This is a genomic window from Maricaulis sp. (assembly GCF_034670125.1).
In the GTDB taxonomy this organism is placed as follows: Bacteria; Pseudomonadota; Alphaproteobacteria; order Caulobacterales; family Maricaulaceae; genus Maricaulis.
Genome location: NZ_JAXMOC010000005.1, coordinates 56781 through 111042, shown reverse-complemented (window position 1 = coordinate 111042; position 54262 = coordinate 56781). Strand labels below are relative to the sequence as shown.

62 protein-coding genes and 1 tRNA gene (2 of these 63 only partly in view) are annotated in these 54262 nt (G+C 64.6%); 35 read left to right on the top strand and 28 right to left on the bottom strand.

What is annotated here, in order from left to right; genetic code table 11:
• Both VOI18_RS10935 and VOI18_RS10930 read right to left on the bottom strand, forming a co-directional pair.
• Window positions 1-171 carry the 5' portion of a dihydroneopterin aldolase gene (locus tag VOI18_RS10935; RefSeq protein WP_323762447.1) on the bottom strand. Its footprint begins 231 nt before the window's first position, so the window shows 171 of its 402 coding nt (coding positions 1-171); the start codon lies at window positions 169-171; its stop codon lies off the left edge, out of view.
• Window positions 168-935, bottom strand: a complete 768-nt coding sequence (locus VOI18_RS10930; RefSeq protein ID WP_323762446.1) for an SDR family oxidoreductase — start codon at window positions 933-935, stop codon at window positions 168-170. The genes VOI18_RS10935 and VOI18_RS10930 overlap by 4 nt, the downstream gene beginning before the upstream one ends.
• Here VOI18_RS10930 and uvrC point away from each other — a divergent pair.
• From uvrC to VOI18_RS10900, 6 genes are all read left to right on the top strand, one after another.
• Entirely contained in the window at window positions 934-2835 is a 1902-nt protein-coding gene (gene uvrC, locus VOI18_RS10925) for an excinuclease ABC subunit UvrC (protein WP_323762445.1), read from the top strand. The two genes, VOI18_RS10930 and uvrC, sit on opposite strands and share 2 nt — an antisense overlap.
• Window positions 2836-2845: 10 nt before the next feature.
• On the top strand, window positions 2846-3430 hold the full coding sequence (locus tag VOI18_RS10920; RefSeq protein ID WP_323762444.1) for a hypothetical protein: 585 nt from the start codon (window positions 2846-2848) through the stop codon (window positions 3428-3430).
• A gap of 89 nt (window positions 3431-3519) precedes the next feature.
• Window positions 3520-4320, top strand: coding sequence for an HAD-IIB family hydrolase (locus VOI18_RS10915; protein WP_323762443.1), 801 nt, complete (start codon window positions 3520-3522; stop codon window positions 4318-4320).
• Window positions 4317-4886, top strand: coding sequence for a CDP-diacylglycerol--glycerol-3-phosphate 3-phosphatidyltransferase (pgsA, locus tag VOI18_RS10910; RefSeq protein WP_323762442.1), 570 nt, complete (start codon window positions 4317-4319; stop codon window positions 4884-4886). Before VOI18_RS10915 ends, pgsA begins: the two co-directional genes overlap by 4 nt.
• A gap of 51 nt (window positions 4887-4937) precedes the next feature.
• Entirely contained in the window at window positions 4938-5639 is a 702-nt protein-coding gene (locus tag VOI18_RS10905) for a response regulator transcription factor (protein WP_323762441.1), read from the top strand.
• Window positions 5640-5644: 5 nt separating this feature from the next.
• Window positions 5645-6961, top strand: a complete 1317-nt coding sequence (locus VOI18_RS10900) for an ATP-binding protein (RefSeq protein ID WP_323762440.1) — start codon at window positions 5645-5647, stop codon at window positions 6959-6961.
• Window positions 6962-7137: 176 nt separating this feature from the next.
• On the opposite strand, the gene proC is transcribed toward VOI18_RS10900, so the two are convergent.
• The 3 genes from proC to VOI18_RS10885 all read right to left on the bottom strand — a co-directional run bounded on the left by proC (window position 7138) and on the right by VOI18_RS10885 (window position 8905).
• Window positions 7138-7980, bottom strand: coding sequence for a pyrroline-5-carboxylate reductase (proC, locus tag VOI18_RS10895; protein WP_323762439.1), 843 nt, complete (start codon window positions 7978-7980; stop codon window positions 7138-7140).
• A gap of 8 nt (window positions 7981-7988) precedes the next feature.
• Entirely contained in the window at window positions 7989-8492 is a 504-nt protein-coding gene (locus tag VOI18_RS10890; protein WP_323762438.1) for a YbjN domain-containing protein, read from the bottom strand.
• A gap of 104 nt (window positions 8493-8596) precedes the next feature.
• Window positions 8597-8905, bottom strand: coding sequence for an accessory factor UbiK family protein (locus VOI18_RS10885; RefSeq protein WP_323762437.1), 309 nt, complete (start codon window positions 8903-8905; stop codon window positions 8597-8599).
• 112 nt (window positions 8906-9017) lie between these two features.
• Between VOI18_RS10885 and lgt the strand changes: the two genes are divergently transcribed.
• From lgt to VOI18_RS10830, 11 genes are all read left to right on the top strand, one after another.
• Window positions 9018-9908: a prolipoprotein diacylglyceryl transferase gene (lgt, locus tag VOI18_RS10880; protein ID WP_323762436.1), complete on the top strand. Its 891-nt coding sequence runs from the start codon at window positions 9018-9020 to the stop codon at window positions 9906-9908.
• Entirely contained in the window at window positions 9905-11005 is a 1101-nt protein-coding gene (locus VOI18_RS10875) for a class I SAM-dependent methyltransferase (RefSeq protein WP_323762435.1), read from the top strand. The genes lgt and VOI18_RS10875 overlap by 4 nt, the downstream gene beginning before the upstream one ends.
• Window positions 11006-11076: 71 nt before the next feature.
• A complete protein-coding gene (locus tag VOI18_RS10870; RefSeq protein WP_323762434.1) occupies window positions 11077-12009 on the top strand; it encodes a ribose-phosphate pyrophosphokinase in 933 nt (310 codons plus the stop codon).
• 65 nt (window positions 12010-12074) lie between these two features.
• On the top strand, window positions 12075-12512 hold the full coding sequence (locus tag VOI18_RS10865; protein ID WP_323762433.1) for a hypothetical protein: 438 nt from the start codon (window positions 12075-12077) through the stop codon (window positions 12510-12512).
• Between the two features lie 174 nt (window positions 12513-12686).
• A complete protein-coding gene (locus VOI18_RS10860; protein WP_323762432.1) occupies window positions 12687-13337 on the top strand; it encodes a 50S ribosomal protein L25/general stress protein Ctc in 651 nt (216 codons plus the stop codon).
• 96 nt (window positions 13338-13433) lie between these two features.
• Window positions 13434-14039, top strand: a complete 606-nt coding sequence (pth, locus tag VOI18_RS10855) for an aminoacyl-tRNA hydrolase (protein WP_323762431.1) — start codon at window positions 13434-13436, stop codon at window positions 14037-14039.
• A gap of 233 nt (window positions 14040-14272) precedes the next feature.
• Complete coding sequence (gene ychF / locus VOI18_RS10850) at window positions 14273-15370, top strand: redox-regulated ATPase YchF (protein ID WP_323762430.1); 1098 nt, start codon at window positions 14273-14275, stop codon at window positions 15368-15370.
• A 176-nt stretch (window positions 15371-15546) separates the two neighbouring features.
• Window positions 15547-15990, top strand: a complete 444-nt coding sequence (locus VOI18_RS10845; protein WP_323762429.1) for a group III truncated hemoglobin — start codon at window positions 15547-15549, stop codon at window positions 15988-15990.
• A gap of 92 nt (window positions 15991-16082) precedes the next feature.
• Window positions 16083-17318 carry a multidrug effflux MFS transporter gene (locus tag VOI18_RS10840; RefSeq protein WP_323762428.1) on the top strand — a complete coding sequence of 412 codons (1236 nt, stop codon included), beginning with the start codon at window positions 16083-16085 and terminating at the stop codon, window positions 17316-17318.
• 259 nt (window positions 17319-17577) lie between these two features.
• On the top strand, window positions 17578-18459 hold the full coding sequence (locus VOI18_RS10835) for an enoyl-CoA hydratase-related protein (RefSeq protein ID WP_323762427.1): 882 nt from the start codon (window positions 17578-17580) through the stop codon (window positions 18457-18459).
• A gap of 47 nt (window positions 18460-18506) precedes the next feature.
• Window positions 18507-19985 (top strand): hypothetical protein, encoded by a 1479-nt coding sequence (locus VOI18_RS10830; protein ID WP_323762426.1) that lies wholly within the window; start codon window positions 18507-18509, stop codon window positions 19983-19985.
• On the opposite strand, the gene VOI18_RS10825 is transcribed toward VOI18_RS10830, so the two are convergent.
• The 4 genes from VOI18_RS10825 to VOI18_RS10810 all read right to left on the bottom strand — a co-directional run bounded on the left by VOI18_RS10825 (window position 19982) and on the right by VOI18_RS10810 (window position 23821).
• A complete protein-coding gene (locus tag VOI18_RS10825) occupies window positions 19982-20902 on the bottom strand; it encodes a PhzF family phenazine biosynthesis protein (RefSeq protein WP_323762425.1) in 921 nt (306 codons plus the stop codon). The two genes, VOI18_RS10830 and VOI18_RS10825, sit on opposite strands and share 4 nt — an antisense overlap.
• Window positions 20903-20912: 10 nt before the next feature.
• Entirely contained in the window at window positions 20913-21674 is a 762-nt protein-coding gene (locus VOI18_RS10820; RefSeq protein ID WP_323762424.1) for an ABC transporter permease, read from the bottom strand.
• Complete coding sequence (locus tag VOI18_RS10815) at window positions 21671-22627, bottom strand: ABC transporter ATP-binding protein (protein ID WP_323762423.1); 957 nt, start codon at window positions 22625-22627, stop codon at window positions 21671-21673. Before VOI18_RS10815 ends, VOI18_RS10820 begins: the two co-directional genes overlap by 4 nt.
• A 270-nt stretch (window positions 22628-22897) precedes the next feature.
• Window positions 22898-23821 (bottom strand): 23S rRNA (adenine(2030)-N(6))-methyltransferase RlmJ, encoded by a 924-nt coding sequence (locus VOI18_RS10810; protein ID WP_323762422.1) that lies wholly within the window; start codon window positions 23819-23821, stop codon window positions 22898-22900.
• Between the two features lie 85 nt (window positions 23822-23906).
• Here VOI18_RS10810 and VOI18_RS10805 point away from each other — a divergent pair, with 85 nt between their 5' ends.
• The 3 genes from VOI18_RS10805 (at window position 23907) to VOI18_RS10795 (ending at window position 26829) form a co-directional block, all read left to right on the top strand.
• Window positions 23907-24683 (top strand): hypothetical protein, encoded by a 777-nt coding sequence (locus VOI18_RS10805; protein ID WP_323762421.1) that lies wholly within the window; start codon window positions 23907-23909, stop codon window positions 24681-24683.
• Between the two features lie 88 nt (window positions 24684-24771).
• On the top strand, window positions 24772-25245 hold the full coding sequence (locus VOI18_RS10800) for a Rid family hydrolase (protein WP_323762420.1): 474 nt from the start codon (window positions 24772-24774) through the stop codon (window positions 25243-25245).
• A 105-nt stretch (window positions 25246-25350) separates the two neighbouring features.
• Complete coding sequence (locus tag VOI18_RS10795; RefSeq protein WP_323762419.1) at window positions 25351-26829, top strand: S10 family peptidase; 1479 nt, start codon at window positions 25351-25353, stop codon at window positions 26827-26829.
• A gap of 82 nt (window positions 26830-26911) precedes the next feature.
• Here VOI18_RS10795 and VOI18_RS10790 read toward each other — a convergent pair whose 3' ends face one another.
• From VOI18_RS10790 to petA, 10 genes are all read right to left on the bottom strand, one after another.
• Window positions 26912-27568 carry a hypothetical protein gene (locus VOI18_RS10790; RefSeq protein ID WP_323762418.1) on the bottom strand — a complete coding sequence of 219 codons (657 nt, stop codon included), beginning with the start codon at window positions 27566-27568 and terminating at the stop codon, window positions 26912-26914.
• 34 nt (window positions 27569-27602) lie between these two features.
• A complete protein-coding gene (locus tag VOI18_RS10785) occupies window positions 27603-28130 on the bottom strand; it encodes an adenine phosphoribosyltransferase (protein ID WP_323762417.1) in 528 nt (175 codons plus the stop codon).
• 21 nt (window positions 28131-28151) lie between these two features.
• A complete protein-coding gene (locus tag VOI18_RS10780; RefSeq protein ID WP_323762416.1) occupies window positions 28152-28790 on the bottom strand; it encodes a glutathione S-transferase in 639 nt (212 codons plus the stop codon).
• A gap of 5 nt (window positions 28791-28795) precedes the next feature.
• Window positions 28796-29194: a lysozyme inhibitor LprI family protein gene (locus tag VOI18_RS10775; RefSeq protein WP_323762415.1), complete on the bottom strand. Its 399-nt coding sequence runs from the start codon at window positions 29192-29194 to the stop codon at window positions 28796-28798.
• Window positions 29195-29257: 63 nt separating this feature from the next.
• Window positions 29258-30004 carry a hypothetical protein gene (locus VOI18_RS10770; RefSeq protein WP_323762414.1) on the bottom strand — a complete coding sequence of 249 codons (747 nt, stop codon included), beginning with the start codon at window positions 30002-30004 and terminating at the stop codon, window positions 29258-29260.
• A 102-nt stretch (window positions 30005-30106) separates the two neighbouring features.
• Window positions 30107-30979 carry an S-methyl-5'-thioadenosine phosphorylase gene (locus VOI18_RS10765; RefSeq protein ID WP_323762413.1) on the bottom strand — a complete coding sequence of 291 codons (873 nt, stop codon included), beginning with the start codon at window positions 30977-30979 and terminating at the stop codon, window positions 30107-30109.
• Window position 30980: 1 nt separating this feature from the next.
• On the bottom strand, window positions 30981-31445 hold the full coding sequence (locus tag VOI18_RS10760; RefSeq protein WP_323762412.1) for a hypothetical protein: 465 nt from the start codon (window positions 31443-31445) through the stop codon (window positions 30981-30983).
• 7 nt (window positions 31446-31452) lie between these two features.
• The gene (locus tag VOI18_RS10755; RefSeq protein WP_323762411.1) at window positions 31453-32262 is read right to left on the bottom strand and encodes a cytochrome c1; all 810 of its coding nucleotides are present in this window, start codon (window positions 32260-32262) and stop codon (window positions 31453-31455) included.
• 14 nt (window positions 32263-32276) lie between these two features.
• Window positions 32277-33563: a cytochrome b gene (locus VOI18_RS10750; protein WP_323762410.1), complete on the bottom strand. Its 1287-nt coding sequence runs from the start codon at window positions 33561-33563 to the stop codon at window positions 32277-32279.
• Window positions 33560-34183, bottom strand: a complete 624-nt coding sequence (petA, locus tag VOI18_RS10745) for a ubiquinol-cytochrome c reductase iron-sulfur subunit (protein ID WP_323762409.1) — start codon at window positions 34181-34183, stop codon at window positions 33560-33562. The genes VOI18_RS10750 and petA overlap by 4 nt, the downstream gene beginning before the upstream one ends.
• A gap of 188 nt (window positions 34184-34371) precedes the next feature.
• Here petA and VOI18_RS10740 point away from each other — a divergent pair, with 188 nt between their 5' ends.
• The 4 genes from VOI18_RS10740 to VOI18_RS10725 all read left to right on the top strand — a co-directional run bounded on the left by VOI18_RS10740 (window position 34372) and on the right by VOI18_RS10725 (window position 37546).
• Window positions 34372-34818 (top strand): tRNA (cytidine(34)-2'-O)-methyltransferase, encoded by a 447-nt coding sequence (locus VOI18_RS10740; protein ID WP_323762408.1) that lies wholly within the window; start codon window positions 34372-34374, stop codon window positions 34816-34818.
• 209 nt (window positions 34819-35027) lie between these two features.
• Complete coding sequence (gene hemF, locus VOI18_RS10735; protein WP_323762407.1) at window positions 35028-35921, top strand: oxygen-dependent coproporphyrinogen oxidase; 894 nt, start codon at window positions 35028-35030, stop codon at window positions 35919-35921.
• Window positions 35922-35992: 71 nt separating this feature from the next.
• A complete protein-coding gene (locus VOI18_RS10730; RefSeq protein WP_323762406.1) occupies window positions 35993-36802 on the top strand; it encodes an AraC family transcriptional regulator in 810 nt (269 codons plus the stop codon).
• Between the two features lie 33 nt (window positions 36803-36835).
• On the top strand, window positions 36836-37546 hold the full coding sequence (locus VOI18_RS10725; protein WP_323762405.1) for a CPBP family intramembrane glutamic endopeptidase: 711 nt from the start codon (window positions 36836-36838) through the stop codon (window positions 37544-37546).
• A 68-nt stretch (window positions 37547-37614) separates the two neighbouring features.
• Here the strand turns inward: VOI18_RS10725 and VOI18_RS10720 are convergent, their stop codons facing one another.
• The 4 genes from VOI18_RS10720 to VOI18_RS10705 are packed head-to-tail and all read right to left on the bottom strand — an operon-like array spanning window position 37615 to window position 40371.
• Window positions 37615-38856, bottom strand: coding sequence for a CCA tRNA nucleotidyltransferase (locus tag VOI18_RS10720; RefSeq protein ID WP_323762404.1), 1242 nt, complete (start codon window positions 38854-38856; stop codon window positions 37615-37617).
• On the bottom strand, window positions 38853-39173 hold the full coding sequence (locus VOI18_RS10715; RefSeq protein ID WP_323762403.1) for a DUF6111 family protein: 321 nt from the start codon (window positions 39171-39173) through the stop codon (window positions 38853-38855). The genes VOI18_RS10720 and VOI18_RS10715 overlap by 4 nt, the downstream gene beginning before the upstream one ends.
• A gap of 3 nt (window positions 39174-39176) precedes the next feature.
• Window positions 39177-39809 carry a CoA pyrophosphatase gene (locus VOI18_RS10710; RefSeq protein WP_323762402.1) on the bottom strand — a complete coding sequence of 211 codons (633 nt, stop codon included), beginning with the start codon at window positions 39807-39809 and terminating at the stop codon, window positions 39177-39179.
• The gene (locus VOI18_RS10705) at window positions 39802-40371 is read right to left on the bottom strand and encodes a DUF1285 domain-containing protein (RefSeq protein WP_323762401.1); all 570 of its coding nucleotides are present in this window, start codon (window positions 40369-40371) and stop codon (window positions 39802-39804) included. Before VOI18_RS10705 ends, VOI18_RS10710 begins: the two co-directional genes overlap by 8 nt.
• Window positions 40372-40453: 82 nt before the next feature.
• Here VOI18_RS10705 and VOI18_RS10700 point away from each other — a divergent pair, with 82 nt between their 5' ends.
• From VOI18_RS10700 to VOI18_RS10670, 7 genes are all read left to right on the top strand, one after another.
• Window positions 40454-41452, top strand: coding sequence for a MoxR family ATPase (locus tag VOI18_RS10700; protein WP_323762400.1), 999 nt, complete (start codon window positions 40454-40456; stop codon window positions 41450-41452).
• Between the two features lie 2 nt (window positions 41453-41454).
• On the top strand, window positions 41455-42354 hold the full coding sequence (locus VOI18_RS10695; RefSeq protein WP_323762399.1) for a DUF58 domain-containing protein: 900 nt from the start codon (window positions 41455-41457) through the stop codon (window positions 42352-42354).
• Window positions 42355-42358: 4 nt separating this feature from the next.
• Window positions 42359-45103, top strand: coding sequence for a DUF4159 domain-containing protein (locus tag VOI18_RS10690; RefSeq protein ID WP_323762398.1), 2745 nt, complete (start codon window positions 42359-42361; stop codon window positions 45101-45103).
• Entirely contained in the window at window positions 45100-47190 is a 2091-nt protein-coding gene (locus VOI18_RS10685) for a glutamine amidotransferase (RefSeq protein WP_323762397.1), read from the top strand. The genes VOI18_RS10690 and VOI18_RS10685 overlap by 4 nt, the downstream gene beginning before the upstream one ends.
• A gap of 80 nt (window positions 47191-47270) precedes the next feature.
• Window positions 47271-47474, top strand: coding sequence for a hypothetical protein (locus VOI18_RS10680; RefSeq protein ID WP_323762396.1), 204 nt, complete (start codon window positions 47271-47273; stop codon window positions 47472-47474).
• A 131-nt stretch (window positions 47475-47605) separates the two neighbouring features.
• The gene (locus VOI18_RS10675; RefSeq protein WP_323762395.1) at window positions 47606-48109 is read left to right on the top strand and encodes a hypothetical protein; all 504 of its coding nucleotides are present in this window, start codon (window positions 47606-47608) and stop codon (window positions 48107-48109) included.
• A gap of 157 nt (window positions 48110-48266) precedes the next feature.
• Window positions 48267-48821: a hypothetical protein gene (locus tag VOI18_RS10670; protein ID WP_323762394.1), complete on the top strand. Its 555-nt coding sequence runs from the start codon at window positions 48267-48269 to the stop codon at window positions 48819-48821.
• A gap of 20 nt (window positions 48822-48841) precedes the next feature.
• Here the strand turns inward: VOI18_RS10670 and queE are convergent, their stop codons facing one another.
• Both queE and queC read right to left on the bottom strand, forming a co-directional pair.
• On the bottom strand, window positions 48842-49471 hold the full coding sequence (gene queE / locus VOI18_RS10665; RefSeq protein WP_323762393.1) for a 7-carboxy-7-deazaguanine synthase: 630 nt from the start codon (window positions 49469-49471) through the stop codon (window positions 48842-48844).
• Window positions 49468-50199, bottom strand: coding sequence for a 7-cyano-7-deazaguanine synthase QueC (gene queC / locus VOI18_RS10660; RefSeq protein WP_323762392.1), 732 nt, complete (start codon window positions 50197-50199; stop codon window positions 49468-49470). The genes queE and queC overlap by 4 nt, the downstream gene beginning before the upstream one ends.
• Window positions 50200-50234: 35 nt before the next feature.
• Between queC and cutA the strand changes: the two genes are divergently transcribed.
• The 4 genes from cutA (at window position 50235) to VOI18_RS10640 (ending at window position 53074) form a co-directional block, all read left to right on the top strand.
• Window positions 50235-50564, top strand: a complete 330-nt coding sequence (gene cutA / locus VOI18_RS10655) for a divalent-cation tolerance protein CutA (RefSeq protein ID WP_323762391.1) — start codon at window positions 50235-50237, stop codon at window positions 50562-50564.
• A gap of 164 nt (window positions 50565-50728) precedes the next feature.
• Complete coding sequence (locus tag VOI18_RS10650; RefSeq protein ID WP_323762390.1) at window positions 50729-51106, top strand: hypothetical protein; 378 nt, start codon at window positions 50729-50731, stop codon at window positions 51104-51106.
• A complete protein-coding gene (locus VOI18_RS10645; RefSeq protein ID WP_323762389.1) occupies window positions 51084-52136 on the top strand; it encodes an AraC family transcriptional regulator in 1053 nt (350 codons plus the stop codon). The genes VOI18_RS10650 and VOI18_RS10645 overlap by 23 nt, the downstream gene beginning before the upstream one ends.
• Window positions 52137-52252: 116 nt before the next feature.
• Entirely contained in the window at window positions 52253-53074 is an 822-nt protein-coding gene (locus tag VOI18_RS10640) for a sterol desaturase family protein (protein ID WP_323762388.1), read from the top strand.
• Between the two features lie 50 nt (window positions 53075-53124).
• Here the strand turns inward: VOI18_RS10640 and VOI18_RS10635 are convergent, their stop codons facing one another.
• The 3 genes from VOI18_RS10635 to VOI18_RS10625 form a co-directional block, all read right to left on the bottom strand.
• Entirely contained in the window at window positions 53125-53379 is a 255-nt protein-coding gene (locus tag VOI18_RS10635) for a hypothetical protein (protein WP_323762387.1), read from the bottom strand.
• Window positions 53380-53550: 171 nt separating this feature from the next.
• Window positions 53551-53627 (bottom strand) — tRNA-Met (locus VOI18_RS10630).
• A 95-nt stretch (window positions 53628-53722) separates the two neighbouring features.
• Window positions 53723-54262 carry the 3' portion of a methyl-accepting chemotaxis protein gene (locus tag VOI18_RS10625; RefSeq protein WP_323762386.1) on the bottom strand. 1518 nt of this gene lie beyond the right edge of the window, so the window shows 540 of its 2058 coding nt (coding positions 1519-2058); the start codon falls outside the window, past its right edge — the gene reads right to left on this strand; the stop codon is at window positions 53723-53725.

The following is a 54262-nucleotide window of genomic DNA, read 5'->3' as shown; positions in this document are numbered from 1 at the left end:
CTCCTTGGATACCAGGGTGATGACGTCGATCAGGACGCGTTGTTTGACGCCGCGCTCATAGTCATGGATGCCGATCTCGACATCCAGTTTCACGCCTTCCAGCCGGTAGATGAAGACATCCTCGCCCGACGCGCCGGCCAGGGCGTTCTCGATCACATTGTCCAGTCTCATGAGGCGTCGTCCTGCGGCGGATTGGCGGCGTACATCACGTCGCGATTGCGGGCGTCGAGATGCTGGCCACCATCAATGGTGATGGTCTCACCCGTCATCGACGGCGTCGCAAGGATGAAGCGCACCGCCCGGATGATGTCATCCGGCGTTGAGCCGCCGCGCATCGGATTCGTTGTGTGGGCGCGCGCGAACTCGGCGTCAGACTGACCGCCTGATGGCAGGGTGATACCCGGCGCGATGGCATTGACGCGGACGGCGGGGGCGAAGGCCATCGCCAGGGTCGTCGTGGCACCCAGAAGCGCGTGTTTGGACAGGGTGTAGGCGAAGAAGTCCGGATTGAGGTTGAAGAGTTTCTGGTCGAGCAGGTTGATCACACAGCCGGAGGCGCGCTCCGTGTGATGCGCCGCCATCGCCTTGGCCAGCAGGACCGGCGCCGCCGTGTTGATACGCCAATGGTCTTCCAGCGATTGCGGGGAGACGTCCTCGGGCCGGTCCATCTCGAAAATCGAGGCGGAGTTGATCAGCACGTCGATGCGCCCCACATCAGCCAGGAAGTCTTCGACCGCAGCGGTGTCGGCAAGATCAAACTGAACGGCCCGGGCCGAGCCTCCTGCCGCAACGATGTCAGCAGCAACGGCCTGTGCCTCGGTCGCCGAAGCATTGTAATGAACGATCACATGCCAGCCATCCGCACCGAGGGCGCTGGCGATTTTGGCACCCAGGCGCTTGCCGCCACCGGTTACGAGCGCAATCCTGTCCGACATGACTTCGCAAACTCCTCAATCCGGTGAGATAGATGACGCTTCCGCCGCGCCTGCGCAATCTCTGGCGGGCGCGAAACTCATTGCCGACCATGTCCGCAACCTGCCGCCCAAGCCGGGCGTTTACCGGATGTACGGCGAAGATGGCACGGTCCTGTATGTCGGCAAGGCCCGCAACCTGAAAAACCGGGTCTCCAACTATGCCAATGGCCGCGGCCATTCCAACCGCATCGCCCTGATGATCGGACTGACGCGCAAGATGGAGTTCGTGGTCACCCAGACCGAGACCGAAGCCCTGCTGCTGGAAGCCAATCTGATCAAGTCGCTGAAGCCGCGCTTCAACATCCTTCTGCGCGACGACAAGAGCTTCCCCTATATTTTGATCCGCAAGGACCATCCCGCCGCCCAGCTGACCAAGCATCGCGGCGCGCGCAAGGCCAAGGGTGATTATTTCGGTCCCTTCGCCTCGGTCGGAGCGGTCAACCAGACCCTCAACACGCTGCAAAAGGCCTTCCTGGTCCGCACCTGCAGCGACAGCGTTTATGAGGGCCGCTCACGGGCCTGCATGCTGCACCAGATCAAGCGCTGCGCGGGTCCTTGCGTCGATCTGATCGAGCCCGCCGCCTATGACGAGCTGGTCAGGCAGGCCACCGATTTCCTGCGCGGACGGTCGAATGCACTGCGCGAGGATTTGCAGACCCGCATGGCACAAGCCTCCGAAGCGATGGACTTCGAGACCGCCGCCAAGCTGCGCGATCGCATCCGCGCCATCGCCGCTGTGACAACTGACCAAGGCATCAATCCCGACGGCGTGGAGGAGGCCGACGTCGTCGCCGTGCACTCCGATGGTGGCAAGTCCTGCGTCCAGGTTTTCTTCTTCCGGGCGGGCCAGAACTGGGGCAACCAGTCCTTCTTCCCGCGCCATGACATGGAGGCCGAACCGGCCGAGGTGCTGGCTGCCTTCATCGCCCAATTCTATGACGACAAGCCGGCGCCGGCGCTGATCCTGCTGTCGCACGAGATCGAGGACGCCGAGCTGCTGGGCGAAGCGCTGAGCCTGCGCACCGAACGCAAGGTCTCCCTGCACACGCCGCAACGCGGCGAAAAGCGCAAGCTGGTCGAGCGCACCCTGACCAATGCCCGCGAAGCCCTCGCCCGGCGGATGGCCGAAAGCGCCTCGCAGACCCAGCTTCTGAAAGGCGTGCAGCGCGTCTTCGACCTGCCTGACCTGCCCCAGCGGATCGAGGTCTATGACAACTCCCATATCCAGGGCACCAACGCGCTGGGCGCGATGATCGTTGCCGGACCGGAAGGCTTCGAAAAGAACCATTATCGCCGCTTCAACATGAAGGGCGATGACGCCGCCACCAATGATGATTTCGCGATGATGAAGGCGATGCTCAAGCGCCGCTTCTCGCGCCTGCTGAAAGAGCGCGATGACGGCGCGCCGGTGCCCGATCTGGTGCTGATCGATGGCGGCAAGGGTCAATTGTCCAGCGTGATGGAAATCGCCGAGGAACTGGGCATTACCGACGAGACCGGCATCACCATCGCTGCCATCGCCAAGGGTCCGGAGCGCGATGCCGGTCGCGAAGCTTTCTACCTGCCCGGAAAACCACCCTTCAAACTGCCGATGAAGGACCCGGTTCTCTATTATCTCCAGCGCCTGCGCGACGAGGCCCATCGCTTCGCAATCGGCGGCCACCGGGCCAAGCGCAAGAAGCAGATGACCGACAATCCGCTCGACGGGATTGATGGCATCGGGCCGTCCCGCAAGAAGGCATTGCTGGCCCATTTCGGCTCGGCCAAGGCTGTACGCAATGCGGCGCTGGCCGATCTGGAGGGCGTTGACGGCATCTCCAAGGCCATGGCGCGAAAGATCCATGACTGGTTCCAGAAATGACGGAGTGCGCATGATGAACACCAGGATGACACCCCCGATGAAGACCGGTTTCGCCCTCTTCCGCCTCGTCCTCTGCCTGACCGGACCGGTCGCGATCTGGCTGTCCTGGCGCTGGACCGGTACGGCGGACGGGTTGGCGCCTTTCGACGGTTTCATGACCGCCGCCCGGGCTCTCGCCGGCTTTGGTGCGACGGCCTTCGTGATCGCCTGCGTGATCGCCCTGCTGCGGATCAGCGGCGACACGCTGATCGCCCGCCTCGCCCGCGCCGCCCACGCCAGCGGGTGGCTGGTCCTGTATCTGCTGATCATCGGCCCCAGCGCCTATTTGATCGCGCCCGTACTCGCGATCGTGGCGACGCTAGTGTACGACCTCCTGCGCCCCACGACCGGTGACGCGCTGTCAGCCAGCGCGCGCCCGATAGCGCTGATCGGTCAGGCCCTCGCGCTGACCGCCAGCGGCCTGCCCTTGATTGCGGCCCCCCTGGGCTGGATCAGCAGCGACATCGCACTCTACGCCTGGATCGCGCTCCTGTGGCTCGCTGCCGCCTTCACGCTTCATCGTTTCTTGCCGAAGCCCATGCAGGGTCACGGCTGAACCGGGATTGGGAGTGGCGGGACCCGCCGCGCCCTGTATGATCCGCCTGACCAACCCAGCCGCCTTGAACCCGCAGAGCCGAGACGCCCTTGCCTCCTCACCTTCCGGACGATCCGACCGCATCGCCGCTGGCCGGCATCCGCGCCCTGCTGTTCGATCTCGACGGCACTGTGACCCGCGATGGACGCCTTCCGGCAGCCAGCCTCGCAGCCCTGGAGGCCCTTCGCCAAAGCGGCGTACTGACCATTGCCGTCACCGGACGACCGGCCGGCTGGTGCGACCTGATTGCCCGTTGGTGGCCGGTCGATGCGGTCGTTGGCGAGAATGGCGCGCTGACCCTGATGCTGCAGCCTGACGGGTCCATGCAGCGCGACGACGTCGCCGCGGTCGGTCCCGACGACCGGGCCCGCCTGGAGCACCTGATGCAATCCGCCTGCAATGCTGTTCCGGGCACGGCACCGGCCCAGGACAATGACTGGCGCTGTTGCGACGTTGCGCTCGATTTCGCCGAAGCCGTTCCGCCCCTGCCCCTGGCGGATGCGGAACGGGCGGCGGCGATTTTCCGCGAGGGCGGCGCTACCGCCAAGATCAGCTCGATCCATGTCAACGCCTGGTTCGGCGACCACAACAAGCGCAGCTCCAGCGTCCGCCTGCTCGAGCAGGCCTTCGGCCTGTCGCCCTCGGACCAGCGCGACCAGGTCGTGTTCGTCGGCGATTCACCCAATGATGAACCGATGTTCGCGCACTTCCCCTTGAGCGTCGGCGTGGCCGGCCTGACCCGGTTTGCCGATCAGGTCACCCATTGGCCCAGCTGGCTGACGAGAGCCGACGAGGCCGATGGATTTTTGGAACTGGTGTCGGCCATCCGGGCCGCCAAGGACGACGCATGATGCGCGACCTGCTCTCCCTGCCCAACATCCTGACAGCCTTCCGGGTCGGCTTGGTACCCGTGCTCTTCCTGACGCTCGGTCACGGTGGCTCAACAGCCCTGGGCTTCGCCCTGGCCGTGGCTGTTGTCGCCGAGCTGACCGACATCGCAGACGGCTGGGTCGCCCGGACATTCAACATGCAGTCGGATTTCGGCGCGGCCTTCGACCCGCTTGCTGACAGTCTTTATCGCAGCGGTGCCTTCCTGGCCCTGGCTGCGGCGGGACTGATCCCGATCTGGGCCGTGCTGGTCTTTGTCTGGCGGGACGTGGTTGTGGCCTATGTCCGCATCGGACTGACCAAATCCGGCCGCAGCGTTGGCGCCCGCCTGTCGGGCAAGCTGAAAGCGTTTGTCCAGGGCGTGGCGATCATTGCGCTCATCCTGGCGACCCTGTTGGCCGGTCCGGGGGAAAGCACGGTCCTGACACGGTCTGCCTACGCCCTGTTCTGGCTGGCCGCACTGGTCACGGTCTGGTCGGGAATGGACTATGTCCTGGCCCTGCGTCCGACCTCCGACAAAGCACCTTGAGCGCTTCCGTCCGCCGCGTCATGATCACGGCTCGCAATCCGGCAGGACTTCATGGCCCAGACGCACGTTGAAGACGCGCACATTCTCGTCGTTGATGATGACGACCGGATCCGCAACCTGCTCAAACGCTTCCTCCAGGAGCGCGGCTTTCGCGTCTCGACTGCACCGAATGCCGACAAGGCCCTGTCGACCCTCAACTCGCTCGCCTTCGACATGCTGGTGCTCGATGTGATGATGCCGGGCATGAACGGGTTCGAGCTGACCGAGGCCGTCCGCAAGCGGGGCGAAACGCCGATCCTGCTGCTGACCGCCCGCGGCGATGCCGAGGACCGCATCAAGGGCCTGTCTCTGGGCGCCGACGACTATCTGCCCAAACCCTTCGAGCCGGAAGAACTGGTGCTGCGCATCAATGCCATCCTGCGACGCGCCAAGCCGGCCCAGGCCGCCATCCAGCGCGTCATCTTCGGTCCGTGGAGCTTTGACATCGCCCGCGAGAGCCTGGCCAGGGACGGCGAGCCGGTCCGCCTGACCGGCGGCGAAGCGGCCCTGCTGGCCGCCCTCGCGGCATCGGCCGGCCAGACCGTGTCGCGCCTGACCCTGTCGGAGCGCACCGGAGGCGGTGAAAGGGCGGTCGATGTGCAGGTCACGCGCCTGCGGCGCAAGCTGGAAGCCGACCCCAAGGAACCCATGCACCTGCAAACGGTCCGCGGTGAAGGCTATCGCCTGCTCGCCGATCCCGTGTTCGAGGATTGACGCGCGTGTCGGTTCTCAAACGCATCTTGCCCAAGGGCCTGTTCGCGCGGACGCTGTTGATCATCGTCCTGCCGGTCGGATTGATGCAGGTGGCCGTGGCCTGGTCCTTCTTCGAGGAACACTGGGAGACAGTGACCAGTCGCTTGTCGGAAGGGGTCGCCGGCGAGATCGCCATGGCGACCCAGCTCTATGAGCAGGAGGGCGGCGAAACCGCGGCCTTCCAGCGTCATATCGAGGCGGCGCTGGGCACCACCCGGCTGTCGATCGATTTCCGGCCCGACGACACCCTGCCGACATCGCGGCGATCCTCCTTCTTCCGCACGCTCGACATCACCTTGCGGGAGGCCCTGTCACAGCAACTCGAAAACCCGGTCTGGTTCGATACCACCCGCTATCCCAGCTATGTCGATGTACGGGTCCAGGTTGAAGGCGGCGTGTTGCGCTTCATCACACCGCGCGACCGGGTGTTCGCCACGACCGGCCATATCTTCCTGTTGTGGATCATTGGCGCGACGACGCTTTTGACCGCCGTCTCGGTCGTCTTCATCCGCAACCAGGTCAAGCCGATCCGCCGCCTCGCCGACGCCGCCGAGCAGTTCGGCCGGGGTCAGGATGTTGCCCATTTCCGTCCTGCCGGGGCCACCGAGGTGCGCCAGGCCGCCCATGCCTTCCTGGAAATGCGGGCCCGCCTGAAGCGCCATCTCGAACAGCGCACCGCCCTTCTCGCCGGCGTCAGCCATGACCTGCGCACACCGCTGACCCGGCTCAAATTGCAGCTCGCCCTGATGCCGCAGACCGACGAGACCGCCGACGCCCGCCGTGACCTCGACGAGATGGAAGCCATGCTGGACGAGTATCTCGATTTTGCCCGCGGTGACGGCAGCGAGGAAACCCAGCGCATCGACCTGATCGGGCTGACCCGGGAAGTGGTCGAGGATGCCCGCCGCCATGGCGGCGATATCCGGTTCGAGACCGAAGGCGAACTCGATGCCGAGCTGCGCCCCGGCGCCATCCGGCGAGCCCTCGCCAACCTGATCGGCAATGCCACCAGCTTTGGCGACGTCGTCGAAGTCGCAGTTGAGCCCAATGGCACACGGATCGAGATTCGGGTCGAGGACGATGGTCCCGGCATCCCGGAAGACCAGTATGACGAGGCCCTCAAGCCCTTCAACCGCCTCGATGAAAGCCGCAACCAGAACCGCAAGGGCGTCGGCCTCGGCCTCGCCCTCGCCCGCGACGTGGCCCGCGGCCATGGCGGGGATATCAAGCTGGGCAAATCTGAACTGGGTGGCTTGATGGCGGTGATCAGCCTGCCGCAGTGAACCGATCTACAAGTCGCCACCCATTGTCCCGTTGGACAGGTCCTCGCCCTAGATGGGCGAGGTGGCTGGGCGCGTAGCGGCCAGACGGAGTGGGTGATGAGCAGTCAGTGACGACACGCTGACACGTTTCACCCCTTCCGGCCCTTCGCGCCACCTTCCCCATCAAGGGGAAGGACCTAGCGCTTGCCCGGATCCTGACCCATCTGGCGCGAGCGGCGTTCGGCGGCGGCAACCGCCTGGCGAACCAGTTCGGGCAGGCCGCCACCGGCGCCCATCAGCACGTCGACGGCCGCCTGGGTGGTGCCATTCGGGGAGGTCACGGCGCGGCGCAATTCCTGGGGAGACTTGCCGGACTTGGCCAGCAGCGCCCCGGCGCCAATGATGGTTTCGCGGGCCAACTTGTCGGCCAACTCTCGCGGCAGGCCTTCGGCGAAGGCCGCCCCCGCGAGGGCTTCGGCGAGCAGGAAGACATAGGCCGGGCCCGATCCGGAGACCGCGGTGACGGCACCGATCATGCGCTCATCCGCCACCCATTCGACCGAACCGGCGCCCTTGAACAGGCGCGTGACCGTCTTTTCCAGAGCATCTCCGGCATCGTTGGCGACACACACGGTCATGCCGGCGCCGACGGCGGCAGCTGTATTGGGCATGGCACGAATCAATGGCCGGTCACCCAATGCCGCCGACATGCGGTTGAGGGTGACACCGGCCATGACAGAGATGACGCCGGTTTCGCCGGGCAAAAGGTCGGCGACCGCGGACGCGGCGGGTTCGAACGCCTGCGGCTTGAGGGCGAAAACAACCAGTTCCAGACCAGCCGCCGCGCTCTTGGTCAGCTCGGGCAGGACGGAAACGCCGCCCTTGGCCGTCAGCTCCTGAACCGCATCACCGGGATGGGGATCGATGACCACGAGCTCGTCGGCCGCAACCGCGCCACGCCTGGTGCGCAGCCAACCGGCCGCCAGGGCCCCGCCCATGTTTCCGCCACCGATGAGTGCAATCCGAAAGCCTTGTGCCATCTTCGGGGTCAGGCCTCGCCAGCTGTTTCGAACATGGCTGCGGCGGCCGCTTCTTCAACACCCTTGCCGCCCCAGACCAGGAAATGGAAGGCCGGGTAGAAGCGCTCACCCGCCTCACGGGCCGCCGAAATCATCGCCGCGGCCTGCGACGGCGAAACGGCCTCGCCATTGGGCAGTGACAGGGCGTGGCGATAGACGATCGAGCCATCCTCGGCCCAGATGTCGAAATGCCCCATCCACAGTTTCTCGTTGAGACGGACCACCAACTGGCAGACATCGCCGAGGCGGTTGGCCGGGGCTTTCAAATCGAGGCTGCCACAGATGTGCAGCGCTTCCAGCTCCGGCCGCCAGGCGAACCAGATCTGGTGGTCGCGCCACTCACCGCTGGCGGTCAGGTGGATTTCACCGTTCTCGTCACGGTCATAAGGGTATTGCTCGCCGATCACCGCCTGCTCGACCGCGTCGAGCGGGTCGGTCACAGTCGGTGAGAATTCGTCTGACAGCAGGTCCATCGAAGTGGCTCCTTCGTCTGCGCGGCGACTCACACCGTGCGGTCACGGTATGTCTGCGCCGCGGCAGGCGCAATAAAAAGCGCGTTACGCGCGTGATGTCGGGATCAGGCCTTGGTGCTTTTGGCCTTGCTGGCCGGGGCTTTGGCCCGGCGCGTCGTTTTCGGCTTGGCCGCGGCGGCTTTTTCCAGCGCGTCGAGGCGCTTTGTCAGCGCGGCAACCTCGTCCTGCGAGGCATCGAGCGCAGCTTTGACGGCGTCGAACTCCTCACGCGTGACCAGATCCATTTCAGCGACCATGCGGTCAGCGCGGGCACGGAACACCGTGCGCGCCTCTTCACCCATCGCCTGTGCCGCGCCAAAGGCGTCGGTCATCAGATCAGCAAAATCATTCAGAAGCGGGTTGCGCGTTTGCATCAAAGAAAGCCATTAGTGGGTTCAACATCGCCTATATGCGGCTCTGGCCCGAAAAGCGCAACGCGCTGTTCCGTCACAGCTGCACCTCGCCGAGCCAGGAACCGAGTATATCATGCAAGTCTGTCCGCCAAGCTTTGACCTGATCGACCCCGTCCTGTTCTCGATCGGACCCGACGGGTTCGACTTCGGCAATCAGGAGCGGGTCTGGTTCGCCCTGCGCTGGTATGCGCTGGCCTATATCGCCGGATTGATGCTGGGCTGGCGCTACATGGTCTCGCTATCGCGGCGCCCCGGACTGTGGGCTCCGGCCGGCACCAAGAAGCCCAAAGCTCCCTTCACCGAGCCGCAGGTTGACGACTTGCTGATCTGGGCGACCTTGGGTGTGATTGGCGGCGGTCGGCTGGGTTTTGTCCTCTTTTACATGCCGGACATGATCTGGGAGCGGCCGCTGGACATTGTTTTGGGCATTACCGATGGCGGCATGTCCTTCCATGGCGGTCTGATCGGCGTGTCCCTCGCCTTGTGGTGGTTTGCCCGCGGGCAAAAACTCGACCTGATGCGGATCGGCGATGCCGCCGCGGTGGTCACCCCGATCGGGCTGCTGTTCGGCCGGCTGGCCAACTTCATCAATGGCGAGCTGTGGGGGCGTCCGACCGAGGTGCCGTGGGCCATGCGTTTCGCGCATGACCCGCAATGCGCCCTGCGTCATCCCAGCCAGCTCTACGAGGCCGCGCTGGAAGGCGTTGTCCTGTTCGCGATCATCAACATCGCCACCTGGAAATTCCGCTCGCTGGAGAGGCCGGGCCTCAATGCCGGACTCTTCCTGCTGTTCTACGGCCTGTTCCGCACCTCGCTGGAAACCGTGCGGGAGCCGGACGTCTACATGCCCGAAGCCCTTCGCGGCTACATCACCATGGGCATGCTTTTGTCGATCCCGATGATCCTGGCCGGCGCCTGGCTGATCCATCGCGCCCTCAAGACGGACACGCCTGCGAAGTCATGATTGCCGACACGCTGCGCGACCGTATCCGTTCGGGCGGGCCGATCTCGATCGCCGCCTTCATGACCGAAGCCCTGTTTGATCCACGTCATGGTTTCTATGCCACCAAGGACCCGATCGGGGCCGGGGCGGATTTCATCACCGCACCGGAGATCAGCCAGATGTTCGGCGAACTGATCGGCCTGGTCGCCGCCCAGACCTGGCTCGACATGGGCCGGCCGGACGACTTCAAGCTGATCGAGATGGGTCCCGGGCGCGGCACGATGATGAGCGACGCGCTGCGCGCTGCCCGTACGGTCCCCGGCTTCATGGAGGCCACCGAGGTGGTGCTGATCGAAGCCAGTGCCGCCCTCAAGGCGGTGCAGGCGCAGACGCTCGGCCCCAGCGGCGCCCGGATCGGCTGGGTTGACCGGCTCGGCGCGGTTGCTCCCGGCCCGTCCTTCATCGTCGGCAATGAGTTCCTCGACTGCCTTCCCGTGCGTCAGGCCATCCGCCACAAGGGTGAGTGGCATGAACGCCTGGTCGGACTGGCTCCGACCGATGAAGGATCGGATACGACGGATTTCGTCTTCGTACTCGGGCCGCCGCTGGGCCAGGATAGCAATCTTGTTCCCGAACGCCTTCGGGACGCGGACGATGGCGCTCTGGTCGAGCTGCGACCGGGCGACCGGCAAGTGGTCGACCAGCTGGCGGAGCGCTTCGCCAACCAGCCAGGTCGTGCGCTGTTCATCGACTATGGCCCCGCCACCAGCGAGATCGGTGACACCCTGCAGGCGATCCGCGCTCATAAGAAACAACCGCCATTGCAAAACCCCGGCACGGCCGACCTGACCGCTCGCGTGGACTTCGAATCCCTAATGCAGGCAGGGCGTTCGGCCGGACTGACCGCGCATGGCCCGCAACCCCAGGGTCAGTGGCTGGTGGATATGGGACTGGAGGCACGCGCCGCCGTTCTGAGCCAGTCCCGACCCGGCAAACGCTCGGAAATCGCAAGACAAATCTGGCGCTTGACGGACATCGAACAAATGGGCGCGCTGTTCAAGCTGGTCTGCCTGGACAGTGCCGATTTGCCACCCCCACCGGGTTTTTCCGCAGGCTGATCATTTCAGCTTCATTCCCCGGCCCCCCGGTGTTAAGCAGCCCGCGTTTCCACGACTCGGGGGTCGAAACGATGAAGTTGATGTCGGGCACCGCCAATCCGGACCTGTCCCGGTCCATCGCTGACTATCTCGACGCGCCGTTGACGGCCAGTCACATCGAACGGTTCGCCGACGGCGAGATCTTCGTGCGGATCGACGAGAATGTACGCGGCGAGGATGTCTTCGTCCTGCAATCAACCTCGCGCCCGGCCAACGATCACCTGATGGAATTGCTGATCTGCATCGACGCGCTGGTGCGGGCCAGCGCGCGGCGGATTACGGCCGTCATTCCCTATTTCGGCTATGCCCGGCAGGACCGCAAGACCGGCGGCCGCACCCCGATCTCGGCCAAGCTGGTCGCCAATCTGATCGCCAAGGCCGGCGCCGACCGGGTCCTGACCGTCGACCTGCATGCCGGCCAGATCCAGGGCTTTTTCGACATTCCGACCGACAACCTCTTCGCCACCAAGGTGATGGAAGCGGATATCCGTCGCCACTACGAGACCGACAACCTGCTGATCGTGTCACCCGATGTTGGCGGTGTGGTGCGGGCCCGGGCGCTGGCCAAACTGCTCGATGCCGAGATCGCCATCGTCGACAAACGTCGCCCGAAAGCCGGTGTGGCTGAGGTGATGAACATCATCGGTGAGGTCGAAGGCCGGCGCTGCATCCTGTTCGATGACATGTGCGACAGTGGCGGCACGCTGGTGAACGCCGCCGATGCCTTGCTGGAAAAAGGCGCCGTCGAGGTGTCCGCCTATGTCACCCACGGCGTTCTGTCGAAGGACGCGCAAGGACGGGTCGCCAAGTCGCAATTGCGCGAACTGGTCGTCACCGACTCGATCGTGCCGCCGCCGGGCTCGACCGAAACCCCGAAAGTCCGCCGCCTGTCAGTGGCGCCCCTGCTCGGCGAAGCCATCCGCCGCATCGCCAATGACGAGTCGGTGTCGAAACTGTTCGACTAGACCTAGACAGATTGACACCAACACGTCTGCCGTGTTGGCCTTCCCGCCTGAACTTGGGGGAAAACATGCGTCTTGTCGGTGTCGTTGTTGTCGGTGTGTGCGCGTCCGCCTGCGCCAGCCAAGAGCTGGTCCACTTCGGCGGAACCCTCAATCCGGCCGAACCGCCTGGCGCCACCATGCGCTGTTACGGCGCCCGAGAGCACATGACCATTGTTGACAGGCCGGCTCCGGATTTTCCCGAAGAACTCGCCTACTTCATGTATATCAGCCAGAGCTCGGCTCCGCGCGAAATTCTGATGCGTTTCGATATCGCTCCGGACGGGACCACGCGAAACATCCGCTATGGCGGTGATGTCGCCGATCTGGATCACGGCGCGACGCGCGACGCAGTCTCGCCGGCAGCCCGGGCAATCGCGACCTGGCGTTACGCCTGGAGTGACACTGCCCCGTCCCGATATGCGACGGGATGCGAGACCCGCTTCGACTTTGCGATGCGTGGCTGACCAAGACAGGGCTGCCAATCGCTGACTCTTCCCGTGCAGCGCTGTTGCGTGGGGCGTTTGTATCGGCTATAGCCCGCCGCTCGAAATAACACTGTGGCGTAAAGCCTGGATAGATCGCCGCCCGCCGGGGCTGACCCGGTTGGAGGCGGCGTTTGCATTTAAGGATCTGGACCGATGAGCTCCAACATCGTTCTCACCGTTGACGTTCGTGAAGGCACCGGCAAGGGCGCGGCTCGCGCTGCCCGTCGGGAAGACCTCGTCCCGGGCATCGTTTATGGCGGCAAGCTGGACCCGGTTTCGGTCACACTGCGCGGCAATGAAATCCGCAAGGCCCTGCTGGGCGGTCACTTCCTGTCCAACATGATCGAGATCGATCACGACGGTAAGCGCCAGACGGTCATCGCCCGGGACATCCAGTTCCACCCGGTCTCCGACAAGGCGATGCATATCGACCTCTATCGCGTCGATGAAAACACCAAGATCAACGTCGACGTGGCGGTGAACTTCATCAATGAAGACGCCTGCCCGGCCCTGAAGCGTGGCGGCGTGCTCAACATCGTGCGTCACGATGTCGAGCTGCTCTGCCCGGCCGGCTCCATTCCGGAATCGGTCGAAGCCGACCTGACCGGCCTGGACATCGGCGATTCGCTGCACATCTCGGCGATCAAGCTGCCGAAGGGCGTGACCCCGACCATCACCGACCGTGACTTCACCGTCGCCACCCTGCAGGGTTCGCGCGCCGTTCTCACGGATGCGGAAGAGGACGAGGCCGTCGAGGCACCGGAAGAGCCGGAAGCCATCCGCCAGAAGGGCGACGAGGAATAGTCCTCACCGCCTTTCAGCACTGGTATTGAGATCAGCGAGGCCACACCATGGCTTCGCTGATTTCGTATCCGGCACATGTTTGGGGGAGCCCCTTCGATGAAGATCCTGGCCGGGCTTGGCAATTACGAGCCGAAATACCTGCGCAACCGGCACAATGTCGGCTTCATGGCGCTGGACATCATCGCCCATGCCTGGGGCGCCGGTCCGTGGCGCAAGCGCTTCCAGGGCCTGGCCAGTGAGGTCACGATCGGTTCGAACAAGCTGCTGCTGCTCAAGCCCCAGACCTTCTACAACAATGCCGGCCATTCCGTCGGTGCCGCGGCGGCCTTCTACCGGGTCAAGCCGGAGGACATCATCGTCTTTCATGACGAGCTCGACCTGGCGCCGGGCAAGTTCCGTATGAAGATGGGTGGCGGCGCAGCCGGCAATAACGGCATCAAGTCGATCACCAGCCAGCTCGGCCCGGACTTCCGCCGCGCCCGAATCGGCATCGGTCATCCCGGCGACCGCAATCGCGTCACCGGCTATGTCCTGTCCGACTTCGCCAAGGCCGAGGAAGACTGGCTGATCGACCTGCTCGACGCCATCGCCGGCAGCCTCGACCTGTTGGCAGCCGACGATTACGACGCTTTCCAGACCAAAGTGACCCACAAGGCGCCCGCGCCGGAGGTGGTGAAGCGGGGTTCGGACGGCGAGGATTGAACCCCTGGCCTTGTCATCCCCGCTGGATGTCCGGCGAAGGCCGGACGCAAGGCGGGGACCAACATGTGGCCAAGAGCTAGGCCCCTGATCTGCGCCCGGCCTGCGCCGGGCGTCCATCAGGGGTGACAACAGCGCGCGCGAGCTCAGCAAGGGACGCCTCCACTGACTCCACAGTCGACCCCGCGCGGCATTCTTCTTATAACGCGCGCTCGAACCAGCAAGGGAAATGCGCCATGGGTTTCAAATGCGGCATCGTTGGCCTGCCGAATGTCGGCAAGTCCACCCTGTTCAACGCCCTGACCCAGACGGCAGCGGCGCAGGCGGCGAATTATCCCTTCTGTACGATCGAGCCGAATGTCGGTGATGTGGCCGTACCCGAGCCGCGCCTGGCCAAGCTGGCCGAGATCGCCGGCTCGAAGGAAATCCTGCCGGCGCGGATGAATTTCGTCGACATTGCCGGCCTGGTCGAAGGCGCCTCGAAAGGCGAAGGCCTGGGCAACCAGTTCCTCGCCACCATCCGCGAGACCGACGCCATCGCCTATGTGCTGCGCTGTTTCGACGATGACGACATCACCCATGTGAACAACAGGATCGATCCGCTCGCCGACCTTGAAACTGTCGAGACCGAGCTGATGCTGGCCGACCTGGAGAGCCTGGAAAAGCGCAAGTCCGGCCTCGAGAAGAAGGCCAAGTCCGGCGACAAGGAGGCCAAGGCCACCCTCGTCCTGATCGATATCGCCCTGGCCCAGCTCAATGACGGCAAGCCGGCCCGCTTTGCCGATGTGCCCAAGGATGACCGCAAGGCCTGGCGCAACCTGCAGCTCCTGACCACCAAGCCGGTCCTGTTCATCGCCAATGTCGATGAGGCCAGCGCCGGCACCGGCAATGCCTATTCCGAGATCGTGATGAAGCGGGCCGAGGAAGAAGGCGCGCAGGCCGTCGTCATCTCGGCCAAGATCGAGAGCGAGCTGGCGCTGCTGGAAAACGAGGAGCGTGACGAATACATGGAAGCGATCGGCCTGGAAGAACCCGGCCTCGACCGCCTCATCCACACCGGCTACTCCCTCCTCGGACTGCAGACCTATTTCACCGCCGGGCCGAAAGAAGCCCGTGCCTGGACCATCCGCGAAGGCTGGACCGCGCCGCAAGCCGCCGGCGTCATCCATGGTGACTTCGAAAAGGGCTTCATCCGCGCCGAAACCATCGCCTTTGACGACTACGTCACCTGCGGCGGCGAAGCCCCGGCCAAGGAAGCCGGCAAGATGCGCGCCGAAGGCAAGGACTACATCGTCAAGGATGGCGATGTGCTGCACTTCCGGTTCAACGTTTAGGTCGAACAGGTCCTCGCCCTTGATGGGCGAGGTGGATCGCCCGACAGGGCGAGACGGAGTGGGTGACCGACGGCGAGAGAACGAACGCTCACGCGTTTCACCCCTTCCGGCCCTGCGGCCCCCCTGCGCCAGCCGGACGCATTGCGTGCCCGGCCGCACCGTCCTAAATCCGCCCCATGTCTTCACCGATCCAGCTCCGCGTCACGCAAGCCCGCCAGGCCGCCCGCACCGAAGCGGCGGAGATGGGGATCACGCAGGATCTTATCTGCGACCTTGTCGAAACCTTCTACGGGCATATCCGCGAGGACGAGATGCTCGGTCCTGTCTTTGCCGGCGCGATTTCCGGTGACTGGGGACCGCACCTGGCGACGATGAAGTCCTTCTGGTCGGCGATCATCTTCCATGATGGCGGCTATGCCGGTCGACCGATGCCGGCGCATGTGAAGCTGAAATCCCAGATCTCGCCAGCCCATTTCGAGCGCTGGCTGGGCCTGTTCGCGGCAACGCTCGACGAGATCGGCGCGACACCAGCGGCCAAATCCGCCTTCCTCGAGCGCGCCAACCGGATCGCGACCAGCTTCCAGGCCCACCTGTTCTACGACCCATACACAAACGCCTGAACAGACATGCAACCGAAAGACTTGCACTTTACGCGCTAAGGTCGCATTTCACGCGGGCGGTATGGTTCCGTACCGCTCCCCGGGAGCACGTCATGACACAGCCTTCCAAGGCGACCGGCACAGCCATGCCGATTTCGATCACGGAGCTCGTCGCACTGCTGGTGGCGATGACGGCCGTGGTCGCGCTGGCCATCGACATGATGCTGCCGGCACTCGACGACATCGCCGGCGATCTGGGCGTGCGGAACGAAAACGACCAGCAATTTGTGATCGGCGTCTATCTGACCGGCTTCGGGGTCGCCCAGCTTCTGTATGGCCCGCTGTCGGACCGGTTCGGACGCAAGATCGTGATCCAGTTCGCACTGGCCTTTTTCATCCTGACCAGTCTGATCTGCACCCTGACCCCGACCTTCGATATGCTGCTCGTGGCGCGCTTTTTCCAGGGCGCCGCCGCAGCGGCCTGCCGGGTCATCGCGACGGCCATCGCCCGCGACCTGACATCGGGCCGACGCATGGCCGAAGTGATATCCATGGTCATGACCGCCTTCATGGCGGTGCCAATACTGGCTCCCATGCTGGGGCAGGCCATCCTGACCATCGCCCCCTGGCGCTGGATTTTCGCCTTCCTCGTCCTGTTTGGGCTGGGCCTGATGGTCTGGCTGCAGCTGCGCCTGCCGGAAACCCTGCACCCGCAGTTTCGCGTCCCCTTGCGGGTCAAACCCCTGCTGGCGGCGTTTCGCGAGACGGTCAGGCATCGCGTCATGCTCGGCTATACACTGGCCGGCGCTCCTTTCTTTGGAGGGCTGTACGGTTTTCTGGGCAGTTCCCAGCAGATCTTTGTCGGTCATTTCGGCCTGTCCGACGACGCTTTTCCGATTGCCTTTGCCGCCATCGCCGGCGGGATCGGCCTGTCCAGCTATGCCAATTCGCGGCTGGTCATGCGGCTTGGCCAGCGGCGGCTGTCACACAGCGCGCTGATCGCTTTCACGGTGATTTCCGCCGGCCATGCCGTGGTCCTGTGGAGCGGTATCGACAACTTCGTCCTTTTCCTGGTGTTGCTGTCAGCCGCAATGGCCTTTCTCGGCCTGATTGCCGCGAATTTCTCGGCCCTGGCCCTGGAGCCGGTCGGGCACATCGCAGGGACCGCCTCGGCGGTCTATGGCTTCGTTACCGGCGTTGTTGGTGCGGCTATCGGCTCCTATGTCGGCCAGCTCTATGACGGCACCGCTACCCCGCTGATCGTCAGCCAGGCCCTGATGGCCGGCACCGCCCTGGCCATCGTGTTCTGGACCGAACGCGGCAAGCTGTTCCAGACCGGCGAGGATTAGGGGACGGGCAGCGCTACGCTCGTCCACGCGCCACCTTTGTCATCCCCGCTGGACGCCCTGCGAAGGAAGGGCGAAAGTCAGGGACCTATGTGTCGGAATCATGTTGGTCCCCGCCTTGCGTCCGGCCTGCGCCGGACGTCCAGCGGGGATGACAACGGTTGGGTGTGCAAGGCCACGCGAGCCAACAGTCTACCCTCTGGCCCCCCTCTCCAATCCATCCCATCATGCCGACAACACGCCGCGCTTGAGGGGACATGCCTTGCCGTACGACACCATCAAATACGCCGTCGAAGACCAGGTCGCGACGATCACGCTGAACCGGCCTCACCGGCTCAATGCCTTCACCTATGAGATGGGCGACGAGATCATTGCGGCGCTCGACCTGGCCGACGCCGATGATGATGTGAAAGCCATCCTCTTTACCGGCGAGAGCCCGGCCTTTTGTGCCGGGGCGGACCTGTCAACCGGGGCCGAGACCTTCAACATGGTCGCCCAGGCGCGTGAGAGCGGTGAGTTTGACGAGACCGATCCGAAATGGCGGGACCGTGGCGGGGTATTGAACCTGCGCATCTGGAACACACTGAAACCGGTCATCGGCGCCATCAATGGTGCCGCGGTCGGGATTGGCGCGACGATGATCCTGCCGATGGATATCCGCCTCGCTTCGATGGAGGCAAAGTTCGCCTATCCCTTCGCCAAGCGCGGCATCGTCTGGGATGGCTGTGCGAGCTGGTTTCTGCCGCGCGTCGTCGGCATCTCGACCGCGATGGATTGGGGGCTGACCGGGCGCACCTTCTCGGCGGCTGAAGCCTTCGAGGCCGGTCTGGTGGCCCGCGTCGTGCCGGCGGAGGACCTGATGGCCGAAGCCCGCGAGCGGGCCCGCATGATCGCCGAGCGTTGTGCTCCGGTCTCTGTCGCGATGATGCGGCGCATGGCCTGGCGCATGCAGGGTGCGGCCCATCCCATGGAAGCGCACCGCGTCGAGAGCCTGGGCATCTTGCATGCCGGCATGGGCGCCGATGCAAAGGAGGGCGTGATGTCCTTCCTGGAAAAACGCGCTCCCGACTTCCCGATGAAAGTCTCAACCGACCTGCCGCCCTGGCATCCGTGGTGGGACGGGGCCGAGGACGAGTACTGTTAGACTCCCGCAAAAGGTGATAATCTCCGCGCAAATATCCGGAGGTTGCAATGAGCGAACACGTCCTGTTGATCCACGGATGGAGCGCGACTGACCGATCGATGGCCAAGATCGGCGCACTTTTGACAGCGCACGGCTATGAAACCCGCGACGTCTTTCTGGGCGGCTATCCGTCGATGGACGATGATGTCCGCATCGAGGACTCCGGTCGCCGCCTTCACACGGTGATTGCCGACCTGCAGGCCGAGGGCAGCCTGCCGGCGAAATTCCATGTCGTCGTACACTCGACCGGAGCTCTCGTGGCGCGCTGGTGGATGGCTGAATACTATCCGCGCGGCGGTGCCCCGGTGGCCAATTTCCTGATGTTGGCCCCGGCCAATTTCGGCTCGCCCCTGGCGACCATCGGCAAGTCGACACTGGGCCGCCTGACCAAGGGCTTCACCAATGGTTTCCAGACCGGGACCCATTTCCTCAATGCCCTGGAACTGGCCTCACAATTCCAGGAAGACCTGGCCCTGCGCGACCGGTTGAGTGTCGACGGGTCAACAGACAGCCCCTATTCCGACAGCGGCACCCGCCCCTTCGTGATCGTCGGCGCCGACCCGATCTTCGGCACAGGCATACTGGGTGAGAAGGCCTGGGACGGGACCGTCCGCATCGCCACCGCCAATATCGATCCGCGCGGGGTCACGGTCGATTTCACCAGGGGCTCGATCCTGGAACCGGAATTCACCGCCTGGACACGGCGCGGCCCGGACAACACGCCGTTCGCGGTCCTTCCCGATCGCAGCCATCTGAGCATTCTCAAACCCGCCGCCAAGGAGAGCGCGTCCAAGGACCCTGACATTGCGGGGCGCCTCGAAGATCTCATCCTGCAAGCCCTGGGCACCTCGTCAGCCACCGCCTACCGCAATGTCGCCAGCGACTGGGCCAACATCTGTCTGGCAACGCGCAAGCTGGCCCAGGATGGCGATGAGGCCGATGCCCTGCGCGAACGTGTGTTCGGGCGCGCCAGCGCCGATGGCAACCGGTTCCGGGAATTCTACCAGATCGTGGTCGAAGCAGTGGATCATACCGGCCTGCCGGTCGATGACTTCTCGATCTGGCTGACAGCCCCGAAGAAGAGCAAGCAAACCCAGTTCCGCGCCGGTCACAACGTCACCCAGATCGAGATCGACGCCCAGCTCTCGCTGATCCAGGACCGGCATATAAACAGCTGCCACAAGAACCGGCTCTCGCTGCATCTCGACCGCCGCGAGCTTCTGGCCAATTTCCTGCGTGACCGGATACCGCCCAGCTACGAGGCATCACTGGCGGCCGGCATCACCGCAGCCTCGCCGGGCAAGCGGATCGGCTATTTCGACCTCGATGGCAAAGAGCACAGTGCGCTTATCCGCCTGCGGGCTTTGGAAACCGGCGATGAGGAGAAGGGCAAGCGCTTCCTGCGTCGCTATTCCACGCATTTCATCCGCGTGATCCTGCCCCGCGTCGCCCGGGACGACGTCTTCACGGCGCGAACGCTTGGCTAGCCCAGATCCGTCGAATAGAGCTCGCCCTCGGCAATCTTGACGGCATCGCCGCCCAGCATGAGGTCGGTCAGCTTGCCGTTCTCGCGCTTGAGACGCAGGCGGATCAGGCTGGGCCGACCCATTTCGACGCCCTGATAGATGTCGATACCATGCTCGCCCTCACCCAGCCCGGCCTGCTCGCTCAGCAAGCCGGCAAAGGCCGCCGCCGCACCGCCCGTGGCCGGGTCCTCGGTGATCCCCAGATGCGGACCAAACATGCGCGCCCGCCAATCGGTCGTGTGCTCGGTCAGCGTCGCCTTGGCGACCACGAGGGCACAGACCGGCGCCTCTCCCCCAAATACCTCCTCAAAGGCGGCCAGATCCAGCTTGATGGCCGACAGCCGGGCCGGCTCGCGGACCGGCACGACCGCAAAGGGCACGCCGGCCGACCAGATGCCGCCGGTGATCGGTGTATCCAGGAGGTCACCGGTCTGCAGTCCCAGCGCCGCCGCGATGGCGGCATAGTCAGGCAGCTCGCCGACCTGTTCAGGCAGTTTCGGAGCGAAGAACCGCGCGGAACCGTGACGCTCACCATTGACCCGTCCGTCCGCCGTGACATCGCCGACCGTCTCTTCCAGCACGAAGCGCTTTCGCTGGCCCTCGCCGGCACCGCTGGCCAGGGTCAGGGCGACCGTCGCGCCAATGGTCGGATGGCCGGCAAAGGGCAGCTCCTCGTGCGGTGTGAAAATGCGCAGTCCATAATCGGCATCGCGGCCGCGCGGCTCGGTGATGAAGACCGTCTCGGACAGGTTGAACTCGGCGGCGATGGCCTGCATGGCGACCTCGTCCAGATCATCCGCCCCGTAGACCACGGCGAGCGGATTTCCGGCCAGGGCCTGATCGGTGAAGACGTCGAAAATGGCATAGCGGTGGGTCACGGGGGCGTCCTTAGGTCTTGAGGCGATAGCCGGTCTTGAACATCCACCAGACAATGGTGACGCAGGCCGCAAAGAAGCCGGCGATGGCGGCCAGCGAGATGCCGATATCGACGTCTGACACGCCGTAAAAGCTCCAGCGGAAGCCGGAGATCAAATAGACGACCGGGTTGAACAGGGTGACGGTCTGCCAGAAGGGCGGCAGGACCGAGATCGAATAGAAGCTGCCGCCGAGGAAGGTCAGCGGCGTCACGATCAACATCGGCACGATATTGAGCTGTTCGAAATTGTCCGCCCAGATGCCGATGATGAAGCCGAACAGGGAGAAAGTCACCGAAGTCATGATGAGAAAGGCCAGCATGGCCAGCGGGTGCTGGATCTCCATCGGCACGAAGAAGGCCGCGGTGACCATCACCAGCGCGCCCAGGATCAGGGACTTGGTCGCCGCTGCTCCGACAAATCCGATCACCACTTCCAGCGCCGAGATCGGGGCGGAGAGCAACTCATAGACGGTGCCGTTGAATTTGGGGAAATAGATGCCGATGGCCGCGTTGGAGACCGACTGCATCAGGATCATCATCATCACCAGGCCGGGCACGATGAAGGCGCCATAGCCAATACCGTCAATCGACTCCATGCGCGAGCCGATGGCGGCGCCAAAGACGACGAAATAGAGCGAGGTCGAGATCACCGGAGCGAGGATGGACTGCATCAGCGTGCGTCCGGTGCGCGCCATTTCGGCCTTGTAGATCGTTGCTGCGCCGCGCCAGTTCATGATGCACCTCCGACCAGGTCGACAAAGATTTCTTCCAGCGAGCTCTGCCGCGTCTCCAGATCGCGCACCGACACACCAGCCGCATTGAGGCTGGCCAATAGCGTCGTGATGCCGGGTCGGTCGGCCTTGGTGTCATAGTCGAAATGCAGGGCGTCGCCGTCCGGTGCGAGCGACAGGCCTTCGACGCTCAGTTCCGGCGGCAGGGCCTTGAGCGGTTCGGCCAGCTGCAGGATGAGTTGTTTGCGACCCAGCTTGGCCATCAGGGTGGCGGTCTCCTCGACCAGCACGATCTCGCCCTGACGGATCACCCCGACCCGGTCGGCCATTTCCTCGGCTTCCTGGATATAGTGCGTGGTCAGGATGATCGTCTTGCCGCGCTGGCGCAGTTTTTCGACCACCTGCCACATGCCCTGTCTCAGCTCGACATCAACACCGGCGGTCGGCTCGTCGAGGAAGAGAATGTCGGGGTCGTGCGACAGCGCCTTGGCGATCATCACCCGGCGCTTCATGCCGCCGGACAGGGCCCGCATCTGGGTGTCCCGCTTGTCCCACAGCGACAGGTCCCTGAGCACCTGCTCGATATAGTCAGGATCGGCCGGCTTGCCGAACAGGCCGCGCGAATAGGCCACTGCATCCCTGACCTTGGTGAACATGTCGATCGACATTTCCTGCGGCACCAGGCCGATGCGCGCGCGGGTCTTGCGGTAGTCGCCGTCTATGTCATGCCCGAAAACCTCGACCCGCCCGGCTGTGGCATTCACGAGCCCGCAGACAATCCCGATCAGCGTGGTCTTGCCGGCCCCATTGGGGCCCAGCAGGGCGAAGATCTCGCCCTTCCGGATGTCCAGATCGACCGATTTCAGCGCCGTGAAGCCGCCGGCATAGGTTTTCGAAAGCCCGTCAATCGACAGGACGGCCGTCTCGGCGGCGCCTGACGGCGTTTCATCGGTCATGGAAGGTCTGCCTTCAGCGAGTGTCAGGCGCTCTGCCCCGCGCGAGCGCCAAAGGTGGGGACTTGGCAGGGAAATTCAACCCGTACGCGAGGAGATTGGGTGCGATGAAACGATCACCAAGGTCTCCAACGCCACCCCTTGTCATCCCTGATGGACGCCCGGCGAAGGCCGGGCGAAAGTCAGGGACCTAGCTGGTTGCAGGCACATAGATCCCCGCCCTGCGTCCGGCCTTCGCCGGACATTCCACGGGGATGACAAGCGGAGGTCAGCCTACTCCCCGCCCTCGTCCAGGTCATCCTCGGTCAGGCCACCATCGACGCGCCAGCCATAGCCATTGCCCTGAGCAAGCGTTTCGGCCAGCCAGGGCATGGCGCTGACCAGCTTGTCTTCCAGCGTGAAAGGCGGGTTGATGATGACCACGCCCGCCCCGGCCAGCTTGCCCTCGGAGGCGAGATCACGGATCCACAGATCGGCGCGCAGGATTTTTTCCGGCTCGAAATCCTTCTCCGAGATCAGCCATTCAGCAAGGCCATTGTCGAAGCGGTCAGCGGCCCACAGGTTTTTCAATGAACGCCAGAAGATGAAGGTACCGGTCGGCCATTTCGCCAGCGCGCCCATCACCGCCTCGGCCATATGGGCCAACTCATCGCGGTCCTCGAAAGGCGGATCAATCAGCACCAGGCCGCGTTTTTCCTTCGGCGGCACCAGGCTTTTCAGCGCCTTGTAGCCATCGCGGCGCTCGACCTTGATGCGGGCGTCGCGGCGATAGCGGTTGTCCAGCGTGACGCTGTCCGCCTCGTGCAACTCGCACAGGTGCACACGATCTTCCTCGCGCGTCAGACGCGCCGCAATCTCCGGAGAGCCGGGATAGGCCTTGATGCCGTTCGGGTTCATGTCGCGGACAATGTCGAGCCAGGGGCCCAGCATGGCCTGCACCGGCTCGGGCAGGTCGGCATCGATCAGGCGGCCGATCCCGTCCTTCCATTCCGGCGAGCGCTCGGCTTCCGAGGAGGCGAGGTCATAGCCGCCAATCCCGGCATGTGTGTCAATCACCCGATAGGGTTTGGGCTTGGCGTTGAGATGTTCAAGGCACAGGGCGAGCACCGAGTGCTTGAGCACATCGGCGAAGTTTCCGGCGTGAAACGCGTGGCGGTAATTCATGGCGGCGCTATAGCGCGGAGCGGCGCCGGACACCACCACCTGCAATACCGCCCTCGCCTCTCAACCGAGCTTGGCCTAGCTTGCACCTGCTCGATGCCAGTCTCAGGGAACGCACACCATGTTCGTGAAGCTCTATCGCCGGATGCAAGACGAGGCTGCTCATGCCGAACGGCGGGTGATGAGGGCGGGCTGGTTTCTCAAGGACGAGAAGTCGAGCCTGATCTGGGACGCGCCCAAGCCGGTCAGTTTTTCCCATGACAAGCCGGCGACCTCGAAATCGGCCGTGTCCTGCCCGGCCGCGATCGAGTTTGACCGGCGCCACTATGCCATCCCCTGCCCGATCGACTTGCACCTGCGCATGGTCAAGAACGCGCAGGGCCAGCTCCAGCTGACCAATATCGAGGGACCACAAGCCTCGACCCGGCCGGCCGGTCTGCAGCAGATCCTGATGATGTCACCGCAGAATGAATGGCGCCATCCGGCCCGGCCGATGCTGCAATTGGTGACGCCCTACGTCTTCGTGTCGGATGACCCGCTCTACGTGAACCAGTTCCCGCCCTTCCTGCACTATGAAGCCAGCCAGCGTCCCGGCGTGATGATGTGCGGTCGCTTCCCGGCCGATATCTGGCCACGCGCCCACATGTGGGCCTTTGAATGGCACGACACCAGTAAGGACCTGATCCTCAAGCGCGGCGAGCCTCTGTTCTACGTGCGCTTTGAGGGCGGCGATCCGGCGGCACCGCTGCGCTTGGTCGAGGCGGAAAAGACCGAGGAACTGGTCAGTTTCATGCGCTCGCTCACCGATGTGACCAATTTCGTCAATCAGAGCTTCCAGCTGTTCAAGACCGCCCGCGAACGCCGTCCAAAGACCCTTCTGGTGGAGAAGAAGCGCTGAGCCTCACGCTGATGTGACACGGCGTTCTGACTTCGCGATCCCGCCCTGCGCGCACTGGCGGCTATCGTCCGGAAAACGGAGATATGCCATGACCTTGCTTGCGCTTGCAGCCCTTACCACTCTGCTTCAGGCCACCCCTGCCTCCGCAGCGGAGCGCCCGGCGGTCGAAGCCTTCATCCCTCCGGCTGATCGTGAGGGCGCGGAGCATTTCCGGATGTCCTCGGCGGTGAGCGCAGGAGACCGTCTCTATCTGTCAGGCGTCGTCGGTTATATCCGGCTGAGCGAGGCGCGAACGGCGGAATCGTATGAAACCGCTATTCGCGACGCATTCCAGCGAGCGGAAACCGTACTGAACAGCGCAGGCTGCGACTGGAGCGATGTCGTCGAAATGACCAGCTTCCATGTTGACATGCGCGAGCATCAGGAAATCTTCCGCGCCGTGCGGGAGGAATTCATCACCGAGCAGCCCTGGCCGGCCTGGTCAGGAATTGGCGTCGAGCAATTATGGTCCGACGCCCTGTTTGTGGAAATGCGGATCGTCGCCCACACCGCCGACTGCTAGCCCCGCCGGTTGCAAAGCCGCACACCATGCGGGCTTTGCCTGGCCGCGCGAGCGCCCTACTCTCCCCGCCAACCATAACCGGTCAAACCATCGGGGAGTTTCACCATGTTCCGACTATTCGCCGCCGCCATCACAGCGGTCGCCCTTACACTGCCTGCCGCAGCGCAAGAGGCCGACGATACGCCGGAGCCGCGCGTCTGGGAAAGCCGCGGCCAGGTCACCGTCGGTGACGAGCGCATCCGCTATACCGCCACCGCCGGCGAGACCTTCCTGCGCGATGAAGACGGCAATCCGACCGCCGCGATCTTCGCCACCAGCTACATCGCTGACGGCACGGATGATCCGCGCACGCGGCCGGTCGCTTTTGTCTTCAATGGCGGCCCCGGTTCGGCCAGCCTGTGGCTGCACATGGGCGTGTTCGGCCCGCAGCGTCTGGTCCTGCCCGACGCGATGGATGACGGCGCCGCACCCTTTGACGTGGTCGAGAACGCCTACTCCATCCTCGACGTCGCCGATCTTGTTTTCGTCGACCCGGTCGGGACCGGCTGGTCGCGCGCCATTGGCGAAAGCGAAGGCAGCGACTTCTGGGGCGTCAATGAGGATGGCGAGAGCCTGGCCCAGTTCATCCGCATCTGGCTGTCAGAGAACCAGCGCTGGAATTCGCCGAAATACCTCCTGGGCGAGAGCTATGGCACGCTGCGCATCGGCTCGCTGCTGAACCAGTTGGAGGGCAGCTATACCGACGTCTCGATCAATGGCGTCGCGCTGATCTCGACCGTGCTGGACTTCCGTTTTGACGATACCTCGGACGGCAATGATATCGGCTATGTCGGCCTGATGCCGGGCTATGCGGCCACCGCCTGGTATCACGGCAAGGTCGACCGCGCCGCCTGGGGAGGCGATATCGAAGCCTTCCTCACCGGCGCCCGGACCTTCGCGATCGAGGAGTACATGCCGGCCCTGATGCATGGCGTGTCGCTACCCGATGACCGCCGCGATCGGGTGATCGCAACACTGTCGCGTTTCACAGGCCTTTCGGAAATCTACCTCGAGCGCGCCAACATGCGGGTTCCGCTGCAGCGTTTCATGCGCGAACTGCGACGCAATGAAGGGCTGTCGGTGGGACGACTGGACAGCCGCTATACCGGCGTCGAGGTGGATGGTGTCGGCGACACGCCGGAGACCGATCCCAGCTTCTACGGCATTGATGGCAGCTTCACCGCCTCGATGCTCGATTATTTCGGTCGGACGCTCGGCGTCGATCTGACCGAGTATTACTCGACCATTGGCGGCGTGCGCGGCTGGAACTGGGATGCCGGTCGTTCGGGCAACAACAATTACATCAATGTCGCCCCGTGGATCGCCCGCGCGATGCGCCAGAACTCCGATCTCGAAGTGCTGGTCCAACAGGGCTATTACGATCTGGCGACGCCGTTTTTCGCGGCCGAACTGATGTTCAACCAGCCCGGCTTCGACCAGGATCGAGTCCACTTCCGCTATTATGAAGCCGGCCACATGATGTACATCCACCAGCCCTCGCTGCTGACGATGACCGATGATGTGCGGGCGCTGATCGCCGACTGATCAACCGCCCCTGACACGGACAAGGCCCGGTCTCATTGACCGGGCCTTTTTCATGTCCGGCGTCTGTCATGTTCGCAGTTGGTCAGCGCGTCCGCCGGGTCAGGTCACAGATAGCGGCCAGCGCGGCGATAAGCAGGAAGGTGATGGTGCCCATATAACCGGCGGTCGTGAAATCATCGGGAACCGGTGTTGTGTGGTTGGCATATTCCGCCAGCGCCAGCAGGGCCATGAAGACCCAGGGCCAGATCCGGCCGATCAGCCCCTTCGCCTCGGTCACCCGCAGATAGAGCCCGAAACCGGCCAGCAGGACCCCGAACTCGACCGCGAGGGCGACGGGGTAGTTGTTCCACAAGCCGAACCCGACCCGCAGGCCGCCGGGCCACAGTTCGAGGTCGGGGACATGGACAATCAGATCCAGGATCCAGTGCGAGAACACCGCCAGCGCAATGGCGATGCCACCGATCCACTTCTGCTTCGGCGATACCAGCGCCCAGACCAGGCCGGCCAGCACCGACCAGCCCAGCGCTCCGGGCAGGGAGTGGGTGATCGGCATGTCATAGAGGTCGAGCGGATTGGCCTCGGTGAAACCCGGCACGATGCGGACATGCTCGATCCCGTTGGCGACAAAGATGCCCCAGAGCACATCGACAAACTGCACCGCCAGAAAGAAGGCCCAGAGCGGCACCGCTCTGGCGATGCTCTTGCCGGCAAGAGCCGGTCCGTAATGGCCTATGAACATCCTGTTCCACCTTCCCCGCCAAGACTCTGGCTGTCTATTTTCCCTCGTACGCCACGAGACTCGACACCGGCACGCCCAGCGCTTCGATACGCGTGGCGCCGCCCAGTTCGGGCAGGTCGATGATGAAGGTGGCGCCGACAACCGTGGCGCCGGCGCGCTGGAGGAGTTTGATCGAGGCTTCGGCGGTGCCGCCGGTGGCGATCAGATCATCGACCAGCAACACCCGGTCGCCTTCGGCGATGGCGTCGACATGGATCTCGATCGTGTCCTGACCATATTCCAGCTGGTAGTCCTCGCGCAGGGTGCGAAAGGGCAGCTTGCCGCGCTTGCGGACCGGGACGAAGCCGACCGAGAGCTGGTGGGCGACAGCGCCGCCCAGGATGAAGCCGCGCGCCTCGGTCCCCGCGACCTTGTCGATCTTGGCCCCGGCCCAGGGCTGGACCATGCGATCCACGGCCACGCGAAACGCCCGGGCATCGCCAATCAGGGTCGTCACATCACGAAACTGGATACCCGGCTTCGGATAGTCCGGAATGGTGCGGATGGCGGATTTCAGGTCCATCGGTCTCGCCTCGATATCGGGTCAGATGAGGTTTTCGTACGGGTTGGCGAAGGTTTCCGCCTGGGCGGCGTGGTGCCACAGCAGATAGTCTTCATCGGCCAGCAGTGTGTCGCAATAGGCCTGGGCCTCGGCATGCAACGGTATGTCATAGGCCAAAAAGCGTGCGGCGACCGGTGTGAAGAAGGCGTCGGCAATGGACCAGTCGCCAAACAGCCAGGGCCCGTCGACGCTTTTGACATCATGCCACAGCGCCTGCATGGCAGCGATATCGGTCCGGGTTTCGTCGCGCAGCTCGATCGGCGATGGCGACCGGCAAAGGTCCATCGGACAGTTCTCGCGGATGGCGAGGAAGCCGGCATGCATCATCGACACCGCGGCGCGCGCCCGGGCCCGCTTGCCCTCATGAGACGGCCACAAGCCCGGCACCTGTTCGGCTGCCCACTCGCTGATCGACAGCGAATCCCAGATCACCGCGTTTTTTGTGTGAAGCGCCGGAACCGTGCCGCCGGGCGAGATCGCCGACAGCGCCTTTCGGGTGTCGGTTTCATGCAGCGGAACCAACCTGTCCTCGAAGGCGATCCGGGCCTTTGTCAGCACCAGCCACGCCCGCAGCGACCAGCTGGAGAAGCGGCGATTGCCGATATGGAGGACCGGCGTCATGTGGCTCAGCGCTCCGCCAGCTCGTGCGCCCGCGCACGGGTCAGGCTGATCTGGCAGTCCAAGGTGATTTCCTCGCGCGAGTCGGCGGACAGGAACATCGCGGCAGCGCGACGCGCGCACTCGGCGTCGCGATAGGCCAGCCAGGCCGACTGGGCTGCATCAAAGGCGACGCGGGCGCCAAAGCGGCCGGCGGAATCCGCATCAATCTCGTCGGCGTCCTCGCGGGCGGCATCGGCAGCCTCGTCGAGCGCCTCTTCGGCCGAACCGAGCAGGCCACGCAGGCAATTGCGCCGGGCACTCCAATTGGTCAGGTGTTCGGCGCATTCCACGGCGGGTCGCGGTGTCGGCAGGTCGAGTGGCTGAACGCCCAGCACCGCCACGAAAATTCCGGAAATCAAAAGCATGTCCCACTCCCCGCTACCCGCCATTTATGGACGAGGCCTGCCTGGGGGGAAAGGGGTCAGGCGTCAGGGCACTGCGCCGGACGGCTTGTCGGGCTCGATATAGGCGACCAACGTGTCGAGAAACTCGCCCGACAGACGCCGCGCCACGCCCAGCCGACGGCCATCATCCTGCAAGATGATGTATTGCCCGACATGCAGGCCGACGACGTGCGGCACGCCCTTGATCAGCGTCACCATCGGCGACCCGGACAGTCCGGGACGGGCCGGACAGTCATGCACGATCAGGCGGGCATCTTCCCAGTCGGCGATTTCCTCGACATGACAGGCCCGGTTGTCGGTGACCCGGTTGACCATGGTCAGGCGGCCCTCGGCACCCGTTCCGGCTCCGGCGGCCTGCAGGCGGGCAATATCGGCCGGCAAGCGCCCGGCGGTGCGCAGGATGGCCCAGTCCTCACTGAACTCATTGCCTTCCATCGGATCCTGAGGCGCGACCACCATGTCGATGATCTGGCCCGTGGCGGCCTCCTGGCCCTGGACCTGGCACGCACGCTGACCTGCCGAACCGATCACACCGTGACGTGCTGCCAGCAGGACATCGTGCGAACTGTCCGGCCCGGTCACGTCCAGCAGGACGGCGCGGCTGAGATAGGAATGGCCGTTGCTGCTGTCGACACACAGCAGCCGCACAACGCCATTGCGGCTGTCGGCATAGCTGTCGGGATCAAGCGGCAGGAAACTCATCCGGTCGGCCGCCCCGGTCGGGCCCGACAAAAGACTGACCGACAGGACGGCCATCAGGATGGGATTCAAGACGGGTTTCAGGCGAAAGCGAGCAGATATCATGGTGCATCACACCACCGGCCTGCCAGTGCGTCCAGTCAAAACCGGGTGATGCGTGGGGGCGGCCGGGGCTCAGAGCACCCGCGCGGCGATGCTGCGAAGTCTCTCGACCATCGCCGGATCCCGCGCGCCGGGCGGGGTGATGATGGCCGTGTCGAGACAGGTCTCGATACCATCGGGCGACGCCGTGCGCGGCAGCCCGGCGAGGCGTCCGGTCAACCGGTCGAGCAGGCGTCTGGCGCCCTTGGTGTTGGACTGCATGACCGCCAGGACGCTGGCCACATCCACACTCTCGCCCTCATCGCGCCAGCAGTCATAGTCGGTGACCATGGCGACCGAGGCGTAGGGCAGCTCGGCCTCGCGGGCGAGCCGGGCCTCGGGCATGTTGGTCATGCCGATCACATCCATGCCCCATTGCCGGTAGAGCTCGCTTTCGGCGCGGGTGGAAAACTGCGGGCCTTCCATCGCCAGATAGGTCCCGCCGCGCCTCACCGGCAGGCCCTCGGCCTCGCCGGCGTCAGCGGCCAGGGCGGCGAGGCGCGAACAGACCGGCTGGGCGAGCGGGACATGGGCGACGCATCCGGTCCCGAAAAAGGAGCGCTCGCGCCCCACCGTGCGATCCACATACTGGTCAACCATCACGAAATGTCCCGGCGGCAGGTCTTCACGCAGCGAGCCACAGGCCGAGACGGAGAGGATATCCGTGCAGCCGGCCATTTTCAGCGCGGCAATATTGGCCCGGAAGGGGATGTCCGACGGCGGGATGGCATGCCCGGCGCCATGGCGCGGCAGGAAGACCAGCTCGACCCCGTTGAGAGAGCCGCGCGTCAGCGGCGCCGACGGGGTGCCCCAGGGTGTTTCGATGGTTTCGCTGCGGACATCGCTGAGACCGTCCAGCGCATACAGGCCGGAGCCACCGATTATGCCGAGTGTCCAGCTGGTCATGTCAGCCGATCAAACTGTCATCACAACGGACCAAGGGCGCTGTCGACCCGCCCGTCCCGACCCAGTCATTGCGGATCCAGATAAAGCTGTTCTCGCCGGTCATCACCAACCACCAAGCGACCACGTTCCCAGCATCATCGAGGCGGTCCTCGTCATCATACCGGATCAGGATACCGGCCAGCTCCGCGGTCGCGGGCAGGTGCGCAAGTACGGGAGCCGTGAACACCGCCTCGCTGCCGACATTTTGTGCGTTATACCGCTCGCCCCGATCGGAGAACCAGATACGCAACGGCGCGTTCTCGCATGTCCCATAGTCTGCACCTTCGCGGACCTCAGTGTCCCACCCCCATAATCCCGGCAAGATCGTGACCGGATCAAGAACCTGATCCTGTGCGGCAGCGGCCGGAACGAAAAAGGCCGCAGCTGCGAGCGCAACGGCGGCCTTGATCAGTCGTTGAGCGAACATGCGAAGCCTAGTGCTTCACATTGGCCCAGACCTGACGGTAGGCCAGGTAGACCAGGATGGCGAAGATCAGCAGGAAGAGAAGAACCATGACGCCCATCTGCTTGCGCGTTTCCATGTGCGGATCACCGGCCCAGCTGAGGAAGGTGGTCACATCCTCGGCCATCTGTTCGACCGTCGCTTCGGTGCCGTCGGCATACTCGATGATGCCCTCGGCCAGCGGCGGTGCCATGGCGATGGCGCCACCGGCGAAGTACGGGTTGTAGTACATGCCCGGCGCCAGGTGGCTGTCTTCCGGCGCGTCATAATAGCCGGTCAGCAAGGAATAGATGTAGTTCTCGCCACCGGTGCGGGCCTTGACGATCAGCGACAGGTCCGGCGGATAGGCACCGCCATTGGAGGCTCGTGCCATCTGTACGTTCGGGAACGGTGCCGGGAACGGATCAGACGGCAGGCCGGCACGTTCGACCGGATCACCATCATCATTGATCTCGTCCCGGTCCCAGACGCGGGTATAGCTGGCCGCGATCTGCATCACGATCGGATTGTCGTTCGGGTTCGGAAAGGCTTCCTCTTCGAACGGACCGCCACGCTGGGCCAGATTGCGGAAACGCATCAGGTCCATCGAGTGACAGGAGGCGCAGACCTCCTGGTAGACCTGATAGCCGCGCTGAACAGCCTGGCGGTCATAGGTGCCGAACGGGCCGTCCTGATGCCAGTGGTGTTCCTTTGGCGGATACTGCTCACCTTCGGCGGCCAGCGTCGTGCCGGCGAAGCCCAGGGCCGCAATGGCGGCGGCGAAAATGCGGGTCATCTTCATGATCGTCGCTCCCCTCAGGCCTTGTCCGAGCCAAGAACCGCGGCTTCGATCGAGGCCGGTCGCTCCTTGGGTTTTTCGATAATGCCCATCAACGGCAGGATGACGATGAAATAGGCGAAGTAATAGAAGGTCAGGAACTGACCCAGATAGAGGAATTTGAAGCCCTCAATGCCCAGCACGTAGTCATCCGGGTTCACGGCGCCGCACCAGCCGAGGCCGAGCGCTGCCACCACGAAGAACAAGAAGAACCAACGCGTCAGCGGGCGGTAGCGCATCGAGCGCACCTTGGACGTATCCAGCCAGGGCAGGACGAACAGGATGCCGATGGCCCCGAACATGGCCAGCACACCGCCCAGCTTGGCGTCGATCGGACCGATGTCGAAGGTGATGGCCCGCAGGATCGCGTAGAAGGGCAGGTAATACCATTCCGGAACGATATGCGCCGGCGTCACCAGCGGGTTGGCCTCGATATAGTTGTCGGCATGGCCCAGCACGGTCGGCAGGAAGAAGACGAAGGTGGCGAAGACCATCAGATAGACGATGATCGCGAAGCCATCCTTGACCGTGTAATACGGATGGAAGGGCAGCGTGTCCTTCTTGTTGTCCTTGCCCTTGCGGGTCTCGAGGCCAACCGGATTGCCATTGCCCGGCACATGCAGCGCCCAGATGTGCAAGCCGACAACGGCCGCAATCACGAAGGGCAGCAGATAGTGCAGCGAGAAGAAGCGGTTCAGCGTTGACTGACCAACGGAGAAACCGCCCCACAGCCATTCACGCAGGGCATCGCCGACGAAGGGCAAGGCACCGATCAGGTTGGTGATCACCATGGCGCCCCAATAGGACATCTGACCCCAGGGCAGAACATAGCCCATGAAGCCGGTGGCCATCATCAGCAGGTAGATCACGACACCGAGGATCCACAGGATCTCGCGCGGCGCCTTGTAGGAGCCGTAATACAGGCCCCGGAACATGTGCAGGTAGACGGCCACGAAGAAGAAGCTGGCCCCGTTGGCGTGCATCGACTGGATCAGCCAGCCGAAGGGCACGTCACGGGTGATCCGCTGGACGCTGTCGAAGGCATAGTCCTCGTGCGCCACATAGTGCATGGCCAGCACGATGCCGGAGACGATCTGGATCATCAGGAAGACAGCGAGAATGCCGCCGAAGGTCCACCAGTAGTTCAGGTTTCGCGGCGTCGGGAAGTCGACGAAGCTGTCATAGCCGAGGCGGATGATCGGGAGACGCTCGTCGAGCCATTTCTCGATACCGGTCGACGGATTGTAGGTCGAAGGTCCGCTCATGATACAGCCCACCCGGAGTTAGACGCTTCGTCAGGCGAAAGACCGATCTTCACGGTCGTCTCGGTCTCGAAGTAGTAGTCCGGAACCGGGAGATTCTCCGGTGCCGGCCCGCGGCGGATCCGCGCCGAGGTGTCATAGTGCGAACCGTGGCAGGGGCAGTACCAGCCGTCATAATCGCCGGTATTGGCCGCCAGACCCAGCGGCACACAGCCAAGGTGGGTACAATTGCCCTTCACGATCAGGAATTCCGGACGCAGGACGCGGTTGGCGTCGGTGCCCGGCACGCCGGCGGGAAGATTGTCATTGCGGGCCTCCTCGTCCGGCAGAGCATCAAGCTCGACCGCACGGGCCTCGGCAATCTCTTCTTCGGTGCGGTGACGGATGAAGACCGGACCACCGCGCCACATGACGGTGATTTCCGATCCCACCGGGACCACAGACACATCAACGCGGATGGACCCCAGCGCCAGCGTATCCGCTGCGGGGTTCATCTGGTCGATGAATGGCCAGGCCACGAGACCGCCGCCAACAGCGGCCACACCGCCAGCAGCGATATAGATGAAGTCGCGGCGGGACGGTTCTTGTCCGTCTGCACCGGGCGCGCCGTTCTCTTCCGTCACGAGCCGACCTCTTCTCTTATCTAATGGGGACCGCGGGATGCGGGCCCTGCCCCAGAAAAACCACGTCTCACTTGACGTGCCCGCACATGCGGGGTTTGACGCGGTATAAACTACTCCCGGACGCACTGACCAGTAGGTGGCGCAATGCCGCATGCAGACAGTTGGGTCCAGTCTCAGCGCGGCTTAGAATGCGGATCGTATTTTTTCAACCGGATATTCCGCAAAACCTGGGGGCAGCGATGCGGGTCGCGGCCTGTTTCGGGGCGGAACTCGACATCATCGAACCCTGTGCCTTTCCCCTGACAGACAAGGGGATCCGGCGTGCGGCGATGGACTACCAAGCGGCCATTTCACCGCTCCGCCACGCCTCGTGGAACGCCTACCAGGCAAGTGCACAAGCCGCGACCGGGCGCCTCGTCCTGTTCACCACCAAGGGTGCAGGAAAACTGTGGGATTTTTCATTCAGACCCGATGACCGCCTGCTTTTCGGCCGCGAAAGTGCCGGTGTACCCGACGATGTGCATGACGCGGCGACATGTCGCGTCAAGATTCCGATTCGCGACGGCATGCGCTCGCTCAACGTGACGGTCTCGGCGGGAATCGCTTTGGCCGAGGCATCGCGGCAGTTGGGGTGAACGGTCTCAATTTGTCATCCCCGCAGTATGTCCGGCGAAAGCCGGACGGATGGCGGGGACCTTTGTGTTCGAACATCTGGGTCCCGGACCTGCGCCCGGCCTGCGCCGGGCGTCCATCCGGGATGACAACGGTGAGGCGTCATCCGATGCGGCACCGCGCGCAGGCCTCCCGTCTTGCCCTCCCCACTCACTCCGCTAAACATTCCGCCATGACCCACACTCCCGCCTCTGCCGCCACCGACATCCAGCGCGAATCTGCGGAATGCTGGTTTGAAGACCTGCGCGACAAGATCTGCGCCGAATTCGAAGCCTTGGAACGGGAGGCACCCGAGGCGCTCTATCCGGGCGAGGCCGGCACATTCGAACGTGAAACCTGGACACGCGGTGACGGGTCGAAGGATGAGGGCGGCGGGACGATGGCGATCATGCGCGGCCGCCTGTTCGAGAAGGTCGGCGTGCATGTTTCGGCGGTGAAGGGCGAGTTTTCCGAAGCCTTCCGCCAGCAAATCCCCGGCGCCGCCGAGGATCCGCGCTTCTTCGCGACCGGTGTCTCGCTGATCGCCCATATGTGGTCACCCCATGTGCCTGCCGTGCACATGAATACCCGCTTCATCACCACGACCCAGTGGTGGTTTGGCGGCGGCATGGACCTGACGCCGGTGCTCGACCGCGCCCGCAACCAGCGTCACCCGGACGCCATCGACTTTCACGCCGCCTGCAAACAGGCCTGCGACGAACACGGCGATGATTTCCACGCCCGCTTCAAGAAATGGTGTGACGCGTATTTCTACCTGCCCCACCGCGACGAACCGCGCGGCATTGGCGGAATTTTCTACGACCGTCACAATACCGGTGACTGGGATGCCGATTTTTCCTTCACCCGCGATGTCGGCCTCGCCTTCCTCGACATCTATCCGAAAATCGTCCGTCGCCGCATGGGCGAGACATGGACGCCTGAGGACCGCGAGGAACAGCTGATCCGCCGCGGCCGCTATGCCGAGTTCAACCTGCTGCATGACCGCGGTACCAAATTCGGCCTGGAGACCGGCGGCAATGTGAAGTCCATCCTCTCGAGCATGCCGCCTGAGGCGAAGTGGCCGTAGACCGCAGCGCGTCCTGCATCCGTTAGCGGGCTGACAGGCATCCAGTGGGCAAAGCAGCCACCGGACCACCTATGCCCCTTGACGCCGCCCTGCCCGTCCAGCGCTTTCGCGCCGATATCGTTGCGACGGCTTTCTCGCCGCACCGGCACGATACCTACACCTTCGCGCTGACCACGCGCGGGGTTCAGGACTTTGACTATCGCGGGGCCACGCGGCGCTCGCAGCCCGGCGCCGTGGTCGTCCTGCATCCTGATGAACTGCATGACGGCCGTCCGGGCGCTGAAGGCGGGTTCGGCTATGCCGGTCTGAACATCTTGCCGGAAATCCTGGCCCGTCACCGGCCCGGCGGCGGACTGCCCTTCCTGCCCGGCGGGGTCAGTCGCGATCCGGCCCTGATCAACGCTGTCCGTGCCATGCTGGACCTGCCTCCGCAGGCTGACGCCCTCGACCAGGAGAGCGCCCTGATCGATCTGGCATTGGCACTGGACTGCCTCAGTGATGCTCCCGTCGCCACAAGCCCGGTCACCCGCGCGATGGTCGAGGCCGCCTGTGACCATATCCGCGCCCACAGCGCCCGCGGGGTGTCACTGGACGAGCTGGAAGGTCTGACCGGGCTGGATCGCTGGCAGTTAAGCCGCGACTTCCGGACCCTGCGCGGCACCAGCCCGGCGCGATACCTGACCCAGCGCCGTCTCGATCAGGTTCGCCAGGCCATCGCCGGGGGCGACCGGCTGGCTGACGCGGCGCAGGATGCCGGCTTCGTCGACCAGGCCCATATGAGCCGCCATTTCAAGGCTGCCTATGGCATCACGCCGGGCCAGTTCGCCCGCACGATCATACAAGACCCCGCCCCATCGCATCGGCATCCTGTCCTTCACTGACCGCTTGTGCGGTTCACGCTTGAGGATAGCAGCATGACCACGACACCGCCCCGGGGCACGACCAGCCTGATCATCGAACTCGCCATCGTGATGGCCGTTCTGATCGGCACCAAACTCATCTTCGACCAGATCGCCTGGCGGTTTGCCGGGCCGATCTCTCTGGCCTTCACCCTGGTGACCATCGCCGGCTTCACGATCCGCCACAAGGAAAGCTGGGCCAGCTTCGGCCTGCGCCGCCTGAAGCGCTGGTGGTCCGTTCCGCTGGTCCTGCCCCAGGCCCTGCTCGGCGTTGTCGCCATTCTCGGCATCGGTGCGGGGACCGCCCTCGCCGGCGATGCGCTGGGTTTCTGGTCAACCGAAGGCACCCAGGAGGGCGTCGAAGCCCGATGGGGCAATATCGAGGGCAATCTGCCGGTCTATCTGATGTGGATGGCGATCGGCTGGACCAGTGCGGCCTTCGGCGAGGAGATCTTCTTTCGCGGCTATCTGATCAACCGCATCGGCAAGCTGCTGCCCGATGCCCGCTGGGCGAGCTTTGTCGCCATCCTCATCCCGGCCCTGATCTTCGGCATCGCCCATGCCTATTACCAGGGCATTCGCGGCCTGATCGTCACCGGGCTGATCGGGCTGGCGCTGGGCACGCTCTATCTCGTCAACAAGCGCAATCTCTGGCCCAACATCATCGCCCATGGCGCCGTCGACAGCCTCGCCTTCACCGCGATGTACCTCAATCTGGATATCTGAAGACAGGACCCAAGAAAAAACCCCGGCTGTGAGGCCGGGGTTTTCAATCTCGTCGGTGGGCTGACGACCTAGTGCTTTTTCAGCCGGGCGATCAGCTCGTCCTTGGTCGGCTCGAACCGGTCGGCGATCCAGGCCGCCTTCAGTTCATCGAGCGCGTCGCCGAGCATCGGGCCGGGCTCATAGCCGAGCAGGATGAGGTCGCCGCCCTTGACCGGGAATTCTGGCTCTTTCCATTCGCGGGCGAATTTGGCCAGCAGGGTCCAGTCGCGCGGCGGCGGGGCCACCTCGCCGGCGGCCTCAAGCCGGACCTGATCTTCAAAGGCGCGTGCGCCCAGCGCCATGATGGCGCGTTCCGCGGCGGCCGAATCCGACCAGGCCTTGTGGACATCCTCGCGGGCGACGGGATTGACCGCGCCCTCGAGCCGGCCGGCTTCTGCCTTCGACATTTTCATCTTCGCTGCCATGGTCCTGATCCTTTCCGGTCCGCCATCGGCGAGCGCCGCAAATCGCAACATCGAATCGGGCGCTAATCCGTATTCTACATCTTGCGCAATGATACCGCGCAGGACTCTTAATGATCCGTTCACTCCGAGGATCAAATCCAGCAGACCGGCGTCGCGCATGCGTGTCACGGCGGCCAGCGGATCGCCTGCTGCCAGCAGCTTTTTCAGCTCCGCCCAGACCCGCTCGGCGGATAATTTATGCAAGCCGTCCCTGTGTTCGAGAATGGCAGCCATCGCCGTCTCGTCCGGTGACCCGGTTCCATACCAGGCCTCGAATCGGAACAGGCGCAGGATGCGCAAATAGTCCTCGCGGATGCGCATCCCGGCGTCTCCGACAAAGACGAAGCGGCGGTTTTGCACGTCTTCCAGACCACCGGTCGGGTCAAAAATCGAGCCGTCGGCATCAGCGTAGAGCGCGTTGAGGCGGAAATCGCGGCGTTGGGCATCTTCCGCCCAGTCCTGCGTGAAGGTGACCACGGCGCGGCGCCCATCGGTCGCGACATCACGGCGCAGGCTGGTGACCTCGAAGGGCTCGCCATCACAGACCACGGTTATGGTGCCATGCGCCTTGCCGGTTGGCACCGGCTTCAGCCCGGCCGCTTTCGCGGCGGCGATGACCTGGTCGGGATCAAGCTGGGTGGCGATATCGACATCGGCGACCGGCTCACCCAGCAGTGCATTGCGGACACAGCCACCGACAAAGCGCGACTGCCCCTGCCCTGCGGCGGCCAGCGCGGCCATGACCCGGCGAGTGGCCGTAGCGGTCATCCAGCCATGTCGGGCCGGATCCAGTCGCGGCGTCGTCATTGCGGGTCGTCGGGGTCGCTATCTGCCGGGGGGGCGTTATCGCCGTCGTCGTCGGCCGGGACGAAATGACCGGGGATGATGCGACCATCGACATTTTGCGGCGGCACATAACGCTCGCCCGCATGGCCGGCCCGATTGGCATCCAGCACGATCAGGACCAGCATCATCACGATCGCACTGGCCGCCCCCGCGGCGGCAAGGCGCAAGGTCGGCATGCGTCCGGCATCGGGCGCACGGCTGGACAGGCGCCGCCAGAGCAGGAACAGCGCGAACGGCAGCAGGAAGGAGCCAATTTCGAAAAGCGTGATGCGGATCATGTTTCAACCATATAGTCGATCGTGCAGGGATTTCAGCATGCCTGCCGTTGCCCCCCAGATATAGCGCTCCTGCCACGGCATCGCATAATAATGCCGCACATGGCCCTGCCATTCGCGCGAATGACGCTGGTGATTGGCCGGATCCATCAGGAAATCGAACGGTGTTTCGAAGACGTCGGCGACCTCGCCGGGGTCAGGCCGAAGGGTGTAACCGGGCCGGATGACACCGACGAAAGGCGTGACGTGATAGCCGGTCACCGTGGCATAGCTGTCGAACCGGCCGACCAGCTCGACATGCGCACGGGCGATGCCGACTTCTTCCTCCAGCTCGCGCACGGCCGCTTCGGCCGCCGTTTCGCCACCCGGATCGATACGGCCGCCGGGAAAGCTGATCTGGCCGGCATGGCGGGGCAGGTGCGAGGCCCGCTCGGTCAGCAGAAGGCGGGGCGGACCGTCGTGCAGGATCAACGGCGCGATCACCGCGGCGGTGCGGATGTCCACATCGGCGAATTCGGGCGATGGCGGCGGCGCCTTGCCGTCGAGGAAGCCGTCGCCCTGGCGCGGCTGCAGGTCCGGACTATCGACCGGATCGAGGCATTCACGCAGGCGGGCGACCAGCGCCGCGGCCTCATCCATCCGGCTGTCCCAGCGAGAAGAACTGACCGCCACTCCACACGCCGGTCACGCCCTCACGCTCGACCGCCAGTTCCGCGAGTTCGTAGAAGACGGGCCGGGTCATCAGCGCCTGCAACCGCCCGCGCACATGCACCAGCGGTGTCGGCTCGCCGCTGTCAGGGTCGACCGTCACCGAGATCGGATGATCGGCACCCGCCTCGGTCAACTCGTCCATATTGGTGTGAAATATCAGCGACTGGTCCCGGCCCTCGCCAACGGCATCGACTCGCACCGCCAGGAAGGGCGCGACCTCGACCTCGATGCCGATCTTCTCGACCGGCGTCACGAGATAATGAACGCCGTCGTCATCTTTCCGCAAGATTGTGGCAAACAGCCGTATAAGACGGTCGCGCGTGATGCGTACCCCTTCATGCCACCACGACCCGTCGCGCTTGATGACGAGGTCCATCTCGCCGCAATATTCGGGATGCCAGCGCTCGACCGGCGGCAGGCCGCTGCAGGCTTCGCGGGCGGCCTTCAGCAGCGACTGCATCGGATCACGGGATTGGGACGTTCCGGGCATGGACACCTCATCTGCGCAACGCCATGCTGCGTCGCGCCAAATGGCTTTATAGATCATCTGTATCGCGGAGGAATGTAGGACGATGACCGAGATGAATGAACCCGCAGCAGAGCTGATCGCTGAAGCTGACGCCGCGACCGATCGCCTCAAGGCGGTCAAGGAGTCGATCGGCCGTGTAATCTACGGGCTGGAAAACGAGGTCGAGCTCTGCCTGACCGCCATGCTGTCGGGCGGACACACCTTGCTGGTCGGCGCGCCCGGCCTCGCCAAGACGCGACTGGTCGAAACCATCGCCGTGGCGACGGGGATAGACACCAAGCGCATCCAGTTCACGCCCGACCTGATGCCGGCCGACATTCTCGGCTCGGAGATCCTGGAAGAAAGCGATGACGGCAAGCGTCATTTCCGCTTCATGCCCGGCCCGATCTTCTGTCGCCTGCTGATGGCCGACGAGATCAACCGCGCCAGCCCGCGAACCCAGGCCGCCCTGCTGCAAGCCATGCAGGAAGGCCATGTCACCATTGCCGGTGAGCGTCACGACCTGCCCAAACCTTTCCACGTGCTGGCGACCCAGAACCCGATCGAGCAGGAAGGCACCTATCCGCTGCCCGAAGCCCAGCTCGATCGATTCCTGTTGCGCGTCGACGTGCCCTACCCGAGCCGCGATGCCGAACGTGCGGTCCTGCTGGCCACCACGGGTGCCAACACGGCCGAGGCCGTCAGCGTGCTCGACGCCGCCGAAATCCTGAAACTGCAAGCCCTCGTTCGCCGCCTGCCGGTGGGCGAGCGGGTGCTGGAAGCCATCCTCGACCTGTTGCGACTGGCCCGACCGGAAGAGTCCGATGTCGAGGCCGTCCGCGAAGGCGTGTCCTGGGGTCCAGGCCCGCGTGCCGGTCAGGCGTTGATGCTGGCCTGCCGCGCCCGCGCCCTGCTGCAAGGCCGCCTCGCCCCCTCCACCGAGGACGTCGCCGCACTGGCCGAACCGGTCCTCAAACACCGCATGGCGCTGTCTTTTGCCGCGCGTGCCGACGGCCACACGCTGGAAGGCCTGATCAAGTCGCTCGCGGACCGGGCCGCCTGATCATGAACCAGAACGGCGGCAATCGTCAGGACGAGGCGCGCGTCGTCTCGTTGCGCCATGAAGGCGAGGATGCGGCAGCCAGCCTGCCATCACTCCTCGCCGAGGCCGATCGCATTGCCGCGACGGTCGCCCAGGGCGTGCATGGTCGACGTCGTTCCGGCATAGGCGAGACCTTCTGGCAATACCGTCACCACCGTCCGGAAGACGGCCGCCAGGCGATCGACTGGCGCCAGTCGGCGCGCTCGGATCAGCTCTTTGTGCGTCAGAATGAGTGGGAGGCCGCCAATACGATCTGGCTGTGGCGCGATGGCTCGGCCTCGATGCGCTATACCTCAAGCCGCAATCACGGTGCCAAGATCGACCGAGCCGCGGTGTGCCAGATCGCCATCGCGGCGCTGCTCACCCAGGGCGGCGAACGGGTCAGCGTGCTGGGCGAGTCGGCGATTGCCCGGACCGGCGCACTGGGCCTGGAACGGACCTCGCGACGCCTGGCGCTCGGCCCCGGTTACGCGTCATCGGTCGAAGCGCCAAACATCTCCCGCTTCGGCCGCGTTGTCCTGGCCAGCGACTTTCTCGACCCGATCGAAACCTGGACAGCCCGGCTGTCACGTTTCGCCGCGATGGAAGCGCATGGCGTCTTGCTGCGGGTTGTCGATCCGGCCGAGGAAGACTTTCCCTATGCCGGCCGGACCCGGTTTGAACACCCCGGCGGCGGCGACAGCTTGCTGTTCGGCCGCGCCGAGGAAGCCCGCGCCGCCTACCGCCAGCGCTGGGCCGAACATGGTGCCCGCCTTGCCGATCTCGCCCGCCAGTATGGCTGGACACTGGTGACCCATCGCACCGACCGACCGGCGACCAGTGCCGTTCTCGCCCTTTACCGCGCCCTCGCGAGGGATGTCTGACCTGATGTTTGCATTCGGCCCCCTTTCCTTTGCCGCTCCGCTGGCGCTGGCCGGCCTCATCGCCCTGCCGGTGCTGTGGCTGTTGTTGCGCGCGACACCGCCGGCACCCAAGCGGGCGATCTTTCCGCCCTTGCGTCTGCTCCTTGGCGCCCCGGATGATGCCGAGACGCCGCAACATGCACCCTGGTGGCTGATCCTGTTCCGGCTGCTGATCGCCGCCCTGGTGATCATCGCCTTGGCCCGTCCGGTCTGGACGCCGCCGAATGTCGAGGAAGAAACCCGCCCGGCCCTGATCGTGATGGATACCGGTTGGGCCAGCGCCGCGGCCTGGCCTGACATGCGTCAGGAAGCCGGACGCCTGATCGACGCTGCCGACCGCGACGGGCGCGCTGTCGCCCTGGTCACCACCGCGCCGACCGGTCAAGCCGCCGCGGCCCTGCGTTTCGGCAATGCCGACGATGCCCGCCGCCAGCTCGAAACAGCCGCTCCCCAACCCTGGCCGGCCGACCGCAGCGCCATCGCCAACCGGATCGCCGACGCCCGCTCGTCCGGCACGCTGGACGGGCCGATGGCCGTCACCTGGCTGAGCGATGGTGTCGACAGCCGCGATGCCGGCGAACTGTCCCGGGTCCTGTCCTCGATGGGCGACCTCACCGTGGTCGAGCCGGATGCCGGGCGCGCCCCGCTGGGTCTCGCCGCGCCGCAACCCGCCGCCGACGGGCTGACCGTTTCGGTGATGCGGGCTGGCCGCGATTTCCCGCGCACGGTCGCCGTCACCGCCCTGGGCAATGACGGCCGGGCGATTGCCCGCAGCGATGTCAGCTTTGCCGCCGGTGAAGGTCTGGCGACAACCGATATTTCCCTGCCCCTCGATCTGCGCAACCGCATTGTCAGCCTGCGTCTCGACGGCACGGCTTCAGCTGCCTCGGTCCGCCTGCTGGGCGACCAGTGGCAGCGTCCTCGCGTCGGCCTGATCACACTGGAGAGCGATGAAGGCCAGCCTCTGCTCTCCGATCTCCACTATGTGCGCAGCGCCCTTGGTCCGCATGCCCAACTCATCAATGGCGATCTGGACGCCCTGCTGGCCGAAGACGTATCGGTGCTGGTGATGACCGACAGCGCCCGCACGGATGATGAGCGTATTGCCGAGTTCATCAATCAGGGCGGCGTCCTGATCCGCTTTGCCGGACCACGCCTCGCGGCGCAGGGCGACGAGCTTTTGCCGGTCATCCTGCGCGAAGGTGGACGCCTGTTTGGTGGCTCGCTGAACTGGGACGAGCCGCAGCGCATTGCTGCTTTCCCCGACACGTCGCCGTTCGCCGGCCTGCCATCCGACAGCACGGCCACGATCGACCGCCAGGTCCTGGCCCAGCCAGGCAGCGCCACGCCGGACCGCGTCTGGGCGCGCCTTGAAGACGGCACGCCACTTGTGACAGCCGAACGCCGCGCCCGCGGCTGGATCGTGCTGTTTCATGTCACCGCCAGTCCCGACTGGTCGGATCTGCCGCTGTCAGGTCTGTTCCCGCGCATGCTGCAACGCCTGATGGGCCTGTCCCAGGGCGGCAATGCCACCGTTCCCGGCAATGGCGCCTGGGTGCTCGACCGGGCTCTCGATGCCGAGGGGCAATTGGTGGCGGCACCGATCAGCGCCCGGCCGGTGCCTGCGGCAAACTTCGACACCACGCCGGTTTCACCGGTCGCGCCGCCGGGCCTTTATCGTCTCGGCTCTGCGACCAGCGCCCTCAATGTGATCGGACCGGACACACGAATGGATCCTCTGCCCCGCGATTTGCCCGGCGCCAGTTTTGCCGGTCTGGACGGGCCTCGCGCCCGCCATTTCGACGCTGCCCTGCTGGCGGCGGCCCTGATCATGCTGACGCTCGACGTGTTGATTGCGCTGGGTCTTGCGGGCCGCTTGCCAATCCGGCTGGGCGGCGCTGCGGCAGCCGCCGCCCTGGCTTTCGGCCTTGCCCCGCTGGGCGTCCCTGTCGCCGAAGCCCAGGATGTCCCGCCCGAGCCGCAACGCACCGAGCTGAGCGACGAGATGATGCAGGCCGCGCTGACCTTGCGTTTTGGCTATGTCATCACCGGGGACACAACGATCGACAATCGCAGCCGGGCCGGTCTCACCGGTCTGTCACAGGAAATATTCCGTCGCAGTGCGATGGAGCCGGAGCCGCCACTGGCTGTCAATGTGAATACCGACGAACTGATCTTCTTCCCGATGCTGTACTGGCCGGTGACCCGTGATGCCGGACCATTGAGTGACGAGGCGTCGAGCCGGGTTGCCGCCTATCTGGCCGCTGGCGGGCTGATCATCTTCGACACCCAGGACGCCGACATCGCCATGCTGAGGGCCGGTGCCCCCCATCCGGGCCTGGTCAACGTGCTCGACAGCATCGATGTGCCGGCCTTGTCACAGATCCCGGGCGACCATGTGCTGACACGGGCCTTCTATCTGCTGCAGGAGTTTCCGGGCCGCTATGCCGACGCGCCGGTCTGGGTGGAAGCGAACCCTGACGGCGCTTCGCGCGATGGTACGTCCGGCGTGATCATCGGCTCGCATGACTGGGCCACGGCCTGGGCGCGTGGCGAGAGCGGTGGCGCCGCGGCACCGATCGAAGGCGGCGACCGTCAGCGTGAGCTGGCGATCCGCTTTGGCGTCAACATCGCCATGTATGCGCTGACCGGCAACTACAAGGCCGACCAGGTCCATGTCCCCGATATCCTGGAAAGGCTGGGCCAATGAGTGCGTCCGCGAGCCTGCCGCTGAGTGCGACCGTATCGGCGCTGGATTTCGCGCCCCTGTTGCCATGGTCGGTCATCGCCGGCCTGGCCGGTGTCGCCCTGCTGGCGATTGCCGCAGGCGGTGCCCAGAAGCTGTCCGGCTGGATCTGGCGCACGCTGGCGGTCGGCCTGATTACCCTGGTGCTGGCCAACCCCTCGCTGGTCGAGGAAGAGCGCGATCCGCTGCCGGACGTCGCCGTGCTGGTCACCGACACCTCGGCCTCGATGACGGTCGGTGGTCGCCGCGAGGCGGCTGAGGAAATGGCCGAGACCCTGCGTCGGCAGGCTGAGTCGGATCCGCTGCTCGACCTGATCGAGGTCGAGGCTGGTGAAACCGCTGACGGCACCATGTTGTTCGACGGGGTCAATGCCGCGCTCGCCAGCGCGCCCCCGGACCGGCTCGCCGGCGTCGTGCTGGTCACCGATGGCCAGGTGCATGACGCGCCGCTGGACGCTGATGCGGTCAATATCGACGCCCCGATCCATCACGTCATGACCGGTGACCGTTCGGCCGGAGACCGCCGCCTGGTGATCGAGGAAGCGCCGCGCTACGGCATTGTCGGGCAGACGGTCGCCTTCGTGATCCGCGTCGAGGATGACTCGATGCAAGGCACCGCCTCGGTCGCTTTCCGCTTCGAGGGCGGTGACCCACAAGTCTACCCGATCGCGATCGGCCGCTCGACCCGGGTCGAGGTCCCGGTCGAGCGCCGGGGACAGAATGTCATCGAAGCCGAGGTTGAGGCCGGACCCCAGGAATTGTCGCTGATCAACAACCGCGCGGCGGTCTCGGTCAGCGGTGTCCGTGACCGCCTGCGGGTTCTGCTGGTGACGGGCGAACCGCACAATGGTGCCCGCGCCTGGCGTGACTTGTTGAAGTCCGACCCGTCGGTTGATCTGGTCCATTTCACCATTCTCCGGCCACCGGACCGTCGCGACTCGACCCCGGTCGACGAGCTGGCGCTGATCGGCTTCCCGGTGCAGGAGCTTTTTGTTGAACGCCTGAGCGAATTCGATCTGGTGATTTTCGACCGCTATCGCCGTCGCAACATCATGCCGCAGCTCTATTTCGACTATATCGCCCGCTATGTCGAAAATGGTGGCGCCTTGCTGGTCACCGCCGGTCCGCCCTTCGCCGGAGCGCCGAGCCTTTACCGCACGCCGCTGGCCGCTGTCCTGCCGGTCCGCCCGACAGGCTATATCACCGAGGCACCTTTCTCGCCGGAGCCAACCGAGACCGGTCTTCGCCACCCGGTCACTGCCGGGCTGGCCGGAGGCGGCAGCTCGCCGCAATGGGGTCGCTGGCTGCGCCACATCCACGGCACCGCGCTGGGCGGAGAGACGCTTTTGCAAACGCCCGACGGCAACCCCCTGCTGGTCGTGCAGAGATCGGGACAGGGCCGCACCGCCATTGTCATGTCGGACCAGACCTGGCTGTGGTCACGGGGCTTCGAGGGCGGGGGGCCCTACGCCGAAATGTTTCGTCGAGTCGCCCACTGGCTGATGCGGGAGCCGGAACTGGACGAGGAACGGCTGACTGCCTTCGCAACCGATGGCGAGTTGCAGGTCGAGCGCGTGACCCTGGCCGAATCCCCGCCACCTTTGCAGCTGACCTGGCCGGATGGCCGGCAGGACGTGGTCACCATGACCGAGGCGGACGGTGAGCCGGGTCATTTCGCCGCCCGCCTTCCCGCCAGCGGATCCGGCCTGGTGCGCTTGCGCTCGGGAGACCTGACGACGGTGGCCGCACTCGGACCGATCAATCCGATGGAGTACGCCGACCTGCGCCCGGTCGCTGACCGGCTGGATCCGTTTGTCGACGCGACGGGCGGTGGGCTGTTTGCCATCGGCGACGGGCCGGACGCGGCCCTGCCCTCATTGCGCCGCACGCGCACCAGCGCCGACCAGGCCGGTCGCAGTTGGCTCGGCCTGCAACGCAATGAACGCTACGTGGTTCGCGCCTCGACCCGCATACCGTTGCTGCCCGGCCTGCTGCTCGTCATCCTGATCCTGAGCATGCTGGGACTGGGCTGGTGGCGCGAGGGGCGTTGACTGCCGGGCCTTGGCCGCGCGTTCACCATGCGGAAAGACCTGATGCGTCATGACAGGGGACTATTGAACCGGAGACCGACATGCGCCGCATCCTGACCCTCATCGCCCTGCTCGCCCTTGCACCGGCGCTGTCCGGCTGTCTTGTCATCGGCGCCACCGCCTTGGCAGCCGATGTTGCCATCGGCACCGCCGGCGCGGCAGTCCGCACAGCCGGTGCCGTCGGTGGCGCGGCGATCGATGTCGTCACGCCCGGCGACGACGATGATGACGACAGCGAAGACTAGTCCTGTCTGGCCGGATCATGGCGGCATCGCCTGATCGCGCATTCGTGCATATTCACCGCCTTCAACCCAACCTCTGATCCTGCTAGACTCTGTCGCAGGGACTGCAAGCAGTTGGATCAAGGAGGCGCGATATGTTGCGCACTATGACGGCCATCCTGGCACTGGGTGCCCTTTCGACCCCATCACTGGCCGACCAGCCGGTGGCGATTGGCGAGATTGCCTACGGACCGGAACTTGTTGAACACGCCGAGGACTTTGGTGAGCGCGAGCTGGATCGCCTGGCCCGGTATCTGCGCACCGCCCTGGAGCGCGAGCTGGCTGATGATCTTGGCGGGAACGGCCATATCCTCCACGTCACGATTCTCGATGCCCAACCAAACCGCCCGACAATGGCGCAGATGGGTGGGACCCGTCCGCTGCACCCCTCCTCGATCTCGATCGGCGGCGCCGACCTCGAGGCCCGGCTGGTCTCGGCAGACGGTCAGGTACTCGAGACCTACAGTTATGGCTGGCGCAGCATGAACATCCGGGATGTTGTCGGCTTCGCCCAGTGGACCGATGCCCGGCGCACCTTCTCCCGCTTCGCCGACCAGATCTCCGACAGCCTGGACGAGCGGACCGTTTCCGGTTCGTGATCACGCGTTTTTCAAGGTTGCAAGCGGACGCATCTTCGCAGGTGCGTCCGCTTTTTTGTGCCGCAACATAGAATGCCGGGCCGGCCCCCTGCTCCGCATCACGAATATGTGATAGGCTTGTCCTCGCAAGGGGGACATGAACCCAGGAGAGACCGACATGCGTACTCTCGTTTGTGTACTTGCGTTGAGTTGCCTGACAGCCGGATCCCTGGCCCAGCCGGACCCCGCCTTTCAGGCCGAGTTCAGAAGTGAAGCCACAGGCTCGATCGAGATTGGCCGGATCGGGTTTTCCGAGCTGGTCCGGACCAAGGCCGACAGTCTGGGCGAGGCCGAGCTGGCCCGCCTGTCCGGCTATCTGCGGAGTGATCTGGAACGTTCATTGATCAGCGCCAACTGGCATGGCGTGGCCGTGCGCGAAACCGTGCTCGACATCACCATACTGGACGTGGTCCCGAACCGACCGACCATGCAGCAGATCCAGGAATTGGACACTGCCCACTACTCGGCCCACGCCAATGGCGGTGCCGCGCTCAGCGCCCGGCTGGTCAATGCCGACGGCAGCGTGATTGCCGAATTCCGTTATGACTGGTTCAATCCGGACCCCGGGAGCGGTGCAGCCGCCGGCGTGTGGACCGACACGCGTCTCGCCTTCCAGGGCTTCGCGGAGTCGATCGCCGACAGCCTGGGGGTCGCGCCCGGACCTCACAGCTGAGGCCGTCGCGACCTTTTTGGTCAGGGAGCACCGATCCACTTGTGGGTCTGCAGCGATAGCGACCACTTCGGGTGCGCCAGGCAGTAGGCAAAGGCCGCCTGGGCATTCTCCATCATGTGTGGCCCGTCCATGGGCTGCAGGGAGAAGCGTTGGAAGTCCCATTTTTCGAACGCAGACGGATCCAGTTCCGGCTGTGGATAGACGAGTTTGAGCTCATGACCGGAGGTCTGGATGACGGGTGCCTTGCCTTTCGGACTGACCGTGATCCAGTCAATCCCGTCCGGCGCGCGCACGGTACCATTGGTCTCCACGGCGATTTCGAACCCGCGCTCGTGCAGGGCATCAATCAGCGGGCTGTCCAGTTGCAACAGCGGTTCGCCCCCCGTGCAGACGACAAGCGGTCGCCCACCGCCAGGCCAAAGCTCGGCAACCGCGTCCACCAGGCTTGTCGGGGTCTTGAAGCGCCCCCCGCCCGGACCATCCATGCCGACGAAGTCCGTGTCGCAGAAGTTACAGACCGCCTTGTGACGGTCCTGTTCGCGTCCGGACCACAGATTACAGCCCGCAAAACGCAGGAAGACCGCCGGTCGCCCGGCCTGGGCGCCTTCGCCCTGGACGGTCAGGAAGCGCTCCTTGACGGAATAGGTCATGCCGACACCGTGGCCTTCCAGGCCGCATGCCCCCGCGCCCTCAGCTCGCAGGCAGGACAATTGCCGCAACCATAGCCCCAGTCGTGACGCTGCCCACGCTCGCCGCGGTAACAGGTATGGCTCTCCTCCTCGATCAGAGCCGTCAGGTCCGGCCCTCCGAGCGTATCGGCCAGTGCCCAGGTCGCGGCCTTGTCGAGATGCATGAGCGGCGTGGCGATTTCGACCGGACTGTCCAGCCCCAGGCCAAGCGTCGTCTGCATGGCATCGAGCGTGGCGCGGCGGCAGTCAGGATATCCGGAGAAGTCGGTTTCACACATGCCGCCGACCAGCACCGTGTGGCCTCGCCGGTAGGCCAGCGCCGACGCGACCGTCAGGAACACCAGATTGCGACCGGGAACAAAGGTGGACGGCAGGCCATTGGCCTGCATCTCGATGGCCCGGTCGGCGGTCAGGGCGCTTTCCGCGATCGCCCCGTATCCCGCCAGGTCGACAACAAAATCCTCACCCAGCCGATTGCCCCAATCGGGGAAAGCCTCAGCCAGCCCGTCGCGAACCCGCCCCCTCGCCGCCATCTCGACATGGTGGCGCTGGCCATAGTCGAACCCGACGGTCTCGACACGGTCATGGTGCTGCAGTGCCCAGGCGAGGCAGGTGGCGGAATCCTGTCCGCCGGAGAACAGGACGAGGGCCGATCGGTCAGGGCTGGCGGGGGTGGCGATGTCGGTCATGCGGCGCTTATATACCGGCAGGGAGATTTTTGGCCATGGACAGCACGCGCCTTGTTTACACAACCTGGCCGGACAGCGAGAGCGCCCGCGCTGCGGCCGGGACCGTCCTGGAGGAAGGCCTGTGCGCCTGCGTCAATCTTCTGCCGGGCATGACCAGCCTCTATCGCTGGCAGGGCAGGATGGAGAGCGCTGCAGAATGTGTGGCCCTGTTCAAGACCACCAGCGACCGGTCTGCCGCGCTGGGCGCCCGCCTGGCAGCACTTCACCCTTACGAGGTGCCTGCCATTCTTGCCCTGCCCGTCGACACCGCGGCCAGCGATGCCGGCTTTCTCGACTGGATAGACGAACAGACGCGTCCGACCTGACCCCTTTCACAACCCGGCTCACCCCGGCCCGGCCCGGTCCAGCGGCACATCGCCGGAACCGGAAAGCCCTGCTCGACTTTCAAAACCTTGCCGCGATTTCGAATTCGCGCAGACGCGGCACCGCATGATCGCCATACCGGCCTCACCAACCAAGGAGGTCGACCATGATCACTCTCATCGCAATCCTGCTGATTACACCGCCACTGACCGACAGCGCACCCGCCTCGCTCTCGGTCAGTCGATCGGAGATCGCATCCCGTTTGTCCAGTGCCGAACAGGCCAGCATCGAGCTGACCCGCTTGCGGCAATTAAGCTGGCAAGCCTGCCGGCCCCACAACCGCCATGGCGCGATGGCCGAGGCAGGAACACGGCGGTGTGCGCACGCCTTGCTCGACGAGATCGTCAAACAACTGGACCTGCCTTGCCTGGACGCGGCCCATCAGGACCTGCCGCTTTCCCGGCGCGGCGCCAGCTGCGATAATCCTGTCCGCACCGCCCGCATCGAAAGCCAAGCCACCCATGACCGCACCCGAGATCATTGAAATCCTGGCCCGGGGCGGAACCGTCGGTCTCAGCCTGATCCTCGGCCTGCTGTTCGTTCGGGAAGCCCGGGCCAGCCTCGCTGCCCGTCTGGGGATCGTGTTCGCCGTGGGCGTCGCCGCCTATGCGCTGGTGTCATCGAACACGATCTCTGACGCGCTCGGCATCCTCAACCCGGTCCTGAACCTGCTCGCCATTCCGACCGCGGTCTTCTTCTGGTGGTTTGCGACCGCATTGTTTGACGACGCCTTCCGATGGCACCACTGGCGGATGATCCCAATCGGCCTGGTGGCGCTGGCCGCGGGCCTCCATTTCATGACATCGCCCGGCTCGGCCCTGTCGGTCGGTGCAGCGCTCGCCTGGCAGGTCGTCAATATCGCGATGATGGCTCACGTTGTGGTCCAGGCGATACGCGACTGGCCCGGCGACCTGATTGCGCCTCGTCGCTGGTGCCGGATTGCTTTCGCCGGCCTGATCGCCTGTGCCGGTATGACCATTTCCGTGCTGGAGGCGCGCTATGCGGCAAACGGGCTGCCAGACTGGGTGTTCCATGGCCATGGCTATGTCCTGTTCGCGCTGGCGCTGTTGTTTGCCGGCTGGCTGGTCACGGCCCCGGCCCAGCTCTTCCAAACCTGCACCCCCTCACCAGCCGGATCCGCCACACCGGACGGTGTGTCGCCGGAAGACCGCCCGTTGGCGCGTCGACTTGAGCAAGCCATGAAAGACGGTCATTACCGCGAGCCCGGATTGACGGTCGGGTCGCTGGCCTCACACCTGAACACCCGCGAACACCGGCTGCGCCGCCTGATCAACCAGGGTCTCGGCTTTCGCAACTTTGCCGCCTTCCTCAATTCCCATCGACTGGCAGACGCCCGACGGCTTCTGGCCGATCCGGACCGGGCCCATGACCAGGTCCTGACGATTGCACTCGACCTGGGTTATGGGTCGATCGCCCCGTTCAACCGGGCGTTCCGGGCCGAAACCGGAACAACACCCACGCTGTACCGACGGACCGCCCTGTCGCGACTCTGATCAGATTCGAAAACGATCGTGCATACCTGAAATGGTCTGATCAGCTTCGCCATCGCGGCGACCGGAGGCTGAGCGGCTGGCATTGGAAACCGAACCCGTTCTGTAAGGAGGTTTCCATGACCAAATCCCCGCTTGCCCTGCACGAAGCCCTGCTGCCCACCTTGCAGACATTGCCCGAATTCTTCCTCGCGGATCTCATGCGATACCTGGTCTTTGCCGGCGGCGTCTATCTGATCGTCAATGTCACGCTCGCGGGGTGGCTGGCCCGGCGCAGCCTGCGTACGACACCGGTGCCATGGCGCCAGATACGGCGGGAAGTCCTGACTTCCCTGCGCTCTGTCTTGATATTCAGCCTGGTCGGCCTGCTGGTCATGCTTGAAATCCTGACCGGGCATTCACGGCTCTACATGGACCCGACGCAACACGGACCATTCTGGTTTGGCGCATCGCTGGCCATCCTGATTTTTGCCCACGATGCCTGGTTCTACTGGACCCATCGATTGCTGCACCGGCCGGGCTGGTTTCGCCCGCTGCACAGCCTGCACCACAAGTCCAAACAGCCGACCGCGTGGACGGCCTATGCCTTCAACACCGGCGAGGCCGCCATCCATGCGCTCTTCTTGCCGCTCATCCTGCTGGTGCTGCCGACACCGGGGCTTGTCGCCTTCCTGTGGGGCATCCACCAGATCCTGCGCAATGCGATCGGCCATTGCGGCGTCGAACTGTTCCCGGCCGACAAGTCCGGGCGGCCACTGTTCGACTGGATGACCACGGTCACCCATCACGAGATGCACCACGCCGAGGGCGGTTGGAATTTCGGACTCTATTTCACCTGGTGGGACCGCTGGATGGGGACCGAGCATCCCGAATACCATGCCCGTTTTGCCCGTGTGTCCGGCCGGTCGGGCGAAGGCGCGCCCGACAACAGGCCAGCCTGATGATTCGCCGGCGACGGATGGTTGGGCGGGTTCCGCGGGTGCGGTACGGCCTACTGGTTCGAACGGGACAGTGTGCCGGCATCGTGCGCGGCCTCGTCGAAGCCCCGGCGGCGCGAGATCACCAACACGGTCGACAGGACGCCGCCCAGCACCAGGCTGACCGCCGTTCCCAGCCCCAGGGCAATCCAGCCATGCAGGCTCATCTCGACGCCGGCCAGCTTGATCATCCCGAAAATCACAAAGGCACCGCAGGCCACGATCGCGACGATCGCTGCCAGGATTGTAAGCGTATTGGATCGGGACATGGCGGGCTTCCTCAAGCTGGGGCACCTGTATGCCCGAGCGCACTCCCCACAACCACAGGACCAAGCGCCGCAGGCGCAATTGCCGCAGGGGCTCGCTCGATCAGGCTCACGCGGTCTGGTTTCCGCCTTGTCGCAACATCTCGGAAAACAGGGAAGGGAAACGGGGAAGAATGGTGGCGAGGGAGAGACTTGAACTCTCGACCTCACGATTATGAGTCGTGCGCTCTAACCAGCTGAGCTACCTCGCCACACAGGTTCCTCCGCGAGGAGGAGGGACGGCATATACGCGCAGCGCCCACGGCTGGCAAGCCGTGGGCGCTGGCAGATTTCAGTTCGGCTGCAATCAGGCTGCGCGAACTTCCGTGAGGAATTGTTCGACCGCCGATTTGAGCGTGTCGGACTGCCGTGACACGGCCAGCGACGCCTCGAGAACCTCACCGGCACTTTCGCCGGTTTCAGAGGTCGCCTGGTCAACTTCCTGGATATTGGTAAAGACCTGGCTGGTGCCATCTGCCGCTTCCTGGGCCGAGCGGGTAATCTCGCCAGCCGCCGCACGCTGCTCTTCCATGGCAGCCGCGATGGCCGTCGCGATCTCGCTCATCTCGTGGATCGTGCCACCGATTGACGACATCGCCTCGACCGCCTTGGCCGTTGCGCCCTGGATACCGGAAATGTGCTCGGAGATGTTCTGGGTGGCGGCACCGGTCTGGCTGGCCAACGCCTTCACCTCGGAAGCCACGACCGCAAAGCCCTTGCCGGCCTCACCAGCCCGAGCGGCCTCAATCGTCGCATTCAGGGCCAGCAGATTGGTCTGCTCGGCAATGTCGTTGATGAGGCTGACGATATTGTCGATCGACTTGGCCGCATCATCGAGGCGCTGAAC

What these genes read in the sequence shown, in the direction of transcription:
- uvrC (WP_323762445.1), top strand. Translation starts at nt 934, where the DNA reads ATGACTTCGCAAACTCCTCAATCCGGTGAGATAGATGACGCTTCCGCC.
- VOI18_RS10930 (WP_323762446.1), bottom strand. Translation starts at nt 935, where the DNA reads ATGTCGGACAGGATTGCGCTCGTAACCGGTGGCGGCAAGCGCCTGGGT.
- VOI18_RS10920 (WP_323762444.1), top strand. Translation starts at nt 2,846, where the DNA reads ATGATGAACACCAGGATGACACCCCCGATGAAGACCGGTTTCGCCCTC.
- pgsA (WP_323762442.1), top strand. Translation starts at nt 4,317, where the DNA reads ATGATGCGCGACCTGCTCTCCCTGCCCAACATCCTGACAGCCTTCCGG.
- VOI18_RS10905 (WP_323762441.1), top strand. Translation starts at nt 4,938, where the DNA reads ATGGCCCAGACGCACGTTGAAGACGCGCACATTCTCGTCGTTGATGAT.
- proC (WP_323762439.1), bottom strand. Translation starts at nt 7,980, where the DNA reads ATGGCACAAGGCTTTCGGATTGCACTCATCGGTGGCGGAAACATGGGC.
- VOI18_RS10890 (WP_323762438.1), bottom strand. Translation starts at nt 8,492, where the DNA reads ATGGACCTGCTGTCAGACGAATTCTCACCGACTGTGACCGACCCGCTC.
- VOI18_RS10885 (WP_323762437.1), bottom strand. Translation starts at nt 8,905, where the DNA reads ATGCAAACGCGCAACCCGCTTCTGAATGATTTTGCTGATCTGATGACC.
- lgt (WP_323762436.1), top strand. Translation starts at nt 9,018, where the DNA reads ATGCAAGTCTGTCCGCCAAGCTTTGACCTGATCGACCCCGTCCTGTTC.
- VOI18_RS10875 (WP_323762435.1), top strand. Translation starts at nt 9,905, where the DNA reads ATGATTGCCGACACGCTGCGCGACCGTATCCGTTCGGGCGGGCCGATC.
- VOI18_RS10870 (WP_323762434.1), top strand. Translation starts at nt 11,077, where the DNA reads ATGAAGTTGATGTCGGGCACCGCCAATCCGGACCTGTCCCGGTCCATC.
- VOI18_RS10865 (WP_323762433.1), top strand. Translation starts at nt 12,075, where the DNA reads ATGCGTCTTGTCGGTGTCGTTGTTGTCGGTGTGTGCGCGTCCGCCTGC.
- VOI18_RS10860 (WP_323762432.1), top strand. Translation starts at nt 12,687, where the DNA reads ATGAGCTCCAACATCGTTCTCACCGTTGACGTTCGTGAAGGCACCGGC.
- pth (WP_323762431.1), top strand. Translation starts at nt 13,434, where the DNA reads ATGAAGATCCTGGCCGGGCTTGGCAATTACGAGCCGAAATACCTGCGC.
- ychF (WP_323762430.1), top strand. Translation starts at nt 14,273, where the DNA reads ATGGGTTTCAAATGCGGCATCGTTGGCCTGCCGAATGTCGGCAAGTCC.
- VOI18_RS10845 (WP_323762429.1), top strand. Translation starts at nt 15,547, where the DNA reads ATGTCTTCACCGATCCAGCTCCGCGTCACGCAAGCCCGCCAGGCCGCC.
- VOI18_RS10840 (WP_323762428.1), top strand. Translation starts at nt 16,083, where the DNA reads ATGACACAGCCTTCCAAGGCGACCGGCACAGCCATGCCGATTTCGATC.
- VOI18_RS10830 (WP_323762426.1), top strand. Translation starts at nt 18,507, where the DNA reads ATGAGCGAACACGTCCTGTTGATCCACGGATGGAGCGCGACTGACCGA.
- VOI18_RS10820 (WP_323762424.1), bottom strand. Translation starts at nt 21,674, where the DNA reads ATGAACTGGCGCGGCGCAGCAACGATCTACAAGGCCGAAATGGCGCGC.
- VOI18_RS10815 (WP_323762423.1), bottom strand. Translation starts at nt 22,627, where the DNA reads ATGACCGATGAAACGCCGTCAGGCGCCGCCGAGACGGCCGTCCTGTCG.
- VOI18_RS10805 (WP_323762421.1), top strand. Translation starts at nt 23,907, where the DNA reads ATGTTCGTGAAGCTCTATCGCCGGATGCAAGACGAGGCTGCTCATGCC.
- VOI18_RS10800 (WP_323762420.1), top strand. Translation starts at nt 24,772, where the DNA reads ATGACCTTGCTTGCGCTTGCAGCCCTTACCACTCTGCTTCAGGCCACC.
- VOI18_RS10795 (WP_323762419.1), top strand. Translation starts at nt 25,351, where the DNA reads ATGTTCCGACTATTCGCCGCCGCCATCACAGCGGTCGCCCTTACACTG.
- VOI18_RS10790 (WP_323762418.1), bottom strand. Translation starts at nt 27,568, where the DNA reads ATGTTCATAGGCCATTACGGACCGGCTCTTGCCGGCAAGAGCATCGCC.
- VOI18_RS10785 (WP_323762417.1), bottom strand. Translation starts at nt 28,130, where the DNA reads ATGGACCTGAAATCCGCCATCCGCACCATTCCGGACTATCCGAAGCCG.
- VOI18_RS10780 (WP_323762416.1), bottom strand. Translation starts at nt 28,790, where the DNA reads ATGACGCCGGTCCTCCATATCGGCAATCGCCGCTTCTCCAGCTGGTCG.
- VOI18_RS10775 (WP_323762415.1), bottom strand. Translation starts at nt 29,194, where the DNA reads ATGCTTTTGATTTCCGGAATTTTCGTGGCGGTGCTGGGCGTTCAGCCA.
- VOI18_RS10765 (WP_323762413.1), bottom strand. Translation starts at nt 30,979, where the DNA reads ATGACCAGCTGGACACTCGGCATAATCGGTGGCTCCGGCCTGTATGCG.
- VOI18_RS10760 (WP_323762412.1), bottom strand. Translation starts at nt 31,445, where the DNA reads ATGTTCGCTCAACGACTGATCAAGGCCGCCGTTGCGCTCGCAGCTGCG.
- VOI18_RS10755 (WP_323762411.1), bottom strand. Translation starts at nt 32,262, where the DNA reads ATGAAGATGACCCGCATTTTCGCCGCCGCCATTGCGGCCCTGGGCTTC.
- VOI18_RS10750 (WP_323762410.1), bottom strand. Translation starts at nt 33,563, where the DNA reads ATGAGCGGACCTTCGACCTACAATCCGTCGACCGGTATCGAGAAATGG.
- VOI18_RS10740 (WP_323762408.1), top strand. Translation starts at nt 34,372, where the DNA reads ATGCGGATCGTATTTTTTCAACCGGATATTCCGCAAAACCTGGGGGCA.
- hemF (WP_323762407.1), top strand. Translation starts at nt 35,028, where the DNA reads ATGACCCACACTCCCGCCTCTGCCGCCACCGACATCCAGCGCGAATCT.
- VOI18_RS10730 (WP_323762406.1), top strand. Translation starts at nt 35,993, where the DNA reads ATGCCCCTTGACGCCGCCCTGCCCGTCCAGCGCTTTCGCGCCGATATC.
- VOI18_RS10725 (WP_323762405.1), top strand. Translation starts at nt 36,836, where the DNA reads ATGACCACGACACCGCCCCGGGGCACGACCAGCCTGATCATCGAACTC.
- VOI18_RS10720 (WP_323762404.1), bottom strand. Translation starts at nt 38,856, where the DNA reads ATGACGACGCCGCGACTGGATCCGGCCCGACATGGCTGGATGACCGCT.
- VOI18_RS10715 (WP_323762403.1), bottom strand. Translation starts at nt 39,173, where the DNA reads ATGATCCGCATCACGCTTTTCGAAATTGGCTCCTTCCTGCTGCCGTTC.
- VOI18_RS10710 (WP_323762402.1), bottom strand. Translation starts at nt 39,809, where the DNA reads ATGGATGAGGCCGCGGCGCTGGTCGCCCGCCTGCGTGAATGCCTCGAT.
- VOI18_RS10705 (WP_323762401.1), bottom strand. Translation starts at nt 40,371, where the DNA reads ATGCCCGGAACGTCCCAATCCCGTGATCCGATGCAGTCGCTGCTGAAG.
- VOI18_RS10700 (WP_323762400.1), top strand. Translation starts at nt 40,454, where the DNA reads ATGACCGAGATGAATGAACCCGCAGCAGAGCTGATCGCTGAAGCTGAC.
- VOI18_RS10695 (WP_323762399.1), top strand. Translation starts at nt 41,455, where the DNA reads ATGAACCAGAACGGCGGCAATCGTCAGGACGAGGCGCGCGTCGTCTCG.
- VOI18_RS10690 (WP_323762398.1), top strand. Translation starts at nt 42,359, where the DNA reads ATGTTTGCATTCGGCCCCCTTTCCTTTGCCGCTCCGCTGGCGCTGGCC.
- VOI18_RS10685 (WP_323762397.1), top strand. Translation starts at nt 45,100, where the DNA reads ATGAGTGCGTCCGCGAGCCTGCCGCTGAGTGCGACCGTATCGGCGCTG.
- VOI18_RS10680 (WP_323762396.1), top strand. Translation starts at nt 47,271, where the DNA reads ATGCGCCGCATCCTGACCCTCATCGCCCTGCTCGCCCTTGCACCGGCG.
- VOI18_RS10675 (WP_323762395.1), top strand. Translation starts at nt 47,606, where the DNA reads ATGTTGCGCACTATGACGGCCATCCTGGCACTGGGTGCCCTTTCGACC.
- VOI18_RS10670 (WP_323762394.1), top strand. Translation starts at nt 48,267, where the DNA reads ATGCGTACTCTCGTTTGTGTACTTGCGTTGAGTTGCCTGACAGCCGGA.
- queE (WP_323762393.1), bottom strand. Translation starts at nt 49,471, where the DNA reads ATGACCTATTCCGTCAAGGAGCGCTTCCTGACCGTCCAGGGCGAAGGC.
- queC (WP_323762392.1), bottom strand. Translation starts at nt 50,199, where the DNA reads ATGACCGACATCGCCACCCCCGCCAGCCCTGACCGATCGGCCCTCGTC.
- cutA (WP_323762391.1), top strand. Translation starts at nt 50,235, where the DNA reads ATGGACAGCACGCGCCTTGTTTACACAACCTGGCCGGACAGCGAGAGC.
- VOI18_RS10650 (WP_323762390.1), top strand. Translation starts at nt 50,729, where the DNA reads ATGATCACTCTCATCGCAATCCTGCTGATTACACCGCCACTGACCGAC.
- VOI18_RS10645 (WP_323762389.1), top strand. Translation starts at nt 51,084, where the DNA reads ATGACCGCACCCGAGATCATTGAAATCCTGGCCCGGGGCGGAACCGTC.
- VOI18_RS10640 (WP_323762388.1), top strand. Translation starts at nt 52,253, where the DNA reads ATGACCAAATCCCCGCTTGCCCTGCACGAAGCCCTGCTGCCCACCTTG.
- VOI18_RS10635 (WP_323762387.1), bottom strand. Translation starts at nt 53,379, where the DNA reads ATGTCCCGATCCAATACGCTTACAATCCTGGCAGCGATCGTCGCGATC.